Origin of the sequence: Paraplanobispora siamensis (genome assembly GCF_016863175.1) — a bacterium.
Taxonomy (GTDB): domain Bacteria; phylum Actinomycetota; class Actinomycetes; order Streptosporangiales; family Streptosporangiaceae; genus Planobispora; species Planobispora siamensis.
In genome coordinates, this window is sequence record NZ_BOOJ01000062.1 from 1 (window position 1) to 55,858 (window position 55,858).

At 72.3% G+C, this 55,858-nt stretch carries 54 protein-coding genes (1 of these 54 cut by a window edge); 32 read left to right on the forward strand and 22 right to left on the reverse strand.

What is annotated here, in order from left to right:
- Positions 1-223: substrate-binding domain-containing protein (locus tag Psi01_RS33795; protein WP_204068213.1), on the forward strand; the 223-nt coding region annotated here is incomplete at its 5' end.
- A gap of 263 nt (positions 224-486) precedes the next feature.
- Positions 487-1,386, forward strand: coding sequence for a carbohydrate kinase family protein (locus Psi01_RS33800; RefSeq protein WP_204068214.1), 900 nt, complete (start codon positions 487-489; stop codon positions 1,384-1,386).
- Positions 1,387-1,512: 126 nt separating this feature from the next.
- Here Psi01_RS33800 and Psi01_RS33805 read toward each other — a convergent pair whose 3' ends face one another.
- Complete coding sequence (locus tag Psi01_RS33805) at positions 1,513-5,064, reverse strand: indolepyruvate ferredoxin oxidoreductase family protein (protein WP_204068215.1); 3,552 nt, start codon at positions 5,062-5,064, stop codon at positions 1,513-1,515.
- A gap of 113 nt (positions 5,065-5,177) precedes the next feature.
- Here Psi01_RS33805 and Psi01_RS33810 point away from each other — a divergent pair, with 113 nt between their 5' ends.
- The 4 genes from Psi01_RS33810 (at position 5,178) to Psi01_RS33825 (ending at position 7,948) form a co-directional block, all read left to right on the forward strand.
- Positions 5,178-5,630 carry an Lrp/AsnC family transcriptional regulator gene (locus tag Psi01_RS33810; RefSeq protein ID WP_204068216.1) on the forward strand — a complete coding sequence of 151 codons (453 nt, stop codon included), beginning with the start codon at positions 5,178-5,180 and terminating at the stop codon, positions 5,628-5,630.
- Between the two features lie 109 nt (positions 5,631-5,739).
- A complete protein-coding gene (locus Psi01_RS33815; protein ID WP_204068217.1) occupies positions 5,740-6,357 on the forward strand; it encodes a hypothetical protein in 618 nt (205 codons plus the stop codon).
- Positions 6,358-6,436: 79 nt separating this feature from the next.
- Positions 6,437-7,282: a hypothetical protein gene (locus Psi01_RS33820; RefSeq protein WP_204068218.1), complete on the forward strand. Its 846-nt coding sequence runs from the start codon at positions 6,437-6,439 to the stop codon at positions 7,280-7,282.
- A gap of 303 nt (positions 7,283-7,585) precedes the next feature.
- The gene (locus Psi01_RS33825) at positions 7,586-7,948 is read left to right on the forward strand and encodes a hypothetical protein (RefSeq protein WP_204068219.1); all 363 of its coding nucleotides are present in this window, start codon (positions 7,586-7,588) and stop codon (positions 7,946-7,948) included.
- A gap of 80 nt (positions 7,949-8,028) precedes the next feature.
- Here Psi01_RS33825 and Psi01_RS33830 read toward each other — a convergent pair whose 3' ends face one another.
- The gene (locus Psi01_RS33830) at positions 8,029-8,886 is read right to left on the reverse strand and encodes an alpha/beta fold hydrolase (RefSeq protein ID WP_204068220.1); all 858 of its coding nucleotides are present in this window, start codon (positions 8,884-8,886) and stop codon (positions 8,029-8,031) included.
- A 152-nt stretch (positions 8,887-9,038) separates the two neighbouring features.
- Between Psi01_RS33830 and Psi01_RS33835 the strand changes: the two genes are divergently transcribed.
- A complete protein-coding gene (locus tag Psi01_RS33835) occupies positions 9,039-9,494 on the forward strand; it encodes a DUF6789 family protein (RefSeq protein WP_204068221.1) in 456 nt (151 codons plus the stop codon).
- Between the two features lie 44 nt (positions 9,495-9,538).
- On the opposite strand, the gene Psi01_RS33840 is transcribed toward Psi01_RS33835, so the two are convergent.
- From Psi01_RS33840 to zwf, 6 genes are all read right to left on the reverse strand, one after another.
- Positions 9,539-10,141, reverse strand: a complete 603-nt coding sequence (locus Psi01_RS33840; RefSeq protein ID WP_204068222.1) for an ATP-binding protein — start codon at positions 10,139-10,141, stop codon at positions 9,539-9,541.
- Between the two features lie 388 nt (positions 10,142-10,529).
- On the reverse strand, positions 10,530-11,714 hold the full coding sequence (locus Psi01_RS33845) for a TIGR03118 family protein (RefSeq protein ID WP_204068223.1): 1,185 nt from the start codon (positions 11,712-11,714) through the stop codon (positions 10,530-10,532).
- A 98-nt stretch (positions 11,715-11,812) separates the two neighbouring features.
- The gene (eda, locus tag Psi01_RS33850) at positions 11,813-12,433 is read right to left on the reverse strand and encodes a bifunctional 4-hydroxy-2-oxoglutarate aldolase/2-dehydro-3-deoxy-phosphogluconate aldolase (RefSeq protein ID WP_204068224.1); all 621 of its coding nucleotides are present in this window, start codon (positions 12,431-12,433) and stop codon (positions 11,813-11,815) included.
- Positions 12,430-13,407: a glucokinase gene (gene glk / locus Psi01_RS33855; RefSeq protein ID WP_204068225.1), complete on the reverse strand. Its 978-nt coding sequence runs from the start codon at positions 13,405-13,407 to the stop codon at positions 12,430-12,432. The genes eda and glk overlap by 4 nt, the downstream gene beginning before the upstream one ends.
- Positions 13,404-15,284 (reverse strand): phosphogluconate dehydratase, encoded by a 1,881-nt coding sequence (edd, locus tag Psi01_RS33860; RefSeq protein ID WP_204068226.1) that lies wholly within the window; start codon positions 15,282-15,284, stop codon positions 13,404-13,406. Before edd ends, glk begins: the two co-directional genes overlap by 4 nt.
- 50 nt (positions 15,285-15,334) lie before the next feature.
- A complete protein-coding gene (gene zwf / locus Psi01_RS33865; RefSeq protein WP_204068227.1) occupies positions 15,335-16,810 on the reverse strand; it encodes a glucose-6-phosphate dehydrogenase in 1,476 nt (491 codons plus the stop codon).
- A 144-nt stretch (positions 16,811-16,954) separates the two neighbouring features.
- Here zwf and Psi01_RS33870 point away from each other — a divergent pair, with 144 nt between their 5' ends.
- Entirely contained in the window at positions 16,955-18,124 is a 1,170-nt protein-coding gene (locus tag Psi01_RS33870) for an ROK family transcriptional regulator (protein ID WP_204068228.1), read from the forward strand.
- Positions 18,125-18,181: 57 nt separating this feature from the next.
- On the opposite strand, the gene Psi01_RS33875 is transcribed toward Psi01_RS33870, so the two are convergent.
- The gene (locus Psi01_RS33875) at positions 18,182-18,454 is read right to left on the reverse strand and encodes a hypothetical protein (protein ID WP_204068229.1); all 273 of its coding nucleotides are present in this window, start codon (positions 18,452-18,454) and stop codon (positions 18,182-18,184) included.
- A 117-nt stretch (positions 18,455-18,571) separates the two neighbouring features.
- On the opposite strand from Psi01_RS33875, the gene Psi01_RS33880 reads away from it, so the two are divergent.
- From Psi01_RS33880 to Psi01_RS33900, 5 genes are all read left to right on the forward strand, one after another.
- Complete coding sequence (locus Psi01_RS33880) at positions 18,572-18,964, forward strand: ChaB family protein (RefSeq protein WP_204068230.1); 393 nt, start codon at positions 18,572-18,574, stop codon at positions 18,962-18,964.
- Between the two features lie 132 nt (positions 18,965-19,096).
- Positions 19,097-20,755, forward strand: a complete 1,659-nt coding sequence (locus Psi01_RS33885) for a catalase (RefSeq protein WP_204068231.1) — start codon at positions 19,097-19,099, stop codon at positions 20,753-20,755.
- Between the two features lie 569 nt (positions 20,756-21,324).
- Positions 21,325-22,746, forward strand: a complete 1,422-nt coding sequence (locus tag Psi01_RS33890; RefSeq protein WP_204068232.1) for an extracellular solute-binding protein — start codon at positions 21,325-21,327, stop codon at positions 22,744-22,746.
- Positions 22,747-22,798: 52 nt separating this feature from the next.
- Entirely contained in the window at positions 22,799-23,812 is a 1,014-nt protein-coding gene (locus Psi01_RS33895; RefSeq protein ID WP_204068233.1) for a carbohydrate ABC transporter permease, read from the forward strand.
- A complete protein-coding gene (locus Psi01_RS33900) occupies positions 23,809-24,720 on the forward strand; it encodes a carbohydrate ABC transporter permease (RefSeq protein ID WP_204068234.1) in 912 nt (303 codons plus the stop codon). Before Psi01_RS33895 ends, Psi01_RS33900 begins: the two co-directional genes overlap by 4 nt.
- Positions 24,721-24,867: 147 nt before the next feature.
- Here the strand turns inward: Psi01_RS33900 and Psi01_RS33905 are convergent, their stop codons facing one another.
- Complete coding sequence (locus Psi01_RS33905) at positions 24,868-25,284, reverse strand: CBS domain-containing protein (RefSeq protein WP_204068235.1); 417 nt, start codon at positions 25,282-25,284, stop codon at positions 24,868-24,870.
- 100 nt (positions 25,285-25,384) lie between these two features.
- Here Psi01_RS33905 and Psi01_RS33910 point away from each other — a divergent pair, with 100 nt between their 5' ends.
- The 3 genes from Psi01_RS33910 (at position 25,385) to Psi01_RS33920 (ending at position 29,469) form a co-directional block, all read left to right on the forward strand.
- On the forward strand, positions 25,385-25,927 hold the full coding sequence (locus Psi01_RS33910) for a cysteine hydrolase family protein (RefSeq protein ID WP_204068236.1): 543 nt from the start codon (positions 25,385-25,387) through the stop codon (positions 25,925-25,927).
- Positions 25,928-25,981: 54 nt separating this feature from the next.
- Positions 25,982-27,424: a DUF2254 family protein gene (locus Psi01_RS33915; RefSeq protein WP_275424631.1), complete on the forward strand. Its 1,443-nt coding sequence runs from the start codon at positions 25,982-25,984 to the stop codon at positions 27,422-27,424.
- 545 nt (positions 27,425-27,969) lie between these two features.
- Complete coding sequence (locus Psi01_RS33920) at positions 27,970-29,469, forward strand: hypothetical protein (protein ID WP_204068238.1); 1,500 nt, start codon at positions 27,970-27,972, stop codon at positions 29,467-29,469.
- A gap of 2 nt (positions 29,470-29,471) precedes the next feature.
- Here the strand turns inward: Psi01_RS33920 and Psi01_RS33925 are convergent, their stop codons facing one another.
- From Psi01_RS33925 to Psi01_RS33940, 4 genes are all read right to left on the reverse strand, one after another.
- Entirely contained in the window at positions 29,472-30,146 is a 675-nt protein-coding gene (locus Psi01_RS33925; protein WP_204068239.1) for a DUF6766 family protein, read from the reverse strand.
- Between the two features lie 93 nt (positions 30,147-30,239).
- Positions 30,240-30,629: a hypothetical protein gene (locus Psi01_RS33930; RefSeq protein ID WP_204068240.1), complete on the reverse strand. Its 390-nt coding sequence runs from the start codon at positions 30,627-30,629 to the stop codon at positions 30,240-30,242.
- 56 nt (positions 30,630-30,685) lie between these two features.
- Positions 30,686-31,645, reverse strand: a complete 960-nt coding sequence (locus tag Psi01_RS33935; RefSeq protein ID WP_239128232.1) for a glycosyltransferase — start codon at positions 31,643-31,645, stop codon at positions 30,686-30,688.
- On the reverse strand, positions 31,642-32,205 hold the full coding sequence (locus Psi01_RS33940) for a D-glycero-alpha-D-manno-heptose-1,7-bisphosphate 7-phosphatase (RefSeq protein WP_204068273.1): 564 nt from the start codon (positions 32,203-32,205) through the stop codon (positions 31,642-31,644). Before Psi01_RS33940 ends, Psi01_RS33935 begins: the two co-directional genes overlap by 4 nt.
- Before the next feature lie 197 nt (positions 32,206-32,402).
- Here Psi01_RS33940 and Psi01_RS33945 point away from each other — a divergent pair, with 197 nt between their 5' ends.
- The 9 genes from Psi01_RS33945 to Psi01_RS33985 all read left to right on the forward strand — a co-directional run bounded on the left by Psi01_RS33945 (position 32,403) and on the right by Psi01_RS33985 (position 42,175).
- Positions 32,403-34,043 carry a carbamoyltransferase family protein gene (locus Psi01_RS33945; RefSeq protein ID WP_204068241.1) on the forward strand — a complete coding sequence of 547 codons (1,641 nt, stop codon included), beginning with the start codon at positions 32,403-32,405 and terminating at the stop codon, positions 34,041-34,043.
- Complete coding sequence (locus tag Psi01_RS33950) at positions 34,040-35,050, forward strand: glycosyltransferase family 2 protein (protein WP_204068242.1); 1,011 nt, start codon at positions 34,040-34,042, stop codon at positions 35,048-35,050. The genes Psi01_RS33945 and Psi01_RS33950 overlap by 4 nt, the downstream gene beginning before the upstream one ends.
- Positions 35,047-36,081 carry a glycosyltransferase family 9 protein gene (locus Psi01_RS33955; protein ID WP_204068243.1) on the forward strand — a complete coding sequence of 345 codons (1,035 nt, stop codon included), beginning with the start codon at positions 35,047-35,049 and terminating at the stop codon, positions 36,079-36,081. Before Psi01_RS33950 ends, Psi01_RS33955 begins: the two co-directional genes overlap by 4 nt.
- Positions 36,078-37,286, forward strand: a complete 1,209-nt coding sequence (locus Psi01_RS33960) for a glycosyltransferase (protein WP_204068244.1) — start codon at positions 36,078-36,080, stop codon at positions 37,284-37,286. The genes Psi01_RS33955 and Psi01_RS33960 overlap by 4 nt, the downstream gene beginning before the upstream one ends.
- Before the next feature lie 3 nt (positions 37,287-37,289).
- Complete coding sequence (locus Psi01_RS33965; RefSeq protein ID WP_204068245.1) at positions 37,290-37,967, forward strand: D-sedoheptulose-7-phosphate isomerase; 678 nt, start codon at positions 37,290-37,292, stop codon at positions 37,965-37,967.
- The gene (gene rfaE2 / locus Psi01_RS33970; RefSeq protein WP_204068246.1) at positions 37,964-39,472 is read left to right on the forward strand and encodes a D-glycero-beta-D-manno-heptose 1-phosphate adenylyltransferase; all 1,509 of its coding nucleotides are present in this window, start codon (positions 37,964-37,966) and stop codon (positions 39,470-39,472) included. The genes Psi01_RS33965 and rfaE2 overlap by 4 nt, the downstream gene beginning before the upstream one ends.
- A gap of 81 nt (positions 39,473-39,553) precedes the next feature.
- Positions 39,554-40,234, forward strand: coding sequence for an SDR family oxidoreductase (locus Psi01_RS33975; protein WP_204068247.1), 681 nt, complete (start codon positions 39,554-39,556; stop codon positions 40,232-40,234).
- A 19-nt stretch (positions 40,235-40,253) separates the two neighbouring features.
- Complete coding sequence (locus Psi01_RS33980) at positions 40,254-41,207, forward strand: glycosyltransferase family 9 protein (RefSeq protein ID WP_204068248.1); 954 nt, start codon at positions 40,254-40,256, stop codon at positions 41,205-41,207.
- Complete coding sequence (locus tag Psi01_RS33985; protein ID WP_204068249.1) at positions 41,207-42,175, forward strand: UDP-glucuronic acid decarboxylase family protein; 969 nt, start codon at positions 41,207-41,209, stop codon at positions 42,173-42,175. The genes Psi01_RS33980 and Psi01_RS33985 overlap by 1 nt, the downstream gene beginning before the upstream one ends.
- A gap of 61 nt (positions 42,176-42,236) precedes the next feature.
- Here the strand turns inward: Psi01_RS33985 and Psi01_RS33990 are convergent, their stop codons facing one another.
- A complete protein-coding gene (locus Psi01_RS33990; protein ID WP_204068250.1) occupies positions 42,237-43,136 on the reverse strand; it encodes a DUF72 domain-containing protein in 900 nt (299 codons plus the stop codon).
- Positions 43,137-43,294: 158 nt separating this feature from the next.
- On the opposite strand from Psi01_RS33990, the gene Psi01_RS33995 reads away from it, so the two are divergent.
- Positions 43,295-43,741 (forward strand): DUF4383 domain-containing protein, encoded by a 447-nt coding sequence (locus tag Psi01_RS33995; RefSeq protein WP_204068251.1) that lies wholly within the window; start codon positions 43,295-43,297, stop codon positions 43,739-43,741.
- Positions 43,742-43,866: 125 nt separating this feature from the next.
- Here Psi01_RS33995 and Psi01_RS34000 read toward each other — a convergent pair whose 3' ends face one another.
- Together Psi01_RS34000 and Psi01_RS34005 are read right to left on the reverse strand one after the other, a co-directional pair.
- Positions 43,867-44,916 (reverse strand): NAD-dependent epimerase/dehydratase family protein, encoded by a 1,050-nt coding sequence (locus Psi01_RS34000; RefSeq protein ID WP_204068252.1) that lies wholly within the window; start codon positions 44,914-44,916, stop codon positions 43,867-43,869.
- Positions 44,917-45,026: 110 nt separating this feature from the next.
- Entirely contained in the window at positions 45,027-45,398 is a 372-nt protein-coding gene (locus Psi01_RS34005; RefSeq protein ID WP_204068253.1) for an STAS domain-containing protein, read from the reverse strand.
- Positions 45,399-45,676: 278 nt separating this feature from the next.
- Here Psi01_RS34005 and Psi01_RS34010 point away from each other — a divergent pair, with 278 nt between their 5' ends.
- From Psi01_RS34010 to Psi01_RS34020, 3 genes are all read left to right on the forward strand, one after another.
- Positions 45,677-46,630, forward strand: coding sequence for an LLM class F420-dependent oxidoreductase (locus Psi01_RS34010; RefSeq protein WP_204068254.1), 954 nt, complete (start codon positions 45,677-45,679; stop codon positions 46,628-46,630).
- A 64-nt stretch (positions 46,631-46,694) separates the two neighbouring features.
- Positions 46,695-47,876: a zinc-dependent alcohol dehydrogenase gene (locus Psi01_RS34015; protein WP_204068255.1), complete on the forward strand. Its 1,182-nt coding sequence runs from the start codon at positions 46,695-46,697 to the stop codon at positions 47,874-47,876.
- A gap of 71 nt (positions 47,877-47,947) precedes the next feature.
- The gene (locus tag Psi01_RS34020; RefSeq protein WP_204068256.1) at positions 47,948-48,421 is read left to right on the forward strand and encodes a hemerythrin domain-containing protein; all 474 of its coding nucleotides are present in this window, start codon (positions 47,948-47,950) and stop codon (positions 48,419-48,421) included.
- A 208-nt stretch (positions 48,422-48,629) separates the two neighbouring features.
- Here Psi01_RS34020 and Psi01_RS44245 read toward each other — a convergent pair whose 3' ends face one another.
- Positions 48,630-49,889: a GAF domain-containing sensor histidine kinase gene (locus tag Psi01_RS44245; RefSeq protein ID WP_204068257.1), complete on the reverse strand. Its 1,260-nt coding sequence runs from the start codon at positions 49,887-49,889 to the stop codon at positions 48,630-48,632.
- 457 nt (positions 49,890-50,346) lie between these two features.
- On the reverse strand, positions 50,347-51,090 hold the full coding sequence (locus Psi01_RS34035) for a DUF2470 domain-containing protein (protein ID WP_204068258.1): 744 nt from the start codon (positions 51,088-51,090) through the stop codon (positions 50,347-50,349).
- An 87-nt stretch (positions 51,091-51,177) separates the two neighbouring features.
- Between Psi01_RS34035 and rpsD the strand changes: the two genes are divergently transcribed.
- Positions 51,178-51,789, forward strand: a complete 612-nt coding sequence (gene rpsD / locus Psi01_RS34040; protein WP_204068259.1) for a 30S ribosomal protein S4 — start codon at positions 51,178-51,180, stop codon at positions 51,787-51,789.
- On the opposite strand, the gene Psi01_RS34045 is transcribed toward rpsD, so the two are convergent.
- The 3 genes from Psi01_RS34045 to Psi01_RS34055 all read right to left on the reverse strand — a co-directional run bounded on the left by Psi01_RS34045 (position 51,777) and on the right by Psi01_RS34055 (position 54,206).
- A complete protein-coding gene (locus tag Psi01_RS34045; protein WP_204068260.1) occupies positions 51,777-52,655 on the reverse strand; it encodes an ion transporter in 879 nt (292 codons plus the stop codon). The two genes, rpsD and Psi01_RS34045, sit on opposite strands and share 13 nt — an antisense overlap.
- A 194-nt stretch (positions 52,656-52,849) precedes the next feature.
- Complete coding sequence (locus tag Psi01_RS34050; RefSeq protein ID WP_204068261.1) at positions 52,850-53,338, reverse strand: nitroreductase family deazaflavin-dependent oxidoreductase; 489 nt, start codon at positions 53,336-53,338, stop codon at positions 52,850-52,852.
- Between the two features lie 175 nt (positions 53,339-53,513).
- The gene (locus Psi01_RS34055; RefSeq protein WP_204068262.1) at positions 53,514-54,206 is read right to left on the reverse strand and encodes a TetR/AcrR family transcriptional regulator; all 693 of its coding nucleotides are present in this window, start codon (positions 54,204-54,206) and stop codon (positions 53,514-53,516) included.
- Between the two features lie 74 nt (positions 54,207-54,280).
- On the opposite strand from Psi01_RS34055, the gene Psi01_RS34060 reads away from it, so the two are divergent.
- Together Psi01_RS34060 and Psi01_RS34065 are read left to right on the forward strand one after the other, a co-directional pair.
- Positions 54,281-55,162 carry an ABC transporter ATP-binding protein gene (locus Psi01_RS34060; protein ID WP_204068263.1) on the forward strand — a complete coding sequence of 294 codons (882 nt, stop codon included), beginning with the start codon at positions 54,281-54,283 and terminating at the stop codon, positions 55,160-55,162.
- A protein-coding gene (locus Psi01_RS34065) for an ABC transporter permease (RefSeq protein ID WP_204068264.1) crosses the window boundary here: on the forward strand, positions 55,159-55,858 show its 5' portion. Its footprint extends 32 nt past the window's final position; only the first 700 of its 732 coding nucleotides appear in the window; it begins with the start codon at positions 55,159-55,161; its stop codon lies beyond the right edge, outside the window. Before Psi01_RS34060 ends, Psi01_RS34065 begins: the two co-directional genes overlap by 4 nt.

The window sequence follows — 55,858 nt, forward strand, 5'->3', positions numbered from 1 at the left end:
GGAGGACGTGTCGGTGGTGGGGTTCGACGACTCGCCGCTGATCGCGTTCACCGACCCGCCGCTGACCACCGTGCGCAAGCCGATCGGCGCCATGGCCTCGGCTGCCGTGGAGACCCTCCTGGAGGAGATCAACGGCGCGCCGGGCAAGCACGTCGAGCTGATGTTCCAGCCCGAACTGGTCGTCCGCCGCTCCACCGGCTCCGGCCCCCTGGTCAACCGCTGACCCCTCCGGCCCCGGTCCCTGCTGTCCCGGTCCCTGCTGTCCTGGTCCCTGCTGTCCTGGTCCCTGCTGTCCTGGTCCCTGCTGTCCTGGTCCCTCCGGCCGCCGGCGACCCGTCAGGCTCCTCGGCCGGCACCTGACCACCCGGCCCGGCCGCCGGTCCAGCGGCCCCCGACTCCGGCGCTCCGGCCGGTGTCCCGCAGTGCCCCGACGCCCCGGCGCGGGCCCGACAGAGCCCTGCCCGGGCTCGGCGAGGATGTGCATCCATGACCCACGATGTGACCCACGACGTCGTCGTGATCGGCGGAACCGGTGTCGACACCACGGTCTACGTGCCCGAGCTGCCGCTGCCGTACGCCGACACCTACGCCGTCCCGCCGGTGGTCGACCGGATCGGCAACACCGGCAGCGGCGTCGCGCTGGGCTGCCACGCCCTCGGCCTGCGGGTCAGGCTGGTGGACCTGGTCGGCGACGACCCCCAGGGCCGGTTCATCCGGGCCCACATGGAGGAGCGCGGCGTCGAGGCGGGCTGGGCCCTCGCCCCCCAGGGCACCCGGCGCAGCGTCCTGCTCGTCGGCCCCGACGGGCGGCGCACCTCGCTGTTCGACCCCCGCGTCGTCCCGGACGAGCGGCTGCCCCGCGAGCTGTACCTGGACGCGGTCCGCGACGCCCGGCACGTCCACGTGTCGATCACCGACTTCTCCCGGCACGTCTATCCCGACCTGGCCGGCCGCCCCGCCGCCACGGTCTCCACCGACCTGCACGACTGGGACGGCGACAACGACCACCACCGGGACTTCGCCTACTCCTCCGGCCTGGTCTTCCTCTCGGAGACCGCCCTGGGATCGCGGCGGGAGGAGGTCATGCGCCACATCCTCGACGCCGGCCGCGCGCAGACCGTCGTGTGCACGGCGGGCGCCGAGGGCTGCCACGTCCTGGACGCCGACGGACTGCGGCACTTCCCGGCCGCGCCGCTGCCCGGCCCGGTGGCCGACAGCAACGGCGCGGGGGACGCCTTCGTCAGCGGCTTCCTGTACGGCAGGCTGCACGGCCGCCCGGTCGAGGAGTGCGTGCGACTGGGCGCCGTCGCCGGCGCCCACGCCTGCACCGTCCAGGGCACCCACGAGGACCCCATCACCGAGAAGACCCTCCTCGACCGCGTATGAAACGGTCACCGTCCGGAACGGCGACCGCCTCCCCGAAGGCCGCCCCCCGCCTCCCGGCATGACGACGCCGGTACGGCGAGGGGCCGTACCGGCGCTTCCGGCGTCGCCGTACGGCGCGCGGGGGTGTCAGCGGGCGGACTCCAACCCGGCCAGCAGGGCGGCGGCCCGCTCGCGGTAGGCGGCCACGTTGTCGAGCTTCACGTGCTCGTAGCCGCGGATCATCTCGGGCAGGTCGGCCAGCTCGCGGATCCGGCCCTCGGTCTCCGGTGTCAGGTGCTCCAGGGCGCGCCGGACGTCGCGGGTGTACTCCTCGACGAGCCGGCGCTCGACCCTGCGCACCCCGGCCATCCCGAACGGGTCCAGCCGGGTGCCGCGCACCTTGCGCATGCCGTACAGCAGGCGGAAGGCCGGGTCGAACCAGGTGCCCAGGCGGATCTTGCGCTTCATGCCCATGGCGCGCAGGACGGGCGGGTGCAGGTTGTAGGAGATCTTCGCGCCGGGGCCGAACTCGGCGGCGATCCTGGCCCGCTCGGCCGGGTCGAGGTGCAGGCGGGCGACCTCGTACTCGTCCTTGTAGGCCATCAGCCGGTACAGCTGGCGGGCGTAGGCCTCAGTGATGGGAGTTCCGGCGGCCGGGCGGGCCTCCGGCTCCTCCTTGGCCAGGACCTCCCGGACCGCCTCGGCGTAGCGGGCGGCGTAACGCAGGTCCTGGTAGGCCACCAGGTCCGGGATCCGCACCTCCAGCAGCCGGCGCAGCTCGCTGCCCTCGGCCGCGCCCACCGACTCGATCAGCCGCAGCACCTCGCCCGCCGGGCGCGGGGCCGGCACGTCGGGCGAGCCGGTCGCCGCCGCCACGGCCTCGGGGGCGGCCACGACCGCCCGGCCCCAGTGGAAGGCGGCCACCGTCTTCTCGGCGGACTTGCCGCCGCCCAGCCGGATGGCGCCCTCGATCGCCTCCAGGCTGAGCGGGATGAGCCCGCGCTGCCAGGCGGCGCCGACCACGATCGTGTTGGCCGGCATGTGGTCGCCGAACAGCGCCTGGGCCACCGCCTCGGCGTCGAGGTAGACGTTCAGCTCGCGCCGGGTCCGGGCCTCCAGCGCGCCGATCGGCGAGCCGAGCTCGGTCAGGTGGGTCGACGGGTCGAGCACCATCGAGCCGGTCGGGACCAGGCTGGTGGAGACCACCGCGACGGTGCGGTCGCGGTCGGCGGTGCGCAGGTGCTTGGGGTCGGTGGCGCCGATCAGGTCCAGCGCCAGGTAGGCGTCCACGCTGGCCGAGCTGGCCTGCCCGGACCTGTCGTCCTCACCCTCGAAGATCAGGATGTCGGAGACGACGGTGCCGCCCTTCTGCGCCAGACCGGTCTGGTCGAGCCCGCGCGAGCGCTTGCCGTCGAGCAGGGCGGCGGTGCCCAGGATCTGGGCGACCGAGACCACGCCGGTCCCGCCGATGCCGACCAGCCGGATCGTCGCCTCCCCGCCGGGCAGCTCACGCCGCTCGGCCGCGGGCAGCTCCGGAAGAGCCGGTACGGCGCGCCCGGCCTTGCCCTTCGCCGCCCCCTTGGCCTTCGCCTTGCCCGGGACCACGGTGACGAAGGACGGGCAGTCGCCCTCCACGCAGGAGTAGTCCTTGTTGCAGGACGACTGGTGGATCTCGGTCTTACGGCCGAACTCGGTCTCCACCGGCAGCACCGACAGGCACTCGGACTTCTTGGCGCAGTCGCCGCAGCCTTCGCAGACCCGCTGGTTGATCGCCACCCGCCTGACCGGGTCGGGCAGCGCGCCCTTCTTGCGCAGCCGCCGCTTCTCGGCCGCGCACTGCTGGTCGTGGACCAGCACGGTCACGCCGGGGATCGCCGCGAGCTCGCGCTGGGCGTCCTCCAGGGCGGAGCGGTCGCGGACCTCGGCGATCCGGGCGAGCTTGACGCCCCGGTAGCGCGCGGGCTCGTCGGTGGTGACGATCACCCGGCGCACGCCCTCGACCTCCAGCCAGCGGGTCAGGTCGGCCACGGCCAGCGACGGCTGGATCGTCTGACCGCCGGTCATCGCGACCGCGCTGTTGTAGAGGATCTTGTAGGTGATGTTGACCCCGGCGCCGACCGCCGCGCGGACCGCCAGCGAGCCGGAGTGGTGGAAGGTGCCGTCGCCGAGGTTCTGGAAGATGTGCGGGGTGTCGGTGAACGGCGCCTGGCCGATCCACTGGGTGCCCTCGCCGCCCATCTGGGTCAGGCCGGTGAGCGTGCCCTTGCCCTCGGGGTTGATGACCACCATCGTGTGACAGCCGATCCCGGCGCCGACCGGCGCGCCGTCCGGGACGGCGGTGGAGCGGTTGTGCGGGCAGCCCGAGCAGAAGAACGGGGTGCGCTGGGCGGTGAGCAGCTTCAGCGGCTCGGGACGGGAGATGACGGCCAGGTTCCTGGAGACGCGGTCGCCGAGGCCGGAGGGGGCCTGGTCCGTCGCGATGCCCTTGCGGCGCAGGCGGAAGGCGATGGCCTTGGCCGCCAGGTCGGCGTCCACGCCGCCCGCCTGCGGGATCAGCCGGGCGCCGTTCTCATCCAGCTTGCCCAGGACGCGCGGGGCGTTCGCGGTGCCGTACAGGACGTCCTTGACCAGGCCCTCCAGCAGCGGCGCCTTCTCCTCCACGACCATGATCTCTTCCAGGCCGCGGGCGAAGGTCCGCACGATCTCCGGCTCCAGCGGCCAGATCATGCCGATCTTCAGCAGGCGCACGCCCGCCTCCTCGGGCGTGATGCCGAGCTTGCGGAAGCCCTCGCGCACGTCGTAGTAGGCGGTCCCGGAGGCCACGATGCCCAGCCAGGCGTCCCGCGGGTCGGCGGTGATCCGGTTGAGGCCGTTCTCGCGGGCGTAGGCGCGGGCCAACTCGGTACGCGGGCCGACGAGCGTGCGCTCCATCTCCAGCGACCACGGGGTCAGCAGGGTGGCGTTGGGCATGTGCCGGTACGGCCGGCCCTCGTACTCGACGTCGTATCCGGCGCCGGGCATGACCGGGACGACCCGGTCATGCCCGACGCTCACGGTGCCGGTGCCGTCCACGACGTTGGAGACGGCCTTCACCGCGACCCACAGTCCGCTCGCCCGGGACGCCGCGATCGCATGGCGGCCCAGGTCGAGCAGTTCCTGGACGCTGCCAGGGTGGACGATCGGCATGCCGAGCGCGGCGAGCGCGCTCTCGGTGGCCGAGGGAAGCGTGGAGGACTTGCACGTCGGGTCGTCGCCGCAGAAGGCGATCATGCCGCCCTGCGGGTGGGCGCCGACGAAGTTGCCGTGCCGGAAGGCGTCGGCCGCCCGGTCCACGCCGGGGGCCTTGCCGTACCAGACGCCCAGCACACCGGTCTTGCGCGGCCGGGGGAGGGTGGGCACGAGCTGGCTGCCCCAGACGGCGGTGGCGCCCAGCTCCTCGTTCTGGCCGGGGCGGTGCACGACGTCGAGCGGCTCGGCGTGCTTGCGGGCACGGGCCAGCTCCAGGTCGAAGCCGCCCAGCGGGGAGCCCGGATAGCCGGACACCATCGTGCCCGTGTCGAGCCCGGTGCGGCGGTCGGCGCGCATCTGGTCGAGGATCACCCGCACCAGGGCCTGCGTGCCGTTCATGAAGACGCGGCCCTCTTCGAGGAGGTACCGGTCGTCGGGAGAGATCTCGCGGGATTCGGCGAAGATCGTCATGCTGGTGGTCCCGTCTGTCGGTCCCGCTTGGATTGCGGCAAGGTTATGCCAGAGGGGCCGATATCCGATGTCAATGTTCCCGTCACCTGCTGTTCGTTCTAGCATCTGATGCCATGGACGCCACCGATCGCGCAATTCTCAGCCTCCTGCAGGTGGAGGGGCGGCTGAGCAACCAGGAACTGGCCGAGCGGGTAAGGCTGACCCCCTCGCCGTGCCTGCGCCGGGTCCGCAACCTGGAGGAGTCCGGGGTGATCAGCGGTTACCGGGCCGTGATCGACCCGGCCGCCGTCGGGCGCGGGTTCCAGGTGCTGGCCTACGTCGAGCTGAAGGGCCAGGACGCCGAGACCGTCACCGCCTTCGAGGAGGCCGTGATGGAGATCGACGACGTGATCGAGTGCCTGCGCATGTTCGGCCATCCCGACTACGTGCTGCGGGTCGCGGTGCCGGACATGGAGGCCTACAGCCAGCTCCGCCTGGAGCGGCTCGGCCGCCTGCCCGGCCTGGACAAGCTGACCTCCCAGATCGCCATGAAGGCGCTCAAGCCCGGCGGCGTGCTTCCCCTCTGAGGGGCCCGGCGGGGAGCCTCGCAGTTTTTCTCCGCGGTTTTCCTCAGTGGGCCTCCGTGATTACCGATGAGAACCCAGTCATTACTCTCGGCAACTGCAAGGAAGCACAATGTCAGACAAGAGGAAGACCTGGACCGCGCTGCTGCTGGCCGCCGCGGTGAGCGTGAGCGTCCCCGTGACCGCCGAGGCGGCCAACGCGGCGCCGAAGAAGCCGGCCAAGACCTCGTCGACCAAGCTGACCGCCGCCGCTCGCGCCGCGGCGGCCAAGCAGGCGGCGGCCGCCAAGGCCGCGGCGGCGAAGGCGGAGGCGGCCAGGAAGGCAGCCGCCGCCAAGGCGGCGGCGGCTGCGAAGGCCGCGGCCGCCAAGAAGGCGGCGGAGGCCAAGGCCGCGGCCCTGCACTTCGCCGCGGTGGGCACCGTCACCGCCGTGGACGTCGAGGCGGGCACCGTCACGGTGACGGTGGCCAGCGGCTCGAAGACGGTGGTGGGCACGGACGTCGTGTTCACGGTGAACGCCGTCACCAAGATCACCCGGGATGACGTCAAGGTGACCCTCGACGCGGTGCTCCCCGGTGACGCCGTGACCGTGAACGGCGTCAGGACCGTCACCGGCCTGGTCGCCGCGCACGTCAACGCCACCAGCCCGGAGCCGGTCGTCGAGCCGGAGCCCGAGCCCGAGCCCGAGCCCGAGCCGGAGCCGATCGTTGAGCCCGAGCCCGAGGTGTGATGCCGGAGGGAGCCCTCCCGCCCGGCGGGAGGGCTCCCGTAGAAGGCCGGGATTCGCGGCCAGGATCGTCACGGGGGTCGTGCTCGGCGTTCTGACGCTGGGCACGGCCCTCGTGACGCCCGCGCCGGCCTCGGCCGCGGCGGGGCTGAAGCCCGCTCCGGCGGGGACGCGCGCGATGTGGCTGTGGCACACCGCCACGGCCAAGCCGTCCGACGTCCTGTCCTGGGCCCGCGCCCGGGGTGTGAAGGAGATCTTCGTCTACGTCGACGCCGAGCTGCCCTCGACCCCCGCCACGCTCGCGCGGGTGCGGGAGCTGAAGCGGGGCGCGGACGTGTCGAAGATCCGCCTGACGGCGCTGGGCGGTGAGCCGGAGTGGGCCACCGACCACGCCTCGGCGCTGGCCTGGCAGCGCGCGGTCCTGGGCACCAGGCTGTTCACCGGCAGCCACGTCGACGTGGAGCCCTACGTCCTGCCGCAGTGGCAGGCGAACCGGGCCGGGCTGGTCTCGGGCCTGGTCAAGCTGCTGGAGCGGCTGCAGGCCGCCGACCCCCGCCCCCTGGAGGCCGACGTGCCGGCCTGGTACGGGATCATCCCGGCCGGGACCGGGATCACGCTGGCCGACGCGGTGCTGGCACGGGTGAACGCGATCACCGTGATGAGCTACCGCGACACCGCCAAGGGCCCCAACTCGATGATGGACATCAGCACCGACTTGCTCACCCGCGGCTCCAGGGCGGGCAGGCCGGTACGGCTGGGCGCGGAGACCGCCCCGCTGTCCGACTGCGTGTACTGCACCTTCCACGAGGAGGGCCGGACGCGGATGACCACGGTGCTGTCCCAGGTCGACGCGGCGGCCCGAGCCCACCCGGCCTTCGCCGGCATCGCGATCCACCACTACACGTCCTGGCGGACGATGCGTTCTTGAGGTGCGCGTCTTCGGGCGGCCCTTCAGAACGGTCGCAGGCCTTCGGGCCACCCCGAGATCACTCGCCTCCCGCGGAGCCCCGCGGGAGGCGAGTGGCGTTGGAGGGCGTCACCCGCCGCCGGGCGCGGGAAGTGTGAGGCGGCTCGCCCCTGGGGGAACCGTGACGGGACTCACCCGCACGACCTCTTTTCCCGGCCGCTCGCGGGCCGATCTCCCGAAACGGGCCCCATGTCTTGTCAGTGAGGTTCCGTGCCCACCGGGGGAGCGGCCTCCCGCGGGGCCGTATCCCAGAAGATCATTTTCATGTCGTCAACGACCGACATCGCCGCCGCGGCCCACGCCACCAGCGAGGGCATCGGCCGGGCCCAGCAGGCCGCCGGCGAGCTGTCCCGGATGTCCGGCGAACTGCGCGAGCTGGTCGCCGCTTCCGCTACTGAGAAATCTCCCGGCTGCCGGGGGATCCCGGAGGAGACCGGGATACGAGGCGCCCCCGCCCCCTGCGCCGGAGGCGGCCGCCGGGGCGGGACCACAGAGGAGACCGGGGCCCGGTCGCGCGAACCTCTCGCGCGGCCGGGTCGCGGGCCGTCGGCGGGAACCTCTCGCGTGGCCGGGTCGCGGGCCGTCGGCGGGAACCTCTCGCGTGGCCGGGTCGCGGGCCGTCGGTGAGGTCGTTCATGGTGCCGGGCCCCGGATCGTCCGTGGAGGGCGGTCGTTCCTCGTGGTGAGGACGGGGAGAGCCCGGTTCCTCAGGCGAGGAAACGGCGCAGTTCGGCGGCGAGCTCGGCGGGGGCGTCCTCGGCGAGGTGGTGGCCCGACTCGATGGCGGCGCCCCGCACGTCCGGGGCCCAGTCGCGCCAGATCGCCAGGGGGTCGCCGTACAGTTCCTCCATGTCGTCGCGGGTGGCCCACAGGAACAGGGTCGGGCAGGAGACCACCCGGCCCGCGCGGCGGTCGGCGTCGTCGGCCTCCCGGTCGAGGCCGAGCCCCGCCCGGTAGTCCTCGCACATCGCGTGGACCGTGCGCGGGTCGTGGATCGCGCGCCGGTAGTCCTCGTAGGCCTCGGCGCCCATCTGCCCGGCGGTGGCGCGGTACCACGCGTCCGGGTCGGCGTTGATCACCCGTTCGGCGGGCTTGGCGGTCTGCCCCAGGAAGAACCAGTGCCACCAGCTCGCCGCGAAGCGCGCGTCGGCGCGGGCCAGCGCCTCGCCGATCGGGATCCCCTCCATGACCACGAGCCGGGTGACGGCCCGCGGATGATCCAGCGCCAGCCGCTGGGCCACGTAGCAGCCCCGGTCGTGCCCGGCCACGGCGAAGCGCTCGTGGCCCAGCTCCCGCATCAGGGCCACGCAGTCGCGGGCCATCGCCCGCTTGGAGTAGGGCTCGTGGTCGGCGGTGGTCTCCGGTTTCGACGAGCGGCCGTAGCCTCGCAGATCCGGGCAGACCACCGTGAAGTCCCCGGCCAGCAGCGGGGCGACCCGGTGCCAGGTGGCGTGGGTACGGGGATGGCCGTGCAGCAGCAGCACGGGCGGCCCGTCGCCGCCGTACCGGACGAAGAGCTCGGCCTCCCCGGTCGCCACCCGCTCCTGCGCGAATCCCTCGAACACCTCGTCACTCCCGTCCGTACGGCCCCGCGGGCGTGGCCGCCCGCCGCGGAGACGATTCCTCATCCGGGGCGGCCGAATCCCGCGGGCCGTTTGACCTGCCGCGGACGGGGGAGGCGACCCGCGCGGAGACGAGTGCGAAGGAGGAACCCGCCATGATCGGTGATCTCGTACGGGGCGGCCTGGGCGGGCTGTTCGCCACTGCCGCGATGAGCGCGGTGATGGTCGCCGGGGACCGCGCCGGGCTGATGTGCGACCAGCCGCCCAAGCGCATCACCCGCGCGTTCATGCCCGGCCACCGGCACCGGCCCAAGAAGGGGGAGGGAGTGCTCGGCGCGGTGGCGCACCTGGGCTTCGGCGCCGCGTCCGGCGCCCTGTTCGGCGTGCTGACGGGCGGGCGGCGCCCTCCGGTCCCGGCCGGAGTCGCCTACGCCCTGGGGATATGGCTGGTCAGCTACCAGGGATGGGTCCCCGGCCTGGGCATCCTGCCGCCGATCTCCCGTGACCGGCCGGGCCGCGTCGCGGTGATGGGCACCGGCCACGTGGTGTACGGCGCCGCCCTGGCCGCCGCTCTCAGGAAGCTGAACGGTCCCGCCGCCTCAGAGAAGTGACGGGACACCCCGGCGGGCACGCGGCGCGGGTCGTGCCGTCGGCCCTACCGCTTCCCGAAGGTGATCGTCTGGAGCAGGTCGGCGGAGGACCGGTCCAGGACCGTGACGCTCGCCGCCGGGGGGAGGGCGCCGGTGCGGGCGCGGGAGACCAGCCTGTCCCAGCGGCGGCAGTGCCGGGCGAAGAGCACGGTGCTCACGACCCGGCCCCGGGAGATCTGCCCCTTGCGGGCGATCTCGGGGTCGACGTCGAGCATGACCAGGTGCATCTGCGTGCCGCGCAGCCGGGCGAACCAGGCCAGGCCGTACAGGATGTGCGGCCAGGTGCCCCGGCTGTGCGCCACGACCGTGTGACCGCGCAGCACGGCGCCGACGATGCGGGCCATGTGGGTGGTGTGCACGATCGGGGTGCGCAGGCGCGGGTGGAGCGCGACGAGGCGGGGCGACCACCAGGCGCGCGACTGCCGTGAGTCGATGATCAAGACGCCGTCCGCGTTCACCGGGGCGGTCTCGTCGCCGCGCAGGCCGTACAGCCGGTCCAGCAGCGTGCTCTTGCCCGCACCGGGGAGGCCGGTGAGCAGGACCAGGGACCCGGCCGGATAGGTCAGGTCGTCGGCGGACCGCCGGGCGGCCGGTGTGACGGCGGCCATCACGCGCACCTCGCAGGGGGAAGGGGAAGTTCCTCCATATCATCCTGTGTCGCGAGGTGTGTTCCGTGCATCGGCCGGGGCCGTCGGAGAAGTGCGGGGGCCGGAACTCCGCCCCCGGGCTCCGTGGGAGGGCGCGGGCAGGGGGAGGCCCGCGCCCCGTGGGCGGCCGGATGGGTGTGGTGGGGCACCTCCGGACCGGCCGCCCGGCTCTCAGGGATGACCCGGAGCCGTCAGGCTCCGGAGTGGATCAGGATGGATCGGGGAGATGGCCGGGGACGCTCACGAGGGCGGCCCCCGGTGCCGATCGGCGTCCGCGGTTCCCGGTGCGCCGATGAGCCTCCGCGCGCTCCGGTGTGCCGGGCGGCATCCGGATCTCCGGCGTCATGGGTCAGTACCCGCCTCCCCCTCCGCCGCCGTTGTTGTTGCCGTTGTTGTTCTGTGAGGGGCTCGCGCTCGGGCTGCCGCTGGGCGCCGGGGGCGGGGCGGACATGGCGGGCTTGGCTCCGGCCGCGTGGATCAGGCCGACCATGCCGTGCGTGCCGCCGTCGGTCCCCGCACTGAACCACAGGGTGTTCGTGCCGCCCACGGTGGCGGTGCCGGGCTCCAGGTCCCACAGGCCGCCCAGGGCGATCGGCTGTCCGTTGGATCCGCGCAGCGCTCCCAGCGGGCGGCCGGTGCGCGGGTTGTAGGCCAGGATCCGGCCGTCGCCGAAGTTGCCCACCAGCAGCGCCCCCGACATCCGGCCGAAGCCGCGCGGGGCCAGCGTCATCGCCCACGGGGCGTTCAGCTGGCCGCGGGCGGCGAAGCGGCCGAGGAAGCGGCCGTCGCCGTCGAACTGGCTGACGAAGCCCTTGCCGACCCCCGCCACGGCCTTGCCGGTCTGGGGGTCGCGCTTGGCGTAGGCCACGAGGATGGAGCGGCCCACGACCTCGACGTTGAAGGCCGAGTAGTTCTCGGGAAGCCGCGGGTCGAGGAACGCGCGGCTGTGCGTCCGCAGGCGGTTGAAGTCCCCGTCGAAGACGTGGACGCGGTTGTTGGCGAAGTCGGCGGCCAGCAACCGGGGGCCCCTGTTGGTCTGGGCCAGGGCCAGGCCCTTGAAGTCGGCGTTGCGCACGAACGCGCCGATGACGGCGTCGTCGGCGTCGGCCTGGGCGTTCCATCCGGTGATCGCGCCGCTGGGGCTGGCGAAGATGAAGGTCGCGGGCCCGGACCCGCCGGGGCCCTTCACCACGAACTCCTCGCCCGGGTTGACCACCTGTCCGGTGGGCCTGCCGCCGGGGATGCGGACCCGGGTCTGCTCCTGCTTGACCCCGTTGTGGCCGCCGGAGTAGACGGTGGCCAGGTCGCCGCCGGTGGCCGAGACCCACAGGGTCTTGCCCATGGCCATGCCCCACGGGTTGATCAGCGCGGGATCGGTGATCGCGGCCCGGCCCTTGACGTCCGAGACCAGGTTGACGACCGTGTACCGGTTGGGGGTCTGGGAAGCGCCGGGGGTCTGCTGGATCCCGGCATGCGCCGTACCGGCTCCTAGAGCCATCAGTGCCGTGCATACCGTGACGATGCGAAAACGCATCGCGTGCCTCCTCTGCTCGGGAGTGCTGTCGCCGCGAGATACGCGTGTGACACGTGCCCGGTTCAGAGGAGGCGCCGATGTGTTGGAGCGACGGAGGCTCAGACCTGCGGGCGCAGGGCGGCCGCCTCGGCGGCCAGCTTCTCGACGCGGGCGTAGTCGCCCGTGGCCAGGGCGTCGGCCGGGGTCAGCCAGGTCCCGCCCACGCAGCCGACGTTCGGCAGCGCGAGATAGTCGGGGGCCGTGGCGAGCCTGATCCCGCCGGTCGGGCAGAAGCGCACGTCGGGCAGGGGCCCGGCCAGCGACTTCAGGTACGGCAGGCCGCCGGCGGCCTCGGCGGGGAAGAACTTCATCTCGGTCAGCCCGCGCTCGGCCAGCGTCATGACCTCCGAGGCCGTCGCCACACCCGCCAGGAACGGCAGGCCGCTGTCCTGCATGGCGTCCACCAGGGCCGCCGTGCTGCCCGGGCTCACCAGGAACTTCGCGCCCGCCTGCGCGGAGGCGCGCACGTCGTCGGCGGTCCGGACGGTGCCGGTGCCGATCACCGCCTCGGGGACCTCGGCGGCGATGCGCCGCACGGCCTCCAGCGCGGGGGCGGTGCGCAGGGTCACCTCGATGACCGGCAGGCCACCGGCCACCAGGGCCCGGGCCAGGGGTACGGCGGTCTCCGCGTCGTCGATGACGACGACCGGGACCACCGGGGCGATGTCGAGAAGGCTCATGCGTACTCCATCGGGGAGGTGATCGGGGAGGCGCCCGCCAGGCGCTGGTTCAGCCAGGCCGCCGCGCCGGTGAGCGCGGGCTGCGGCGCCACGATCAACGTGGTGGCGATGGCGGCCAGATAGTCGCCGAGCGTCGGGGTGGCCTCGAAGCGGCGGCGGAAGTCGCTGGTGCGCACCCGCTCCACGATACGGGGCAGCACGCCGCCGCCCAGATAGACGCCGCCCCGGGCGCCCAGGGTCAGCGCGACGTTCCCGGCGAAGGTGCCGAGCATGCCGCAGAAGACCTCGACGGTCTCGGCGCACAGCGAGTCGTCCATCCGGGCCACGACGTCGGCCGGGGACAGTTGCGGCGCGTCCACGCCGTTGACCAGCGCCAGGGCGCGGTGGAGCCGGCTCAGCCCCGGCCCCGACAGCAGGTGCTCGGCCACCACGTGCTCCATGCCCTCCGAGCGCAGCGCCCGGACGACCTGGTGGTCGCGCTCGTCGAGCACCGGGGCGGTCACGTGACCGCCCTCGCAGGGGATCGGCACCCAGCCCTCGGCGGCGGGCACCAGGCCCGCCACGCCCATGCCGGTTCCGGGACCCAGGACCGCCTTGACCCCGTACCCGGGCTCCGGCCCGCCCAGGGAGGCCAGATCGTCCCCGGCCAGGTGCGGCAGGGACGCGGCGAGCGCCTCGAAGTCGTTGAGGAGCTCGACGTGCTCGATCCCCAGGTCGCGCACCGAACCCGACCAGCCCGCGTTGGTCAGCCGGTAGCGGTCCCCGTCGATCGGGCCGGCGATCGCGATGCAGGCCGCTCCCGGCTGAACTCCGCCCGCGTGCTCCGCGAGATAGGCGGCTACGGCTTCGGGAAGACCGTCGTGATCCTTTCCGGCCAGTACGGCGACGGCCCCGGGGCTGCCACCGGGCTCGGTGACCAGGCCGAACCGGGCGTTGGTGCCGCCGACGTCGGCGACGAGCCAGGGAAGCGTCACCGCTCGCCTCCGCCGGCGGCGCGGGCGGCGACGCTCTCGGCGTGGCCGTTCAGGGCGAAGATGCCGGCGCCGCGCTCGGCGGGACCCGCCGCGCCGCGGAAGGCGGCGAACAGCTCGCGGCCGGTGCCCACCCACTGGGCGTCGGTGAGCGGGGCCCCCTGCGGGGTGCGGGCGGCCAGCTCCTCGGCCGGGACCAGCAGCTCCAGCGTGCCGGCCGCGGAGTCGAGGCGGATCGGGTCGCCGTCCTGGACCAGCGCGATCGGGCCGCCGTGGGCGGCCTCCGGCGACAGGTGGATGGCCGCGGGGACCTTGCCCGAGGCGCCGGACATGCGGCCGTCGGTGACGATGGCCACCCGCTGGCCGCGGTCCAGCAGGACCGCCAGCGGCGGGGTGAGCTTGTGCAGCTCGGGCATGCCGTTCGCGCTCGGTCCCTGGTAGCGGATGACCGCCACGAAGTCCTGCCCGTCCAGCTCGCCCGCCTCGAAGGCGCGCAGCAGCTCCAGCTGGTCGTCGAAGACCTTGGCCGGGGCCTCGATCACCAGGTGCTCCTCCTTGACGGCGGAGACCTTGCTGACCGCGCGGCCCAGGTTGCCGTCGAGCATGTGGATGCCGCCGTCGGGGGAGAACGGCTCGCGCGCCGGGCGGAGCACGTCGAGGTCGGCGCTGCCCTCGGTCCGCTCGGTCCAGACCACCTCGCCGTCCTTCAGCTCGGCCGCCGACCGGTAGTGGTCGAGGCCCTGCCCGGCGATCGTGAGCACGTCGTTGTGGAGCAGGCCGGTGTCCAGCAGGTCCCCGATGAGCACCTGCATGCCGCCCGCGGCCTGGAAGTGGTTCACGTCGGCCTGGCCGTTGGGGTACATCCGGGTCAGCAGCGGCACGACCTTCGACAGCGCGGCCAGGTCGTCCCAGAGCAGCTCGATGCCGGCCGCCGCGGCGATGGCGACCAGGTGCATGGTGTGGTTGGTCGAGCCGCCGGTGGCCAGCAGCGCCACGCAGGCGTTGACGATCGCCTTCTCGTCGACCACCCGGCCCACGGGGGTGTACTCGGCGCCGTGCGCGGTGATCTCCACAGCCCGGCGGCCCGCGGCCCTGGTCAGGGCCTCACGCAGCTCGGTGCGCGGGTTGACGAACGTCGAGCCCGGCAGGTGCAGGCCCATGACCTCGACCATGACCTGGTTGGAGTTGGCGGTGCCGTAGAAGGTGCAGGTGCCGGGGGAGTGGTAGGACTGCATCTCGGAGTCCAGCAGTTCGGCCTTGCCGACCTTGCCCTCGGCGAACAGCTGCCGGGTGCGGGCCTTGGCCTTGTTGGGCAGGCCGGAGGTCATCGGCCCGGCGGGCACGAACACCGCGGGCAGGTGGCCGAAGTGCAGCGCGCCGATCAGCAGGCCCGGCACGATCTTGTCGCAGACGCCCAGCATGAGCGAGGAGTCGAACATGTCGTGGGAGAGCGCGATCGCGGTGGCCATCGCGATGACCTCACGGCTGTAGAGCGACAGCTCCATGCCGGCCCGGCCCTGCGTGATGCCGTCGCACATCGCGGGCACGCCGCCGGCGAACTGGGCGACGCCGCCCGCGGCGCGGACCGCGGCCTTCAGGATCGGCGGGTAGGTCTCGTACGGCTGGTGCGCCGAGAGCATGTCGTTGTAGCTGGACACGATCGCCACACCCGGCCTGACGAAGGCGCGCAGGTCGCGCTTGTCGGCCTCCGGGGCGCCGGCGAAGCCGTGCGCCAGGTTGGCGCAGCCCAGGGCGGAGCGGGCGGGGCCGCGCTCGCGGGCCGCCTCGGCCTCGGCGTCCAGCCGGGCCAGGTAGGCGGTACGGCTGGCGCGGCTGCGCTCGATCAGGCGGTCGGTGACCTCTTGGACGACGGGGTGCATCCGGCCTCCTCCAATGGTGTCGGGACGGTCGTTTCCGGTCTGGGCGGGACTCATGCGAGGTCCTCCTCGTGCCAGGCGCGGCCGCTGCGACCGACGAGTTCGTGTGCTCCGGCGGGACCGGCGGTGCCCGCGGGGTAGGGCTCGGGCAGCATGCTCTGCGACTCCCACTCGGCGAGGATCGGGTCGATCCACCGCCAGGCCGCCTCGACCTCGTCACGCCGCATGAACAGCGTCGGGTTGCCGGTCAGGACGTCCATGAGCAGGCGCTCGTAGGCGTCGGGCACCCGGGAGGTGAAGGTCTCGGCGAAGCTCAGGCTCAGCGGGACGGGCTTGAGAGCGACCTCGCCCGCGCCCGGCTCCTTGGCCATCAGGTGCAGCCGGATGCCCTCGCTCGGCTGCAGGCGCAGCACCAGCCGGTTGGGGGCGCTGCCCGCGAAGATCGAGTGGGGCACGTCCTTGAACTGCACCACGATCTCCGAGGACCGGTACGGCATGCGCTTGCCGGTGCGCAGATAGAAGGGCACGCCCGCCCAGCGCCAGTTCTTCACCTCGGCGCGGATGGCCGCGAAGGTCTCCACCCGGTGCGAGGCCTCGGTGGGCGCGGTGCTGTCGGGTTCGTCGAGATAGCCGGGGACCTCGACCCCGCCGCACACGCCCGCGGTGTACTGGCCGCGGACGGTGAAGCGGTCCACCTCGCCGCCGACGATCGGCCGCAGCGACTCCAGGACCTTGACCTTCTCGTCGCGGATCGACTCACGGTCGTTGCGCGAGGGCGGCTCCATGGCCACCAGGCACAGCAGCTGGAGCAGGTGGTTCTGGACCATGTCGCGCAGCGCGCCGGCGTGGTCGTAGTAGCCGCGGCGGCCGGGGGTGCCGACGGTCTCGGCGGCGGTGATCTGGACGTGGTCGATCCACAGGGAGTTCCAGATGGGCTCCAGGAACGCGTTGGCGAAGCGGAGCACCAGCAGGTTCTGGACCGTCTCCTTGCCCAGGTAGTGGTCGATGCGGAAGATCTGCCGCTCGTGGAAGATGGCGCCGACCTCGTCGTTGATGCGCTGGGCGCTGGCCAGGTCGCGGCCGAGGGGCTTCTCCAGCACCACCCGTGAGGCGGGGGTGACCAGCCCGGCGCGGTTGGCCTCCCGGCAGAACGGGCCGAAGGTCATGGGCGGGCTGGCCAGGTAGAACACCCGGTCCCGCTGCTCGTGCCCGGCGAGCATGGCGGTGAGCCTGGCCCAGCCGGTGGGGTCCTCACCGCCGATGTCGACGGTGACGTGGTGCAGGCGGTTGAGGAAGCGCTGCCAGAGGGCGAGGTCGTCCACCGGCACCGAACTGCGTACCTCGGCGTCCACCTTGCCGCGGAAGTCGGCGTCGTCGAGGCCGCCGCGGGACATCGCGATGATCCGGGTCTCCGGGGCGAGACGGCCGTCGCGGTCGCAGTGGTAGAGGGCGGGCAGGAGTTTCCGCATGGAGAGGTCGCCTGTGCCGCCGAAGACGATCAGATCGGCGGACTGCGGGGTCTCGGACATGGGGGAGCTCCGTACTTGATCTTCCGGTTCAGGGATAGATCGGACACTAGCCATGTCTTGCGCTTCACACAAGCAGAGTTTTGTCATTTGAGATGAGAAAGTTTGAACTTTTCATTTCGTAACCGGGTGTGATTCACTTGGCCGATGCCTCGTCGTCCCGCCACCGCGCTCGCCACGACCGGTGAGGTGCTCCGCCTCATCCGGACGGGCGAGGCCGTCACGCGCGCGGACATCGGGCGGGTGACCGGTCTGTCCCGGCCGGCGGTCTCCCTGCGGGTCACCGAGCTGCTGGACCGCGGCCTGGTCGTGGAGGACACCGAGGGGCCCTCCACCGGGGGACGTCCCCCGACCCGCCTGGCCTTCAACGGCGCGGGCGGGGTCGTGCTGGTGGGGGCGCTGGGCGCCAGCCGTACGCAGATCGCCGTGTGCGACCTCGCGGGGGACGTGCTGGCCCGCGCCGATCTCGGCATCGACGTCGAGGACGGGCCCGGCGTCGTGCTGCCCCTGGTCATGCAGACCTGGAACGAGCTGCTGGGCGACCGCCCCGTCTCACAGGTGCGCGGCGTCGGCCTGGGCGTGCCGGCCACCGTGGAGTTCGCGGCCCGGCGCACGGAGAGCGCCCGCATCATGGCGAACTGGACCGGGGTGGCCATCCCCCCGATCATCGAGGAGCGCTTCCCGGCCCCCGTCTTCCTCGACAACGACGTCAACGTCATCGCCATCGGCGAGCACCGAGCGGTCTACGCGGGCGAGGCCGACGACCTGCTGTTCATCAAGGTCTCCACCCGGATCGGCGCCGGCGTCATCGCGGGCGGCGAGATCCTGCGCGGGGCGCTGGGCGCGGCCGGGGAGATCGGCCACATCCCGGTCCGGCACGGCGGGGGAGTGCTGTGCCGCTGCGGCAACACCGACTGCCTCGACTCGGTCGCCAGCGCGACCTCCATCCTGCGCACGCTCCGGGAGCGGGGCCACGAGGTCAAGACCCTGGCCGACGTGGTCGCGCTGGTCCGGGGGGGCGACGCCGGGACGATGACGGTGATCCGTGACGCCGCCCGGATGCTGGGCGAGGTGATCGCCACCGCCGTCAACCTCCTCAACCCCGCCGTGGTGGTCCTGGGCGGCGATGTGGCCGAGACCTTCCAGCCCCTGGTCTCCGGTGTCCGCGAGGTCGTCTACCGCCGTTCCACGGCTCTGTCCACCCGGAACCTGCGCATAGAGCGCAGCCGCCTGGGCCCCGGCGCGGGCATCACCGGCTGCGCCCACATGGTCCTCGACCACATCCTCGCCCCAGAGGCGATCGACTCCCCCGCCTGAAACCCGAAATCCGAAACCGCCCGGAGTCTGTCACCGGGCGGCTCTGTCACGACCGGGTCACCCCGCCTCCGTCATGCCGCCGCGTGTTCTGCGGTTCTGGTTCTGGCGGCGGATCGCCAGGGCCATGTCCACGGCCGCCGCGACGGCGAGCACGAGCATCACTATGGTCAGCCACGTCATGCCTCCGGCGAAGGCGAGCGCGCCGATGGCGATGGCGGCGATCAGAGCGAAGGAGCCCAGGCGGATGTGGACGACGTCACGGGGCGTCGCCGGGACCATGGGCTTGCCGGTCCTGGACGTCTGTTCCGGCTGCTGTGGTTCGGAAGTCATGCTTTCCTCCTCAGTTCAGGCCTCACCTACCCCTTCGGATCTGCCCCATGCACGGGTGCATGATCCGGAAGGGAAAGGGCAGAGAGCGCTGACGAGCGGAAACGAGGTGATTTTGATATGCCTGCACGTGAAGAGCTGCCGTCGACCCTGCGTCGCTCCCCCAAGAAGGCGCAGGAGACCTGGATCAAGGCCCATGACTCCGCGGTGGAGACCTACGGAGAGGGCGAGCGGGCGCACCGTACGGCATTCGCCGCGCTGAAGCACTCCTTCGAGAAGGTGGGCGACCACTGGGAGGAGAAGAAGGCCAAGGGCCCCTCCGACAGGCAGGCGGCGAAGAGCACCCCCAAGCAGGGCAAGACCGCGGAGGGCGTGGACGCCAACGCCTCCAAGGAGCACCTGTACGACCTGGCCAGGCGGCTGGAGGTCAGGGGGCGTTCCAGCATGACCAAGGGACAGCTCGTCGAGGCCATCAAGAAGGCCAACCAGCGGGCCACGGCCAAGGCCAGGTGAGTCGGGACCGGGTGGGCCGAAGCCGGGAAGCATGTCCGTTTTGATGAAAATTCTTTCCCCGTGAGCTATAAGCGGCGCCCTCCCGGATAAGGAACGGCCGGAAGCGAACGCCGCACGGAGGGAGACGTCACTGTGACGGATGTGTCGAGCAAGGGCCCGCAGCCGGGCGACGAGCGCCCGGTGCTGACCAACCGGCAGGGACACCCGGTCTACGACAACCAGAACCAGCGCACGGTGGGCGCCCGGGGCCCGGCCACGCTGGAGAACTACCAGTTCCTGGAGAAGATCAGCCACTTCGACCGCGAGCGCATCCCCGAGCGGGTGGTCCACGCCCGGGGCGCGACCGCCTACGGCTACTTCGAGGCCACCGGCATGCTGGGCGACGAGCCGATCAGCCGCTACACCCGGGCGAAGCTGTTCCAGGAGGCGGGCAAGCGCACCGACGTGGCCCTGCGCTTCTCCACCGTGATCGGCGGCCGCGACTCCTCGGAGGCGGCGCGCGACCCGCGCGGGTTCGCGGTGAAGTTCTACACCGAGGACGGCAACTGGGACCTGGTCGGCAACAACCTGGCCGTCTTCTTCATCAGGGACGCCATCAAGTTCCCCGACGTGATCCACGCCCTCAAGCCCGACCCGGTGACGTTCCGCCAGGAGCCCAACCGGATCTTCGACTTCATGTCGCAGACGCCCGAGGCCATGCACATGCTGGTCAACCTGTTCAGCCCGCGCGGCATCCCCGCCGACTACCGGCACCAGCAGGGCTTCGGGGTGAACACCTACAAGTGGGTCAACGAACAGGGCGAGACCCACCTGGTGAAGTACCACTGGATGCCCAAGCAGGGCGTGCGCAGCATGACGGCCGCGGACGCGGCGGCCGTGCAGGCCGACGACCTCGGGCACGCCACCAAGGACCTGCGCGATGCCATCGACCGCGGCGACTACCCGGAGTGGGAGCTGCTGGTCCAGATCATGACCGACGAGGAGCACCCCGAGCTGGACTTCGACCCGCTGGACGACACCAAGGTCTGGCCCGAGGACCAGTTCCCGGCCCGGTCGGTCGGCAGGCTCGTCCTCGACCGCAACGTCGAGAACAACTTCGCCGAGAACGAGCAGATCTCCTTCGGTACCGGCGTCCTGGTCGACGGGCTGGACTTCTCCGACGACAAGATGCTGGTCGGCCGCACCTTCTCCTACAGCGACACCCAGCGCTACCGGGTCGGCCCCAACTATCTGCAGTTGCCGGTGAACCAGGCCAAGAACGCCAACGTGCGCACCAACCAGCGCGACGGCCAGATGACCTACTTCGTGGACGGCGCGGGGGAGAACCCGCACGTCAACTACGAGCCCTCGATCACCGGCGGTCTGCGCGAGGGCCAGTACCCCACGCACGACGAGCAGGGACCGGTGATCAGCGGGCGGCTCACCCGCAAGCGCATCCCGCGCACCAACGACTACAAGCAGGCCGGGCAGCGCTTCCGGCTGATGGAGCAGTGGGAGCGCGACGACCTCGTGCACAACTTCGTCACGATGCTGTCGCAGTGCGACCGGCCCATCCAGGAGCGCATGGTCTGGCACTTCCTGCTGGTGGAGGACGAGCTCGGGCTGCGCGTGGGGGAGGGCCTCGGCATCGCCCCCGAGGACGTCGCCCACCTGGAGCCGCTGGCCAGTCAGGACCTGACCGACGAGGACCGCGAGCGCCTGTCCCAGCTGGGCAAGAACGGGCCGCGCGACGTCACCGGCCTGAAGATGACCCACTGCGTGCCCAACGAGCGGGCCGTGATGGCTTCGTGAGCGGCGGGCGGCCGCGGCCTGACGGCTGAACGGCTGAACGGCTGACCGCTGACCGGCTCACTGAACTGACCGGCTGAACGGCTGACCGGACTGAACGTCTGAAGGGCGGCGAGGCCGCCCGGCACGGCGCCCGCGCGGCGGACCCCACCGCGCGGGCGCCGCCGTTTTCCGCGCCCCCGCACCCTCGCGCCCCTACACCCTCGCGCCCCTACACCCACGCGTTCCCACGCCCTCGTGTCCTCGTGCCTCCACGCCTCCACGCCTCCACGCCCCCACGCCCCCACGCCCCCACGCCCCCACGCCCCCGCAGCCTCGCGGCTCGCCGAGGGCGCCTCTCCTCGTACGGCTTCGCACGCCGTCCTGTCCTGACAGCAAGCTTTAACTCGTCTTGACGGGAAGCGGTTCTCCGGAAAACGTGGATTCAACCGCCCCCAACGGGGAAGTCGGGTGCTCCCAGCACGACTGATCCGCCGGGAAGGGCGGCCCTGCGGCGCTCTCTCCGCGACGGCCCCCGCGCGAGATCGAGCCCCCGGCGGGCTGGGTGGACGAGGTGGAGGAGAGGAACGACCATGCCCAGACGCCTGGTGGACGCGCGCCGTACCGCGAAGGTGGGCGGGGGTGCCGCGAGAAGCCGATCGGGCCGCGCCGCGACGGCGGCCCTGGCCACCGTGCTGACCGCTACCGTCGCCGCGTGCGGCGGGGTCGGCTCGGGAGGCGGGGGCGGAGGAGGGGGCGGCACGACGGGGGGCCAGTCGTCGCTGACCACCATGGGCTTCGGACTGCCGGACGAGATCGCCACCGTCCGCGTCGACGCGTTCAAGAAGGCGCGCCCCGACGTCACCCTGCGGATCAACGAGGGACAGTTCGACGAGCAGGCGTTCCTGTCGGCGGTGGCCAGCGGCAACGCGCCGGACGTCGTCTATCTCAGCCGTGACCGCATCGGCAGCTACGCGGCGCGTGGGGCGATCCAGCCGCTGGACGGGTGCGTCTCGGAGCAGAACATCCCGACCGGGGACTTCTACCCGGCCGCGCAGCAGCAGGTGAAGTACGACGGCAAGTGGTACGGCATCCCGGAGTTCTACAACTCGATCGTCCTGGTGGTGAACGACAAGGCCGCCAAGGACGCGGGCGTCGATCCGGCGGCCGTCGACACCTCCGACTGGGACGAGCTGGCCAAGCTGGCCGAGAAGATGACGCGGACCGAGGGCGGGAAGATCGAGCGCTTCGGCTTCTATCCCAAGCTCCCGGAGTTCCTCCCGCTGTGGGCCAAGGCCAACGGCGCCGACATCCTGTCGGAGGACGGGCGCACCTCGAAGCTGAACGACCCGAAGGTCGCCGAGGCGCTGGACTACGCGAGTCGCCTGGTGGAGTCGCAGGGCGGCTGGACCAAGCTCAAGGCCTTCACCGAGACCTTCGACTACTTCGGCGAGGGCAACCCGTTCGTCAAGGACCAGATCGGCGCGATGCTCACCGAGCAGTTCGTGGTCACCGCGATGGCCGGGACCACGCCGGACGCCGAGATCACCGTGCTGCCGTTCAAGGACCGGCAGGGCAACCCGGTCAACAACGTGGGCGGCAACGCCTGGGTGATCCCGAAGGGGGCCAAGAACCCCGACGCCGCGTGCACGTGGATCAAGACCATGACCGCGGCCGACACCTGGGTCGCGGCGGCGCGGGCGCGGGCCGAAAAGCGCGCCCAGGAGGGCAAGGCCTACACCGGCACCTACACCGGCAACGCCAAGGCCGATGAGGTGATCTTCTCCGAGCTCGTGAAGCCGAGCGGGAAGAAGGCGTTCGACGACGCGGTCAAGGTGATCCGCTCGGTGCAGGAGGCGGGCTTCGTGGTGCCGCAGTCCGCGGCGGCGGCGGAGTTCAAGAAGGCCTGGGAGGATGCCGGCACCAGGGTGCTGCAGGGATCACAGGACGCCGCCGAGTCCCTGTCCCGGGCGCACACCGAGGCGCAGAAGGCCATCGACGAGGCGACGTCGTGACCCGCACGCCGTACGACGCCGTCGTCGTGACGGGCGGGATCGGCGGGCCGCTGTGAAGAGGACCGCCGGGGAGAAGAGCGCTGCGGGAGGCGCCGCCGGGGGAAAGACCGTCACGGGAAAGGCCGCCGGAGAGGGCGGGGGACGGGCCGGGCGGGTCGGGAGGCTGCGGCCCGAGACCCGCTGGGCGTACGTCTTCCTGCTGCCGTGGCTCATCGGCCTGGTCCTCTTCCAGGCCGGGCCGATGCTCGCCAGCCTGGTGCTGTCGTTCACCGACTACGACCTGATCGGCGCACCGGAGTTCGCCGGGACGGCCAACTACGCGCGGATGATGGAGGATCCCAAGGTCGCCCGCGCGATCGGCAACACCGTCCTGTACACGCTGCTGCACGTGCCGCTGGCGATCATCCTCGCGCTCGCGCTGGCGCTGGTGCTCAACCGGATCACCGGCCGCGCGGCCGGGGTGTTCCGGACGATCTTCTATCTGCCCTCCATGACGCCCTACGTCGCGGTGGGCGTGCTCTTCCTGTTCCTGCTCAACGGGCAGGCGGGGGTGGTCAACGCCTTCCTGGGGCTGTTCGGGATCGAGGGTCCGCAGTGGACCACCGACCCCGACTGGATCCTGATGGGCATCGTGCTGATGTCGCTGTGGAACCTGGGCTCGACGACGATCATCCTGTTCGCGGCCCTGCGCAACGTGCCGCGCGAGCTGACCGAGGCCGCGATGATCGACGGGGCGGGGCCGTGGCAGCGCTTCCGCGCGGTGACCCTGCCGATGATCAGCTCGGCGCTCTTCTTCGTGGTGATCATCAACACGATCAGCTCGCTGCAGATGTTCGACCAGGTCTACACGATGTTCTTCGGCAACCAGATCGCCCAGCAGTCGTACGGCGACGCGGCGCTGTTCTATGTGATCTATCTCTTCCAGCAGGCGTTCCAGTTCCTGCACATGGGCTACGCCTCGGCGCTGGCCTGGGTGCTGTTCATCGTGATCGCGATCATCACGCTGATCCAGGTGAGGGTGGGCAACCGGATGGTCTACTACGAGGCCGAGGAGCACGCCGGATGATGGCCGTCGAACCGATCACCTCCGCGGTCCGGCCGGAGACCGCCCGGCCCGCGCAGGGCGCGGCCCCGGACCCGGCGGGCAGGGGGACGGGGAAGGTCTTCTTCCTGACCGTCCTGGCCGCCGCCTCAGTGATCTTCCTCTATCCGTTCGTCTGGCTCGTGGTGGCCTCCCTCAAGCCCCGCGACCGGACGTTCAGCGACCCGTTCCTGCCCTGGCCGGTCCCCTTCCGGCCGGAGAACTACGTGGCCGTCTGGGATGCGGCCCCCATGCTGACCTGGCTGGTCAACACGGTGGTGGTGGGCGTCGCGGCCGCGCTGGCGGTCACGCTGTCCAGCGCCTTCGTGGCCTTCGGCTTCGCCTACTTCCGCTTCCCGGGCCGGGGGATCATCTTCGGCAGCGTGCTGGCGACGATGATGCTGCCGGCGGCGGTGACCCTGGTGCCGACCTTCCTGATCTGGAACGCCGCGGGGCTGACCGGCACGCAGGTGCCGCTGTGGGCGGGCAACCTGTTCGGTTCGGCGTTCTACATCTTCCTGCTGCGCCAGTTCCTGCTCGGTGTGCCGCGCTACGTCTTCGAGGCCGCGCGCGTCGACGGCGCGTCGTACTTCGACCTGTTCTGGCGGATCGCGCTGCCGCTGTCGCGCCCGGCGCTGATCATCGCCTTCATCTTCGAGCTCAAGGCGAGCTGGTTCGACCTGATGAAGCCGCTGATCTATCTGCAGGATCCGGCGCTCTACACGCTGCCGCGCGGCCTGAAGGCCGTCGTCGACCAGTTCTACCAGGGCGGCGACCCCAAGTGGGAGATCGTCCTCGCGGCGAGCGTGGTGACCACGCTCCCGCTGATCGTGATCTTCTTCCTCGGTCAGCGCTACTTCGTCCAGGGCATCGCCACCACCGGCCGCCGCTGACGGCCGGCCGGACGCGGAGCCCGGACGCGGAGTCCGGACGCGGAGTCCGGACGCAGGCCCGATGCGGAGTTCGGACGCGGGGCCCGGAAAGCGCCCGGGGCCGCCTCCCCGAAGGGAGACGGCCCCGGGTGTGCGGGGGACGGAGACTCAGGCCGCGCTGATCGCGTCGAGCAGGTCACCGACCGGCCGGTCGGGCAGCGCCCTGGCCACGTCGGCCAGCGCCACGATTCCGACCAGCTTGTGACCGTCGATCACCGGCAGCCTGCGCACCTGGTGCGAGGCCATCGTCCGGAGGATCTCCGCGGCGTCGTCGTCGGCGCCGATGGTCACGGCCTCGCCCTGGGCCAGCTCACCGGCCAGGCAGGAGTTCGGGTCCTTGCCCTCGGCCAGGACCTTGATCACGATGTCGCGGTCGGTCAGCATGCCCTTCAGCCGGTCGTCCGTGCCGCAGATGGGCAGGGATCCCACCCCCAGGCGCGCCATCTTCCTGGCCGCGTCGAGAACCGTCTCGTCGGCGTTCACGCATTCCGCGTTCGACGTCATGATGTCGCGTGCGGTCGGCATTCTCGCTCCTTTCGGTGGTTGCGGACTTCTGCGGCTGCCCGCGCAGAAGGGAACGAAACCGGTCGGACATGAACCGGGATCAACGGGAAACGGGAGGTGTATGGGGACTACCGCGTTGATCGTTGTGGACATGCTGAACCCGTACGACCACCAGGACGCCGAGCCGCTGGCCGAGAGCGCGGAGCGGATGGTGGGGCCGCTGGCCGACCTCGTCGAGCGGGCGCACGGGAGGCGGGACGTCGAGCTGATCTACGTCAACGACAACCACGGCGACTTCGCGGCGGCCCGGCCGGAGATCGAGGAGGCGGCGCTCGGCGGCCGGCGGCCCGACCTGGTGCGGCCGGTGCTGCCCCCGCCCGGAAGCGCCTTCCTGACCAAGGTGCGCCACAGCGCCTTCTACGGCACCTCGCTGGAGTACCTGCTGCGCCGCCAGGAGGTGGAGACGGTCATCCTGACCGGCCAGGTGACCGAGCAGTGCATCCTGTACAGCGCGCTCGACGCCTACATCCGGCACTTCGCGATCCGCGTCCCGCACGACTGCGTGGCGCACATCCACGCCGACCTCTCCGAGGCCGCGCTGCGGATGATGGAGCGCAACATGGGGGCGGAGATCATCGCCGGGAAGCAGTGCCTGGAGGGCTGACCAGCGATGATCGAATGAACCGTTTGCCCGGTGGGGCGGGGGGTAGCGGGCGGCGTGTCAGAAATATCGCGATTACGGCGTTATGTACCTGAGCGTCAGGATCTCCGGGTCCGCTGGCGGCTTTCGGTCACCGAGTTCCTCTTCACCCCCCTGCTCATGGTCCTGGGGTCGGTCGCGCTCGCGGTGGGAGCGGTCCTGATCGACCTGTCCTCGCCGGAGTGGCCGGCCGGGCTCCGCGAGACCTTCGTACGGCTGTTCCCGCACGAGAACCTCATCAGCACGCTGCGGGTGATCGCCACCGGCCTGGTGACGGTCACCACCCTCACCCTGTCGGCGCTGATGGTGGCGATCTCGCACACCGCCACGACCGTCGCCCCCGTGGTGTTCGACCAGTTCCTGCGGCGCCGGGCCAACCAGGCCTACTTCGGGTACGTCGCGGGCTGCGCCACCTACACCTACCTGGTGATGGCCGTCATGCGCCCGCACTGGGCCGGGGTGGGGGCGCTGCTGGCGCTGGTCCTGGCCGCCGGGGCGCTGGTCCTGCTGGTCTTCATGGGGTACGCCATGATCGACCAGATGCGCCCCACCTCGGTGGTGCGCTCGATCCAGGAGCTCGCCTTCCGGGCCCGGCTGCGCCAGCTGCCCCTGCTGGCGCGCTCGCGCACCAGGCCCCGTCTCACCGGGGACTCCGTCCCGGTGACCACCCAGGCGACCGGCTACGTGGTCGACATCAGCACCGCCCGCCTGCAGGAGCTGCTGGCCCCCACGGGCGAGGAGGTCGAGGTCGCCTTCCAGGTGCGGATCGGGGACCTGCTGGCCTACGGCGACACCGTCGCGCGCATCCACGGCGGCACCGAGCAGCAGCGCCGGCACGTCGCCGACCGGGTGCTAGGCTGCGTGACGATCGACCGCATCCGCAACGCCGACGTCGACCCCGACCACGCCGTCGAACAGCTGGGCAACGTCGCCTGGGCGGCCACCTCCACCCGGCAGAACCCGGACGTGGCCCTGGCCTCCGTCGGCGCCCTGCGCGACCTGTCGGCGCGCTGCGCCGCGGCGGGGGTCCCCGACGCCGAGGTGTACGGCGGGCCGCTGCCGGTGGTCTACGACGACGCCATGCAGCGGCGGATCGTGGCGGCCCTGGTCGACCTCGTGGTGGTCAGCACCTCCTCGCGCCAGCACCAGACCTGCGCCGTGGCGCTGTCCACCCTGGCCGAGATCCTGCCCCAGCTCGACGACCGGGACCGGGACGTGGCGGTCCTGAGCCTGCAGCGGGCGCTGCCGGCGACGCTGTCGCACGTGGCGAGTGTGGAGATGGGCCGCGGCCTGGCCCGGCTGCGCGCCGCCTTCGACGCGATCGGCCGGGAGGACATGGCCGACCAGGTCCGCGACATGGGTCCCCGGCTGGTCAGGGAGAACGGCCTGGGCGACGGCGACCTCATCGACCACCTCGACGACCTCGACATCACCGGCCCCCGTCCCTTCCGCTACCGCTGAACCCTCACCCGTACGGCCGGCCCCGAAAAACCACCCGGCCGTACGGGGCAGCTGCTCCTTCCCCGTTGCGACGCTGCCCGTAATGGGAAGCCTGGGGAAGGCCGGGCGATTCGGCTCCGGTCCGGCTGCGCGAACTGATCATTTTGGCCCGCGCCATGCCGCCGACCGGGGGAGCGGTCACCTGGGGCCGTGGGGAGCGGTTCGGGTTCACCGCGATGGCGGATGGGCGGGTGTACTGCTTCGCCGCCGCCGTGACGACCGAGGGTCGCGCCGCTCCGGACGGTGGGTGCGCCGGGCTGCGCCGTCGCTTCGGCACCTGGCCGGATCCGATTCCCGCCCTGCCGGCGGCGACGGCGCCGCAGCGGGTGCTCCGGCAGGACCTCTACGACCTGCCGCCCGACCGGCGTGGCCGCCGGCGGTGTTCCTGCGCGACGCCGGGGCCCGGCTGGTTCCGGCGCGGGCGGCGCTGCGCGGGATGGTGCCGGTCCTGGGCCGGCGGGCCGGTATGGAACGCTGAAAGCGTGCCGGACTGGACATATCATCCTTTGCGCCCTCTGGCGGCGGCCGTCCTGGGGCGGCGACGGTCGCAGCGGGCGGCGCTGCGGGCCCTGGCCACGCTGACCTCGTTGCCCGGAGGCGCCAAGCTCGTCTCCGGGTTGTTCGACCACCCCCGCCCGCCCGCGGACGTGGCGCAACGACTCGGCGCGGTGGTCCCGGTCGCGTTCGCCCGGGACGCGATCCGGGCGCTGCCGGTCCAGGGCGCCGGGGTCATCGAGATCGGGCCGGTCACCCCGGCGGACGTGCCGCAGGTACGGCGGGCCGTCGCCGACCGTACCTGCCGGGTGATCGTCCGGACGTCCACGCCAGAGGCCGCGGCGCAGCTCGCGCCGTACGTCGACGGGGTGATCACCGGGGACGAACCGGATCTGATCCGCCTGACCGATCCCGCCGTGGCGCCTGCCGCGGCGGCGCTGGCCGACCCGGGCGTGACGGTGCTGGCCACGCCCGCGGTGCTGGTGGCCGCGGGACCCGGCTGGTTCCAGCGGGTCATCGAGGCGGTGACCCCGACCGAGCCGCCGCCCGGGCTGCGCGAGATCACCGCCGATCCGCGGCGCTGGCCGCAGTGGTGGTGGGGCCTGCTCGTCGGCCTCGGCATGATCGGTGCCGGGCTCGGCGCCGCCCTGATCACGATCGGGCCGCTGCTGCTCTGGTACGACAAGGGGTACCTCGGCGTCGACCGTCACCACCTCGACGCCGTCAACCGCCACCTGGTGCCCTTCCTGCAGCACGACCGGATCACGATGGCCGGCACCATGGTGGCGATCGGCGTGCTGTACGCCGGGCTGGCGTGGGGCGGCCTGCGACAGGGCCGGCGGTGGGCCCGCAGGGCGTACCTCGTCTCCGGCCTGATCGGCTTCTCCACCCTGTTCTACTTCCTGAACACCGGCTTCGTGGAGCCCCTGCACACCGCGGTCACGGTGGTGCTGTTCCCGATGTTCCTGGCGGCCACCTGGCGCCGGCCGATGCGACCCCGGTGGAGGGCCCGCCCGGAAGGACCGGAACGGCTGCGGCGGCGCGCCCTCGTCGGGCAGCTCCTGATGGTCGCGGTCGGCCTCGGGCTGTTCGCCGGAGGAATCGTCGTCTCCGTCGTGGGACTCACCGAGGTCTTCGTGCCCACCGACCTGACGTTCCTGGGCACCGACGCCGACCGGCTGCACGCGGCCAATCCCCGGCTGGTGCCGTTCATCGCCCACGACCGGGCCGGGTTCGGCGGCGCCCTCATGGCCGCCGCGCTGGCGGTCATCCTGCTCAGCCTGTGGGGCTGGCGCCGCGGCGAGTCGTGGGTCTGGTGGTCGCTGGCCCTGGCCGCGGCCGCCGGGTTCCTGCCCGCCGTCATCGTGCACCTGATCATCGGTTATACGAGCTTCGTGCACCTGGCCCCGGTGTACCTGGGAATCGGCCTCACCGCGCTCGCCCTCACCCTGGCCAGGCCCTACCTGCGCGCCCGGGAGCAGGGGGCCGGCGCGTCGCCGGAGGCGGGGTGAGGTCAGCCCTCGACGCCGGTGGCCTTGTGCGCCGCGCCGATCGGCTTGGACTCGGGTGACCCCCGCTGGCGCAGGTAGATGGCGAGCACCACCATCGACAGCACCGCGAGGAACTCCGACTGCCAGTTCTGCAGGGTGCGGTTCCAGAAGTCGGCCGATGCGACGTACTCGCCCCAGCTCACCGGATCCTGGAGCTGGGACAGCTGCTCGGCGTTGTAGGCCGCCCGGCCCGCCACCGACTGGGCCAGCCACGACAGGACGAAGATCAGTCCCATCAGCAGGCCGAGGGAGTTGCCGTACAGCTTCAGCCGCCACCCGCCCGCCTTGGCCCAGGACGGGCTGTCCGGCTCGATGTACCGGCCCACCTGCTGGTCGTGGTCGCTCTCCCGGCCCTCCTTGCCCGGCTCCTTCGACTCCGGCGAGCCGCGCTGCACCAGCCAGACCGTGGCCAGGATGAACAGCAGGAACTGGAGGTACTCCGACTGCCAGTTCTCGGCCACGTCGACGGCGAAGTCGGAGGAGGTGACGTACTCCGCCCAGGAGACCGTCGAGCCGCCCTCCGCCAGCAGGCGCGCGTTGTAGTCCGCGGTGCCCGCCACCGACTGACCGGCCAGCGAGAGCAGGAACAGCACCAGGAAGAACAGACTCAGCGCGTTGTCCTTGACGAAACCTCTCACGGTTCCCCCTAGCGGCCGATCAGGCCGATGGTCAGCACATAGGCCAGGCCGGTCACCACGATGACGAGCGTGGTGATGAACATGACGCGCATGTCAGCCCTCCACTTCGCAGTCGTAGGGCAGCTCGCCGTGCGGGCGGCAGCCCGCCGCCCGCACCAGCCAGCCCTGCGGGAACCGGTGGAGGAAGACGGTGTCGCGCACCAGCCGCACCTGGGCCTCGTCCCCCCAGACCTCCGCCCCGCGGACCTCGCCGCCGGGCATGACGAGCGTGGTGACGGCCCGGGCGCACGCCTCGCCACCGGACTCCACGCTCTCGGCGGCCCGGGGCGTCAGCAGCGCACAGGCCCGATCACCCTGGCCCGCCGATATCGCCGAGTAGAACCGCTGCGCCGCCTGCCCGGCGGCGCCCTCCTCGGCAGATGCGCACCCTGTCAGCCCGGTGATCAGGGCCACCGCCGCAGCGCACATCATTCGTCTCCTCATCGGCACCTCCTACCCCGGTGGCCTCGAAAGTCACATGGGAGATCGTTGAAGCGTTCTCAGCCTCCGGTGAGCTCGGCGATCAGACGGTCCCAGTCCGCCAGGAACCGGTCCAGGCCGTAGCGGGCGAGCGCGGCGGCCCGGGCGGTCTTGCCGACCTGCCGGGCCAGCTCCGGCTCGCCGACGAAGGCGTCCAGCGCGGCGGTCAGGACGCCCACCCGGGTGGAGACCACGCCCGCCTCCGGCGGCACCGCCTCCACGGCCTCGGTCGCCGCCAGCGCCACCACCGGCATGCCGATCATCATGGCCTCGATCAGCGACAGGCCCAGCGAGGTCCACCGGTAGGGGTGCACGTAGACGCGCCGCCGGGCCAGCTCGGCGTGCATCGCCGCCTGCGGCAGGTCCTCGAAGACGCCCACCGGGATGCCGAGGTGGCCGGGCAGGCCGGTGACCCGCATGCCGAACACGTCCAGCGGGGCCTCCTCGGCGAAGCGGGGCAGCAGGTCGGTGCCCGCGACCCGCTCGCGCCGGATCGGCTCGTTGACCACCACGGCGGCCCGGGGGAGCTCGCCGGTGTAGAGGTGACCGGGGTCGACGACGCCGTGCTCGATCACCCGGGTGGGCGCCCGGCCGCAGTCCCAGAACAGGCTGTTGAAGTGGGTCACGTGGACCACGGGGATGTCGTCGCGCTCGGCCAGCGGGTGCAGGGTGGCCGGGACGTCGCCCTTGGGGGTGTTGTGCTCGACGTAGACGGCGGGCACGTCCTTGCCGGGACGGCGGCCCAGCCACTCGGCGGCCAGCTCTATCTCGTCGGGGCGTTGCAGTACGACCAGGTCCACGTCCTCGTCGCGGAGCCGGTCGGCGGGCACCTCGCGCGCCGCCTGCGGCCACGGGTAGGTCTGCGCCCGCCCGCGCCCGTCGGGGCCCCTGTCCGGGGTGAGCGGGACCAGATAGTCGTGGGCGCCGTGCACGAACGACGTCATCCAGGAGCCGTGCACGTGCCAGGCCAGGATCCTCACGACGACACCTCCCCGGCGGGGACGGCGGCGGGGACTGCCGGGACCTCGCCGAGCGCCATGGAGACCGCGGCGGCCAGGTCGGGGGCGACCTCGGCGGCGGCGGCCACCTCCTCGGGCAGCGTCACCTCCGTGGGCACCAGGATGCCCCGGGCCCCGGCCGCGCGGGCGGCCTCGACGTCCCTGCCGATGTCGCCGATCACCACGCAGTCACCGGGATCCACGCCGAGGGTCCGCGCCGCGTGCAGGACGAGGCCGGGGGCGGGCTTGCGGCACCCGCAGCCGTCGGCGTCGCCGTGCGTGCAGACCGCCCACACGTCGAAGGGACCGAGCAGCTCCTCGACGCGGGCGTTGACCTCCTCCAGCTCGGCCGCGGCGATCAGGCCCCTGGCCACCCCGGACTGGTTGGTGACGATCCCTACCGGTATGCCCGCCCGGCGGACCCGGTCGAGCGCCTCGCGGCTTCCCAGCAGGGGTTTTACCCTGTCTGCCTGGTTGTTGTATGGGACGTCGTAAATGAGAGTCCCATCCCTGTCGAAAAGCACCGCCGCGGGCTTTCCCATGTATGGCACATGCACCTCCGGAGCGATTGTTCGCCGACCTTTCCAGCTACCCGGGCATCCGTAAGTTAACCCTTAAAAAAACTACTTAGAGTGACAACCTGCACTACAGAGGGCCTTCTAGCTGCACTTCTATCGGACCGGTGTGTTTGAGAAGCGCTTCTCTCGGTAGTGATGAGAAGTCTGCGGGAGGCGAATGCATGAAATTCCTAGGGTTAAACGCGATTTTCCATGACCCGGCGGCGGCCCTCGTGGTCGACGGCCATGTGGTGGCGGCCGCCGAAGAGGAGAGGTTCAGCCGCCGTAAGCACGGAAAACGTCCTGTCCCCTTCTCCGCATGGGAGCTGCCCGAGCAGGCCGCCGCCTGGTGTCTGGAACAGGCCGGCCTCAAACCGGAGGACCTCGACGCCGTCGCCTACTCCTACGATCCCGCGCTCGTACGGCCCGGACAGAAGGGCCTGGACGAGCGATGGGAGGACCTGCGCACCACCTACGCCCACCGGGCCCCGGCCTTCCTGGCCACCGCCCTGCCCGGTCTGGACCCCGCCCAGGTCCGTTACGTCCCCCACCACGTGGCGCACGCCGCCTCGGCCGGGCTCGCGGCGCCGTACCGGAACTCGGCGGTCCTGGTGTGCGACGGCCGCGGTGAGGCGGTCTCGCACCTGGCCGGCCACTACCGCGACGGCGAGCTGACCGTCCTGGCCACCCAGGAGCTGCCGCACTCCCTCGGGCTGATGTACGAGGAGGTCACCGAGCACCTGGGCTTCATGCGCTCCAGCGACGAGTACAAGGTCATGGCGCTGGCCTCCTACGGCGAGCCCCGTTTCCTGGGCGAGCTGCGCGAGCTCATCTACGCCACCGGCGACGGCGGGTTCCGCGTCGAGCCCGTCGACTGGGGCGGCTACGCCAAGGCCCTGGGCAAGGGCGAGGCCTGGTCGGCCGACCACGCCGACCTCGCCGCCAGCGTGCAGAAGCGGCTGGAGGAGGTCCTGCTCGACCTCGCCCGCTGGCTGCACGAGCGCACCGGCGAGCGCTACCTGACCATGGCCGGGGGAGTGGCGCTCAACTGCGTCGCCAACACCCGCCTGCTGGCCGAGGGGCCCTTCGAGGAGATCTGGGTGCAGCCCGCCGCGGGCGACTCCGGGACCGCGCTCGGCGGGGCGCTGCACCTGGCCCATGCCTTCGGGGAGCCGGCCGCGCCGATGCCCGGCGCCGACCTCGGCCGGGGCTGGACCGACGAGGAGCTGGCCGCCTGGCTGGACGTGGCGCGGGTGCCGTATGAACGCCCCCGCGACCTGGCCGCCGCGGTCGCCGCCGAGCTGGCCGCCGACCGGATCATCGCCTGGTTCCAGGGGCGCAGCGAGTACGGCCCACGCGCCCTCGGGCGCCGTTCGCTGCTGGCCCACCCCGGCCGGGCGGACAACACCGAGCGGCTCAACGACGTCAAGGGCCGCGAGCAGTTCCGCCCGATCGCCCCCATGGTGCTGGCCGAGCGCGCCGGTGAGATCTTCGAACGCGGCCCGATGCCCAGCCCCTACATGCTTTTCGTCCACGACGTGCGGCCCGAGTGGCGCGAGCGCATCCCCGCCGTCGTGCACGTCGACGGCACCGCCAGGATCCAGACCGTGGACCGGGCCGACCACCCGCTGATGGCCAGGACCCTGGAGGAGTTCGAGGCCAGGACCGGGATCCCGGTGGTGGTCAACACCAGCCTCAACACGGCCGGACGGCCCATGGTCGACGACCCCCGCGACGCCCTGGAGTGCTTCGGGTCGGCCCCGGTGGACGTCCTCGTGCTCGGCCCGTACCTGATCCGGCGGGGGCAGGTGTTCGCATCATGATCACCGTGGTCATCCCGACGATCGGCCGTCCCACCCTGGCCGCGACCCTCGCGGCGCTGGATCCCGCGACCGAGGTCATCGTGGTCGACGACCGCCCCGAGGCGGTCATCGACCCGCTGCCCGAGCCCGCGGTGCCGGAAGGCCCGCCCGTGGTGTCCCCCGCGGCGGTGGAGGACGACGCCGACCTGCTGGGCGTGGTCGGCGCGGCCGGCGGCCGGGTGCGGATCCTGCGCTCCGGCGGCCGGGGACCCGCCGCCGCCAGGAACACCGGGTGGCGTGCGGCGCAGACGCCGTGGATCGTCTTCCTCGACGACGACGTGATCCCCGAGCCCGGCTGGGACAAGGCGGTCCGCGCCGACCTGGAGGACCTGCCCGCCGACGTGGGCGGCAGCCAGGGGCGCATCGAGGTCCCCCTCCCGCTCGACCGCAGGCCCACCGACGCCGAGCGCAACACCGCCGGCCTGGCGACCGCCGAGTGGATCACCGCCGACATGGCCTACCGCCGCGCCGCGCTGGAGCGGGTCGGCGGGTTCGACGAGCGCTTCCCGCGGGCCTACCGGGAGGACGCCGACCTCGCGCTGCGGGTGCAGGCGGCGGGCTACCGGCTGGTCAGGGGCGAGCGCGTCACCCGGCACCCGGTCCGCGACGACGGGTTCTGGGCCAGCGTACGGTTCCAGCGCGGCAACGCCGACGACGCGCTGATGCGGCGCGTCCACGGCCCCGACTGGCGGGCCGCCCTGGGCGGTGCGCCCGGCCGGTTGCGCCGCCACGCGCTCGTCACCGCCTCGGGCCTGCTCGCCATCGGGGCGGGCCTGACGGGCAGGCGACGGGTCGCCGCCGCCGCGGGGACGGCGTGGGCACTGCTCACGGCCGAGTTCGCCTGGGCGCGCATCGCCCCGGGGCCGCGCACGAAGGAGGAGATCCGGCGGATGATCGCCACGAGCGCACTCATTCCGCCGGTGGCCTGTGCGCACCGCCTCCGCGGGGAAATGCGGGTCCGCAGGTGATCGGCACCGTCCTCGTGGCGCGCGTCGACAACGCCGGCGACGTGCTGCTGGCGGGGCCGGCGATCCGGGCGGTGGCCGCCGGGGCACGGGAGGTCGTGCTGCTGGCGGGGCCGCACGGCCGGGCGGCGGGCGAACTGCTGCCGGGCGTGTCCCGCGTGCTGGAATGGCGCACGCCGTGGATCGACCCCGAACCGCCCCCGGTGAACGAGGCGCACACCGCGCGCCTCGTCGAGGACGTGCGGCGGCTGGCTCCGGAGCAGGCGCTGATCCTGACCTCCTTCCACCAGTCGCCGCTCCCGCTCGCCCTGCTGCTGCGGCTGGCGGGCGTGCCCAGGATCAGTGCGATCAGCACCGACTATCCCGGCTCGCTGCTCGACGTGCGCCGCGTCGTCGACGAGGACGTGGACGTCCCGGAGGCCGAGCGCATGCTCGGCCTGGCAAGGCAGGCCGGGTTCGACTTGCCGCCGGGCGACGACGGCCGCCTGGCCGTACGGCGCCCGCTGCCCGAGGTGGGGCACCTGACCGGCCCGCCCGGCTACGTGGCCCTCCACCCCGGCGTGTCGGCGCCCGCCAGAGCCTGGCCCGCCGAGAGCTGGGTCCGGCTGGCCGCGGACCTGTCGGCCGCGGGGGAGCGGGTCGTGGTGACCGGCGGCCGCGGTGAGCGCGAGCTGACCGCGCGGATCGCCGCGGCCGGGGACGCGCCCGACCTGGGCGGCGGCACGACCATGGCGGAGCTGGCGGCGGTGCTCGACGGGGCGGGCGCGGTCGTGGCGGCCAACACCGGCCCCGCGCACCTGGCCGCCGCGGTCGGCACCCCGGTGGTCAGTCTCTTCGCCCCGGTCGTCCCCGCCGCCCGCTGGGCGCCGTACGGCGTGCGCTCCGTGCTCCTGGGAGACCAGAACGCCCCGTGCCGGGGCACCCGGGCCCGGGTCTGCCCGGTGCCCGGCCATCCCTGTCTGTCGTCGGTGTCCAGTCAACGGGTCGTCGAGGAGGTCCGTCGCGTGGCCGCACCAAAGGAGGCAGTCGTATGAGGATCGCTCTGATATCCGAGCACGCCAACCCGCTGGCCGCCGTCGGCGGGGTCGACGCCGGCGGGCAGAACGTGCACGTCGCGGCTCTGGCCGCGGGGCTGGCCGACCGGGGGCACGAGGTCGTGGTCTACACCCGGCGTGACAACCGCGACGTGCCCGACACCGTGGAGATGCATCCCGGCGTGACCGTCGAGCACGTCCCGGCGGGACCGGCCGTGCCGGTCTCCAAGGACATGCTGCTGCCGTACATGCCCGCCTTCGCCGATCACCTGCGGCGGCGCTGGGCCCGGTGGCGCCCCGCCGTCGCGCACGCCCACTTCTGGATGAGCGGCGTGGCCGCGCTCGGGGCCGCGCGCCACCTCGGGGTGCCGGTGCTGCAGACCTTCCACGCCCTGGGCACGGTCAAGCGCCGCTGGCAGGGGTCGGCCGACACCAGCCCGCGCGAGCGGATCGACATGGAGACCAGGATCGGCCGGCAGGCCCGGGCCGTCGTGGCCACCTGCAGCGACGAGGTGGACGAGCTGCTGGCCATGGGCGTGCCGGGCGAGCAGATCGCGGTCGTGCCGTGCGGCGTCGACCTCGACCACTTCCGCCCGGACGGTCCCGTCGCCCCCCGCGGGCAGCGCCACCGCATCCTCAGCATCGGCCGCATGGTCCCCCGAAAGGGGGTCGGCACGGTCGTGGAGGCCCTGCGCCACCTGCCCGGGGCCGAGCTGGTCATCGCCGGAGGCGCCCAGGACGACGAGGAGAGCCGGCGCCTGACCGCCCTGGCCGCCTCGCACGGACTGTCGGACCGGGTCAGCCTGGTGGGCAGCGTCGGCCGCGCCGACGTGCCCGCCCTCATGCGCTCGGCCGACGTGGTGGTCACCGTGCCCTGGTACGAGCCGTTCGGCATCGTGCCGGTGGAGGCCATGGCCTGCGGCGTGCCCGTGGTGGCCTCCGCCGTCGGCGGCCACCTCGACACGGTCGCGGGCTGGGGCACGCTGGTCCCGCCCCGCCGCCCGCGGGCCCTGGCCCGGGCGCTGCGCGACCTGCTGGACCGCCCGGACCTGCGGGCCTCCATCGGGGCCGCGGGGGAGCGCCGCGCCAGGAACCTGTACGGCTGGCCCCGAATCGCCGAGCGAACCGAGGCCGTCTATCTCGACGTGATCGCCGGCCGACGCGATCACGACCGCAACCGCATCATCGTCACGGCCGGAGGCTGAACCATGCATCCGCACCTGTCACGCCTGCGCGCCGCGCTCGCCGCGGTCGACGCCGACACTCCGACGATCTCCGCCTGGGGCCGCAAACTCGCGGCCGTGCTGGCCGGCGGGGGAAGGTTGCTCGCCTGCGGCAACGGCGGCTCGGCCGCCGAGGCCCAGCACCTGACCGCGGAGCTGGTCGGCCGTTTCCGCGACGACCGCCGCCCGTACGCCGCCATCCCGCTGCACGCCGACACCTCGACCGTCTCCGCCATCGGCAACGACTTCGGCGTCGAGGAGATCTACGCCCGCCAGGTGCGGGCGCACGGCAGGCCGGGCGACGTCCTGCTGTGCCTGTCGACCAGCGGGACCAGCCCCAACGTGCTGGCCGCGGCGATGGCCGCCCGCGAGGTCGGCGTCACGACCTGGGCGCTGACCGGCCCGGCGCCCAACCCGCTGGCCGAGCTGTGCGACGACGCCCTGCCGATCGACGCCGGGGAGACCGCGACCGTGCAGGAGGTCCACCTCGCCGTGATCCACATGCTCTGCGCCGCGCTCGAGGCCGCGTGCGGGCACGCGCCGGAGGAGACGGAGCAGCTGACGCCGATGCCCCGCAAGCAACGGCGGGAGACACGGCAGGAGACACGGCAGGAGCAGCTGGAACGAGCGCGCGACGGCGCGCTGGAAGGAGTGCGCGGATGAGGCCGGGCCCCCTGGTGGTCGTCGGCGACACCCTGCTCGACGTGGACGTCGAGGGGGAGGCGGATCGCCTCTGCCCGGACGCGCCCGTCCCCGTCGTGGCCGGAGCCAGGGAGAACAGCCGCCCCGGCGGGGCGGGCCTGGCCGCCCTGCTGGCCGCCTCCGCCGGCGCCGAGGTGGTCCTGATCACCGCCGCCGGCGACGACGAGTCGGGACGGCGCCTGCGGGAGCTGCTGTCCGGCCGGGTGGAGGTGGTGCGGCTGCCGCTGAGCGGCGGCACCCCCACCAAGACCCGCATCCGGGCACGCGGCCAGACGCTGCTGCGGCTCGACACCGGTGAGGGCCGGGCCGTGACCGGCCCGGACGGCCACCGGCCGCGCGGGGCCGCGTCACGCTTATCCGGGTCCGCGCCGTACGTGCCCGGAGCCCGCGGGAGCGGTTCCGAGCTGCGGCGGGCGATCGCGGCGATCCGGGGCGCGGGCGCGATCCTGGCCTCCGACTACGGCCTGGGCACGGTGGAGGTCATGCGCGGCGTGCTGGCCGAGGCGACCGCTCCGCTGGTGTGGGACCCGCACCCGCGCGGCCGGGCCCCGCTGCCCGGCTGCGCGCTTGTCACCCCCAGCGAGGCCGAGGCCCGGCTGCTGTGCGCCGGATCGTACGGCTCGCCCGACCAGGCGGCCCGCCGCCTGCTGCACGACCTGGACGTCGAGGCCGTGGCCATCACCCTGGGCGCCCGCGGCGCCGTGCTCGCGCGGCGGGGGGAGCGGCTCCTGGAGATCGCCCCGCCCTTCCCCGTGTCGGGCGCGGACCCGTGCGGGGCGGGCGACCGCTTCGCCGGGGCCGCCGCCCTGGCGCTGGGCGGGGGCGCCGGGGCCGAGGAGGCCGTCAGGCACGCGGTCGAGGCGGCCACCCGCTTCGTGGGGGACGGCGGAGCCGCCGCCGTCCGGCTGTCGGCCTCCGGGCCGCGGGAGCGCTTCCCGCTGGAGGAGGGCGGGCGGCCGGCCGCCGGGGCGGACGGCGAGCGGTTCCTCCCGCCGGAGCTGGGCGACCGCCCGCGCACGCCCCTGGAGCTGGCCGAGGCCGTCCGCGCCGCGGGGGGCCGGCTGGTCGCCACCGGCGGCTGCTTCGACCTGCTGCACGCCGGTCACGTCAGCCTGCTGCGCCGGGCCAGGGCCCTGGGGGACGCGCTCATCGTCTGCGTCAACTCCGACGACTCCGTCCGGGGGCTGAAGGGGCCCGGACGTCCCGTGGTGAACGAGGAGGACCGGGTCGAGGTGCTGCGCGCGCTGGAGTGCGTGGACGGCGTCGCGGTCTTCGACGAGAGCACGCCGGTCTCGCTGATCGAGCGCCTGCGGCCCGATGTGTGGGTCAAGGGCGGCGACTACGCCGAATCGGACCTGCCGGAGGCCGAGACGGTGCGCCGGGCCGGCGGCGAGGTCGTGATCCTGCCGCTCGTCCCCGGCCGCTCCACCACCGATCTGATCGCCGCCGCCCGTGCGGCGCTGTGAGGGGAGCGCGATGAACAGCTCCCGCCGCCGGGACGGCGCCCCGCCGCGTCCCCGTCTCCCGCACGACCCCGAAAGGACATCATGCTCGGAAACATCCTGATCACCGGTGGTGCGTCCGGTCTGGGCCTGGCCACCGCCGAGGCCGTGGCCAAGGCCGGTGGGCGGCCCCTGGTGATCGACGTCAACGCCCCCGCCGCCGAGATGGACCACGTCGTCGCCGACCTGGCCGACCGGGAGCAGGCCGAACGGGCGGTGACCGAGCTGGCCGGGCGGGCCGGCGGGCTGGACGGCGTCGTCACCGCCGCGGGCATCGACGCCTGCGGCCGTCTGGAGGACGTCGCCGCCGACCGGTGGGAGCGGGTGGTCCAGGTCAACCTGTTCGGCACCGTCTCGGTGGTCCGCGCGGCCCTGCCGTACCTGACCGCCTCCCGGGGCAGGGTCGTGACCTGCGCCTCGACCCTCGGCCTGCGGGCGGTCAGCGACGCCACCGCCTACTGCGCCTCCAAGTTCGGCGTGGTCGGCTTCACCAGGGCGCTGGCGACCGAGCTGGCCGGTCAGGTGGGGGTGACGCTGCTGGTCCCCGGCGGCATGCACACCCACTTCTTCGACGACCGCGACGAACAGTACAAGCCGGGCCCAGACGCCAAGCTCAACAAGCCCGAGGACGTGGCCGCGACCGTCGTGTTCGCGCTCAGCCAGCCGGCCGGCTGCGAGATCAGGGAGCTGCTGGTCTGCTCCTCCACGGAGACGTCGTGGCCCTGACCGGGACGGCGGTGGCGCGGTGAGGACCGGCGGGGACGGGCGGCCCGCGGTGCTGGCCCTGCGCGGGCTGGCACTGGGGGACCTGCTCACCGCGGTGCCCGCGCTGCGGGCGCTGCGGCGGGCCTTCCCCGGGCACCGGCTCGTGCTGGCGGCCCCGTCCGCGCTGGCCGACCTGCTGCCGCTGATCGGCGGGGTCGACGAGCTGCTGGACGTCTCCGGGCCGGGGCCCGTGCCGTTCGACGCACCCGAGGTCGCGGTCAACCTGCACGGCCGCGGCCCGCAGAGCGTCGACGCGCTGCGCCGTACCCGCCCGGGAAGGCTCATCACCCACGCCCACCCCGGCTTCCCCGAGGTGTCCGGCCCGCCGTGGCGGCAGGACGCGCACGAGGTCCGGCGCTGGTGCGACCTGCTCGGCTGGTACGGCATCCCGGCCGACCCCGCCGACCTGAGGCTGTCGGAGCCCGCGGGAGCGGAGGGCGGCGCCGGGCGCACCGGTCCCGTGGTGGTGCATCCCGGGGCCGCCTACCCGGCCAGGCGCTGGCCGCCGGAGCGGTTCGCCCAGGTGATCGACGGGCTGCGCCGGGCAGGACACGAGGTGGTGGTCACCGGAGGGCCGGCCGAGCGCGACCTCGCCGCGACCGTGGCGACCCTGGCCGGCCTGCCCGGTGAGCGCGTGCTGGCCGGGCGCACCCGGCTGCGGGAGCTGGCCGCGCTGGTGGCCCGCGCCCGGCTGGTCGTCTGCGGCGACACCGGGGTGGCCCATCTGGCCAGCGCGTACGGCACGCCGTCGGTGGTGCTGTTCGGACCGGTCGCGCCCGCCCTGTGGGGACCGCCCCCGGCGGGCCCGCACATCGCCCTGTGGGCGGGGATGTCAGGAGACCCCCATGGAGGAGAGACCGACCCCGGCCTGCTGCGGATCGGCGTGCCGGAGGTTCTCGAGGCAGCACTGAGATCGCTGGAGGTGAAGGTGTGATGGAGGCACGACGCGCGGTGGTGACCGGAGGAGCCGGATTCCTGGGCTCCTATCTGTGTGAGCGCCTGGTGGAACGGGGGACGGAGGTGATCTGCATGGACAACTTCCTCACCGGTTCGCCCGACAACGTGGCGCATCTGATGGGGAACTCCGCCTTCAGGCTCGTCGAGTGCGACCTCACCGGCTTCGTCCACGTGTCCGGCGACGTCGATCTGGTGCTCCACTTCGCCTCGGCGGCGTCCCCCGTCGACTATCTGCGGCACCCGATCGAGACGCTCAAGGTGGGCAGCCTGGGGACGTTGCACGCCCTGGGCCTGGCCCGGGAGAAGGGCGCGCGCTTCGTGCTGGCCTCCACCAGCGAGGTGTACGGCGACCCGCTGGAGCACCCGCAGAAGGAGGGCTACTGGGGCAACGTCAACCCGGTCGGGCCGCGCAGCGTCTACGACGAGGCCAAGCGCTTCGCCGAGTCGCTGACCACGGCCTACCGCAACTCGCACGGCACCGACACCGGGATCGTGCGGATCTTCAACACCTACGGGCCGAGGATGCGCCCCCACGACGGCCGGGCCATCCCCACCTTCATCCGCCAGGCGCTGTCCGGCGAGCCGATCACCGTGACCGGGGACGGCACCCAGACCCGCTCCATCTGCTACGTGACCGACACGGTCGAGGGCATCCTCGCCATGGCCGACAGCGACTTCGAGGGCCCGGTCAACATCGGCAACCCCGCGGAGCTGACCATGCTGGAACTGGCCGAGACCATCCGCGGCCTGACCGGCTCGTCCTCGCCGATCGAGTTCATCGACCGTCCCGCCGACGACCCGGCCGTACGGCGCCCGGACACCTCGCTGGCGGCCTCCCGGCTGGGCTGGAAGGCCCAGGTGGAGGCCGGCGATGGCCTGCGCCGCACGATCGAGTGGTTCGCCGACAAGCTCAGCGAGACGCCGAAGGCCGTGGCCGGCCGATGAGGTCGGTCCGCGGGCGGCGGCGAGGCCCCGTCCGCGGACCTACCCGGACGACGTGGCGGCCTCAGGAGGACCGGGCCGCGACGGTGAGGTCGCTGAGGATCTCCGCCATCCGGGCGGCGTTGCGCTGGGCGTTGTCGCGGCAGCAGTTGTTCATCAGGACGTGCACGGTCTCCGCCTCCCGGGAGAACTCGCCGATCCTGGCCGCCCAGCGCCCCAGCTCGGCCTCCGAGTAGAGATAGGCGAACCTCTCCTCGATCTTCTTGCTGGCCCACTTCTCCGAATGACCGTGGAAGCGGATCACCGCCAGGTCGGCGGTGGCGGCCAGGACGGGCGGGATCGAGGAGGGGTGGCCCTGCGGCATGTCCACGCTGACGTAGGGGATGCCGTTGGAGGCCAGGAAGTCCAGCGTGCGGGCGCGCTCGCCCTCCTCCATCCAGGTCCGGTTGCGGAACTCCACGCACGCGCGCATCGGGGCGCAGCGCCGTACGCACTCCAGCACGTGACGCCGGTTGCGCTCCCCGGCCGGCAGCCACGGGGGGAACTGCAGGAGCACCGCGCCGAGCTTGCCCGCCTCGTGCAGGGGCGTGAGCGTGCCGAGGAAGCGCCGCCACACCTCCTCGAGGATCTCCGGGCCGACGTCGCGGGCGTACAGGGAGCCGTCCGGGTCGCCGAGCGCCGTGCGCAGGTCCTTGTACAGCGACCGCGCGCGGGTGGGGTGCCCGGTCAGCAGGGAGAACGCCTTGACATTGAAGGTGAAGCCGGGAGGCGTGCGGTCCCGCCAGGCCTGCACGGTCTTGAGCGAGGGGGGATGGTAGTAGGTGGCGTCCACCTCCACCAGCGGGAACCGCTGCGCGTAGTAGGCCAGCCGGTCGGCGGGGGTCGACGCCTCCGCGGGATACCAGCCCGAGTCGAGCAGGGACCGGTCGGTCCATGAGGCCGTGCCCACGAGGATGTTCGCCATGCCCCGCCCCCTGCCCCGGCGGGCGGGACCCTCACCTACCGATCGTTTTCACGGCCCCGCCGATCACTTTCACGGCACGGGTGAAGGCGGGAGCGATTACCCCTTTCCGCGACGGGTAGCGGAGGTGACCACAGTCGAATCGAATATTGGGAGGCGTCATGAACGCAGCGCACCCCCGTACCGCACGCACGCCGGTGCAGCTCGCTGCGCTGGTCGTCGGGGTCGTATTCCTGCTCGTCGGCATCCTGGGGTTCATCCCCGGCATCACCACCAATGTCGACCAGCTCGAGTTCGCCGGACACCAGTCGGACGCGATGCTGCTCGGAATCTTCGAGGTCTCGATCCTGCACAACATCGTCCACCTCCTGTTCGGAGTGGCGGGCGTCGCGCTCGCGCGGACGTGGTCGGGAGCCCGTAGCTACCTGATCGGCGGCGGGGTCGTCTACGTGCTGCTCTGGCTGTACGGCATGCTCGTCGGCCACGACACCGCGGCCAACTTCGTCCCGGTCAACAACGCGGACAACTGGCTGCACCTGGTGCTCGGGGTGGGCATGCTCGCCTTGGGCTTCCTGCTCAGCCGCCGTTCCGTCGCCTCGCGGATCTGACGGGCGACCGGCGGAAACAGCGGAGACAGCGGAGACAGCGGAAACACTGAAGGGGCCCGGCCGCCTGATCGGCCGGGCCCCTTCGCGGGTCCCACAGGCGTTCGCGGGTCACGCGTCCGCCGGATTCACGGGCGCCTGCCCACTCCGGTCGCCAGCTCGCCGATCCGCAGCGGGCCTCCGGTGTCGGCCGACAGCGGCGGGGTGGCCATGCCCGAGGTGGTGCGCAGGCCCTCCAGCAGATCGCGCAGCGCGTCGACCGCGGAGTACCGGGGCTGCCAGCCGAGCTCGGCGCGCGCCCGGGAGACGTCCATGATCGGTACGGCGAGCAGCATGTCGAACAGGTCCGGGGCGGCCGGCACCAGGCGCGCGTGCCAGGCGGCCGAGGCCGCGCCCCGCAGCAGCCCGGCGGGGACGCGCACCCGGCGGGCGCCGAGCAGCTCGGCCAGGACCGCGGGGTCGATCACCGGGTCGGCGGCGATGTTGAAGGCGCCCGACACCTGCGAGGTCACCGCCCGGTGGAAGGCCTGGCCGATGTCGTCACCGTGCACCGCCTGGAAGCGGAGGCCGGGGACGTCGGGGACGACGGGGATCAGGCTGGGCCGGATCAGCCGCTGGGGCAGGAAGGGGCCGCCGAACAGCCGCCGCTGCTCGGTCGCGGCCTCCCGCTTGAAGACGAAGCCGGGGCGCAGCCGTACCACTCTGATCTCCGGGTGCTCGTGCTCGAAGATGTCGAGCGCCCGCTCCACGTAGGCCTTCTCCCGCCCGTAGGCGGCTCCGGGCCAGCCGTGGGTGGGCCAGTCCTCGGAGACGGGGCGGTCCTTCGGGCCGGGGGAGTAGGCGCCCACGGAGGAGGAGTACACCAGGGCGGGCACCTTGGCGCGGGCCGCGGCCGCGAAGACCCGCATGCTGCCCAGCGCGTTGACGTGCCAGGTCGTGATCGGGTCGCGGGTCGGCTGGAACAGCCAGGCCAGGTGCACGACCGCGTCCGAGCCCTCGAAGTGCGGGGCCAGATCGCCGGTGGAGACGTCCACGGAGCGCCATTCGGTCTTCTCCGGACGCCAGTCGGGCGGCCTGCGGGCCAGGCCGAGAACGGATGTGACGCTGCTGTCGACCACCAGGGAGGACACCACGCTGGTGCCGAGGTTTCCGGTGGCGCCGACCACTGTTACACGCATAACTCCCGGATGCCCTCACATCCGGGGGTGAACCTGCGGGCGCGTGATTTTCGGCGTATGCGGTTCTCCCGGGCACACAGGCGGTGCGGCGGGCGGACGTACGCGGGCGGTCAGACGAGCTTGACCGAGGCGATGCTCTCGGGCCGACCGTGGAGGAGTGCCTCCTGGAGTGTCGGGTAGACGTCGAAGGCGGCGTCGAGTCCGGTCAGCCGCATGATGCGGCGGGGCACGGGGTTCAGGCAGCACAGGGCGCAGGTGCCGCCGCAGCGGTGGGCCCTGCTGGATGCCTGGACGAGAAGCCTCAGCCCCGAGGAGTCGATGAAGTTCATAGAGGAGAGATCGAACAGCAGCCGAGGCCGGGTGGTCGTGAGCGCCTCGTTTATCTGCTCGCTGAGCAGCGCCTCCTCCGTTTTGTCGACCTCACCGATGATCGTGATGATGGTGAAGTCGTCGTGGCGCTCCCTGTTGATCTCCAGCGGCATAGGTGACTCCAGACCAGCGCATGATGGCAGCGGTCCTGGAATCTCCTGGTCCGCTCATGCGCCTGGTCCCCTCAGTCTCGCCCCTCGGGAGGCGAACACACAAGGTGGGTGCCGGTTGTGAGGTGATCCGGCTGATTTGTTATGCGCTTTTGCGGGGGGCCGGAGGGGGAAGAGTGTCGGGCCGAGCTCCTGCGTGAGCGGTTCGGCGGCGAGTGCCCTGTTTGGCCTTTACGCCATGGGTATGGAGAAGTCCATGCAGCTCACGCCAGGGAGGCAACATGGCTAAATTCGGATATTTCCTGTCGAGTGAGGAGCACGGGCCCAAGGAGCTGGTGCGCCAGGCCAAGCTCGCCGAGCAGGCGGGGTTCGAGGCCCTGTGGATCTCCGACCACTTCCACCCCTGGCTGGACGAGCAGGGCCAGAGCCCGTTCGTCTGGTCGGTGATCGGCGCCGTCGCCGAGGCGACGTCGCTGCCGATCACCACGGCGGTGACCTGCCCGCTGGTCCGCATCCACCCGGCGATCATCGCCCAGGCCGCCGCGACCACCGCGGCGCTGACCGACGGCCGCTTCCGGCTCGGCGTCGGCACCGGTGAGGCGCTCAACGAACACATCATCGACTCGCGCTGGCCTCCGGCCGAGGAACGGCTGGAGATGCTGGAAGAGGCGATCGAGGTGATGCGCGAGCTGTGGAGCGGCAAGCTGGTGACCCACCGCGGCACGCACTACGACGTGGACACCGCCCGCCTCTACACGCTGCCCGACGAGCCGCCGCCGGTCTACATCTCCGGCTTCGGTGAGAAGTCGGTGCAGCTGGCCGGGCGCATCGGCGACGGCTACATCTCCACCGGCCCCTCCGCCGACATGGTGAGCATGTTCCGCACCTCCGGCGGCGGGGACAAGACCGTGCAGGGCGGCCTGAAGGTCTGCTACGCCGCCGACGAGGACACGGCGCGCAAGACCGTGCACCGGCTCTGGCCGACCCAGGGCATCCAGGGCGAGGCGGCCCAGCTCCTGCCGCTGCCCCGGCACTTCGAGCAGCTGTCGCAGATGGTCTCGGTGGAGGACGCCAGCCAGGGCTCGCCGTGCGGTCCCGACCCCGAGGTCCACGTCAAGGTGATCAAGGAATACCTCGACGCCGGTTTCGACGAGGTCTACATCAGCCAGATCGGCCAGGAGCAGGACGCCTTCTTCGACTTCTACGCCAAGGAGGTCCTGCCCCGCCTGCGCTGACCGTTCGCCCCGCCCGCAGACGGGTAGGCGCCCCCACGTCGGATCGGAGAGGAGACAACGGACTATGAAGGCCGTCACCTGGCACGGTAAGCGCGACGTACGGGTCGAGGAGGTCTCCGACCCCGCGATCAAGGAACCCACCGACGCGATCATCAAGGTCACCACGACTGCGATCTGCGGCTCCGACCTGCACCTGTACGAGGTCCTCGGCCCCTTCATCGAGCCGGGCGACGTGCTCGGCCACGAACCGATGGGCGTCGTGGAGGAGGTGGGCGCCGACGTCGAGCACATCAAGCCGGGCGATCGGGTCGTCATCCCCTTCAACATCTCCTGCGGCCACTGCCACATGTGCGGCATGAACCTGTTCGCCCAGTGCGAGACCACCCAGGTCCGCGAGCACGGCATGGGCGCCGCGCTGTTCGGCTACACCAAGCTGTACGGCGAGGTCCCCGGCGGCCAGGCGGAGTACCTGCGCGTCCCGCAGGCCCACTTCGGCCCGATCAAGGTCCCGGAGGGCCCGGCGGACGAGCGCTTCGTCTACCTGTCGGACGTGCTGCCGACCTCCTGGCAGGCCGTGGACTACGCCGAGGTCCCCGAGGGCGGCAGCGTCACGGTCTTCGGCCTGGGCCCGATCGGCCAGATGAGCGCCCGCATCGCCAGGCACCGCGGATACCGCGTGATCGGCGTCGACGGGGTGCCCGAACGGCTGGAGATGGCCCGCCGGAACGGGATCGAGGTGCTGGACACCGAGGTGACCGACGACATCTCCGAGGCGGTCCGCGAGCTGACCGGCGGGCGCGGCACCGACTCGGTCATCGACGCCGTCGGCATGGAGGCGCACGGCTCGCCGGTCGCGAAGTTCGCCCACACGCTCACCGGCATGCTGCCCGACGCGATCGCGGCCCCGCTGATGACCAACGCGGGCGTGGACCGGCTGGCCGCCCTCTACCAGGCCATCGAGACGGTGCGGCGCGGCGGGACGATCTCCGTCAGCGGCGTCTACGGCGGCATGGCCGACCCGATGCCGATGCTGAGGATGTTCGACAAGGGCGTCACCCTGCGCATGGGCCAGGCCCACGTCAAGCGCTGGATCGACGAGCTGATGCCGCTGGTCACCGATGACGCCGACCCCCTGGGCGTCATGGACCTGGCCACCCACAGGATGCCGCTGGACCGGGCCCCGCACGCCTACGAGATCTTCCAGAAGAAGCAGGACGGAGCCATCAAGGTCCTGCTCAATCCCTGAAGACCCCTGAGCCGGGGCCGTCGGACCCCGGCTCGGCTTCCAGAACCACTCCATCGATAGAAAGGGAACCAGTGGACGCCATCGTTCTCCTGAGGGAAGACCACAAGACGGTCGAGAAGCTGTTCAAGCAGTTCGAGAAGGCCGGTGAGGACGCCTACGACGAGAAGCGCAAGCTCGTCGACCAGATGATCGAGGAACTCACCGCCCACGCGTACATCGAGGAGGAGATCTTCTATCCCGCCGCCCGCGCCGCCGCGCCGGACACCGTGGACCACGTCCTGGAGAGCGTCGAGGAGCACCACGTGGTGGTCTGGATGCTCTCGGAGCTCAAGAACATGGACCCCCGGGACGAGCGCTTCGACGCCAAGGTGACCGTTCTCATGGAGAACGTCCGCCACCACGTCGAGGAGGAGGAGAACGAGTGGTTCCCCGAGGTGCGTAAGGCGATGGGCCGCAACAAGCTCCAGGAGCTCTGCGACGAGATGGTCAAGGCCAAGGGCAGGGCGCCGAGCGAGCCGCTGGCCGTCTCCAGCGCCCGGCAGTAGGCCGGGAGCCTCATCACGGGCGCGCCGCCGTACCGGAGGGCGCGCCGTACCCCGGGAGCCCGTACGCCGGGAGCCCAGACGTCGAGAGCCCGGACGTCGAGAGCCCGGACGTCGAGAGCCCGGACGTCGAGAGCCCGGACGCCCGCCGTACCCCGGCGGCCGTCCGGGCTCTCGGCGTGGTGGGAGGGGGAGGGGGCAGGCGGGTCCTCTAGGAGAGGGCGGCGCCCTCAGGCCGGTCGTGATCTTCCGGCGGACCGGAGGGCGGTGCCGCGGGGAGGGTGACCCGGACGCAGGTCCCCTCGTGCAGCCTGCTGTGCAGGTCGACGGATCCCCCGTGCAACTCGATGATCTTCCTGACGATGGACAGGCCCACGCCGGTCCCGCCGATCGCCTGCTCCTCGGCCTCCCGGGAGCGGTAGAAGTCCTCGAAGACGTGCTCCACGTCCGCCTCCCCGATCCCGATCCCGGCGTCGTGGATCTCCACGGCCGGGGGGACGGCGGTGACGGCGACGTCGATGGCACTCGCGGCGGGCGTGAACTTGATCGCGTTGTCCAGCAGGTGGACCAGCGCGTACCGCAGCCGCTCCGGATCGGCCCACACCGGCACCTCCCCCGCGATGTGCAGGCGCATGTCGTGGTCGCGTCCGGCGCCCTTGGCGACGGCCTCCTCGACCGCGCGGCGGGTGAGGCCGGCCAGGTCGACCCGCTCGGGGGAGAAGGCGGCGGTGTGTGCGCTGAGGCTGGCCATCAGCAGCAGCTCGTCCAGCCGCTCCAGCAGGCGGTCGCTGTTGCGCTCGATCACCTGCAGGAACTCCCGCTCGGTGTCCTCGTCCAGTCCGCCGTCCTGGATCAGCTGCAGATAGCTGCGGATCGAGGTCAGCGGGGTGCGCAGCTCGTGGTTGATGTTGCGCAGGAACTGGTGCTTGAGCTCCGCCACCTCCTCCAGGTGCCGGGCGACCTTCTCGCCCTGCCGGACGTGGTGGCGCAGCTCCAGCAGCGCGGCGGCGTGGGAGGCCAGCAGGCGCAGGGCGCGTCTCTGCTCGTCGGCCAGGAGCCGGGGCCGGTGGTCCATCGCGCACACCGTGCCCAGGACGTGCCCGTGCCCGCCGATCATCGGCGCGCCCGCGTAGAAGCGCAGGTACGGTTCCCCGGCGACCAGGGGATCGTCCCGGAAGCGCGGGTCGGCCAGCGCGTCGCGGACCTCCAGCAGTTCGCGCCGGGAGACGACGTGGGGACAGAAGCCCGTCCGCCGGTCCGCGACGACGTCCCCCGCGATGCCGACGCGGCCCCTCAGGTGCTGCCGGTCGCCGCCCACCAGGTTGACCAGGGCGACCGGCGTCCGGCAGATGAAGGCGGCGAACTCGGCGACGCTCTGGAAGTCCTTGTCCAGCGGGGCGTCCAGCGCCTCCAACTCGTGCAGTTCCCGCAGCCGGTCGTTCTCGTCGGGCGGTACCGGGCCCTGCGTCATGGCCACCCATCCGTCAGCTCACCGAAGTTCTAGGCCACTTGTATCCGCTGGACGGGCCGCCATGCCCGGCAAGCGGGTAAACGACCGGTCAGGAGAAGGGAATTCCCGCCGCCCCGGCGGGTGGGAAAGGTCTTTCCTGATACGCCGCGGATGAGAATTCCTCCCGGCGGGCTGTCAGTGGAAAGCGGCACGTCCTGTCGCGGGCCGGGTACTGCGGATTCGCCGACCACGTCATCCGGAGCACGCGGGAGGCGCGCCGGGAGAACGGGAATTCCGGTTCCGGGACAACGCGTTTCACTGGAAACTCCGCCCGCCGGCGGCCGGGTAATGCGCGGATTTTTCCGGAATGCGCCTGTTGATTCTCCCGTCCCGCCGTTCCGGTGACATGTTCCGGATTCCATCGGTCCCCGCGATTCTCGCGATTCCCGCCGTCAGCGGTGTCGCCGGCGTGGCGGCGTCAGTGGTGGCACAGCAGGCAGTGCAGGGCCGCCTCCAGGGAGCCCGCGTCGGCGACGGGAGCGGGCCAGGGCAGGCGGATCAGGGCGGGCCGGTCGAGGCCGCCCGAGCGCACGGTGACGCCGAAGCGGTCCAGCTCCCAGAGCCAGGGGTCGACGACCCCGGAGGGCAGCAGGGAGCACAGGGCCCTCTCCAGGCGGTCGCGGTGGGCCTCGTTGACGTGGTGGACGATGCGCTCGGCCTCGGCCGTCAGCGGGTCGGGGGCCGCGTCGAGATACTCCTCGGCGTCCAGGACGCCCGACTCGGGGCCGGTGAGATAGATCACCTGACCGACGTCCACGCGCAGCAGCCGCGGCCCGTCCGGATTCGCGGGGCCCTCCACCGCCTCGAACAGCGCCTCGTCGGGGCAGCGCTCGGCGATGGCGACCGCGGTCCCGCGCAGCTCGCCGGCCGGTACGGCCTGCAGCCAGCCCTGCACCTTGAGCAGGCCCCGGGACAGCTCGAGGCCGCCCAGCGAGCGGCTCGCGGTCAGGTCCACCGTGACCACCGGCTCGTGCCCGTCCGCGCCGTGCAGCGGCTCACCGGGCTTGACCAGCAGGACCGGGCGGCCCGAGCCGTCCACCCCGCCCTTGACGGGCATGGCGGGCTCGGTCGTGCCGGCGAGGGAGAGGTGGGTGGGGGCGGCGGTCGCGGCGAGGGTGCGGACCCGCTCGGGAACGGGCGGGGCGGTGACGGGGCGCTGCATGAGCCGGCTCTCCTTGAGATCGGGCGGTCATTGCGTCTAAGGTAAGCCTTACCTCAGTAAGGCAAACCTAACCACAAGGGAGCGACTGTGCGCTACACCGGACCCAAGGTGCGGCTCTCCCGCCGCGCCGGAGTCCCGCTCACCCGCAAGGCCGTGCGCTACTTCGAGCAGCGCCCCTACCCGCCGGGCGAGCACGGCCGCAAGACCAACCGTCGCCAGACCGGCGACTACGGCCTGCGGCTGATGGAGAAGCAGAAGCTGCGCTGGTACTACGACGTCTCCGAGCGGCAGATGCGCCGCTACTGGGACATGGCGCTGCGCAGCCCGGGCCGCTCCGGCGCCGAACTGCTGGTGCTGCTGGAGAGCCGCCTGGCCTCCCTGGTCCTGCGCGCCGGTCTCGCCCCGTCGATCTACGCCGCCCGCCAGTACATCTCGCACGGGCACATCACCGTCGACGGCCGCAAGGTGGACATCCCCAGCTACCTGGTCAAGCCCGGCCAGGTGATCGCGGTGCGCGAGAGGTCGCGCCGGATGCAGCCGTTCGTCGCCGCCGAGGGCGTCTACGCCGACGAGCGCATCGCCTCCTATCTGGACGTCAGCCACGCCGACCTGCGCTTCACGGTGGTCAGCCGGCCGCTGCGCGAGCAGATCGCGGTCCCGGTGGACGAGCAGATGGTCGTGGAGTTCTACTCCCGCTGACGCGACGCCGTCCGGCCGCCGGAGCGCCGCTTGCGGCCCGGCCGGACGTCGGAGGGCCGGTCCGGTGCGGGCCGGTCGCCGTTGGGCGCTGCGGCGACGCGGTCCCGCAGTTCCCGTACCTCGGCCCGGAGGGCGGCCAGCTCGGCCAGGACCACCGTGCCGAGCTCCTCGGTCGCCTGCACCGACTCCTCGGCGTGCTCCTCCTCCATCGCGCTGACCACCACGGCGATGAACAGGTTGAGCACGACGAAGGTGCACACCAGCATGAACAGCACGAAGAACACCCACGCCCACGGATGCTCGTCCATCACCTCGCGGGTGATGTCCGACCACCCGTCCCCCGTCATCATCTGGAACAGGGTGAACAGCGAGGTGGGCAGGTCGCCGAAGTACGCCGGCGCCGTGCTCTGGTACAGCTTGGTGCTCATCACGGCCGCGACGTAGAGCACCAGGCCGAGCAGCAGCACGATCGAGGTCATCCCGGGCACCGCGGTCAGGAGCGCGGTGACGACCCTGCGCAGGCTCGGCACCACCGAGATCAGCCGCAGCGCCCGCAGGATCCGCAGCGCCCGCAGCACCGACAGGCCGCCCGCGGTGGGCAGCAGGGAGACCAGCACGATCGAGGCGTCGAAGAGGTTCCACGGATCCCGGAAGAACCGGCCGCGGTAGACGTAGACCTTGGCCGCCAGCTCCGCCACGAAGACGTAGAGCGCGATGTGGTCGACGATCGTGAGCGCCGTGCCGTACCGCCCGACGACGTCGGCGGAGGTCTCCAGCCCCAGGGTCGCCGCGTTGATCACGATGACGGTGATGATCATCTGCTGGAAGCGTGAGGTCTCCAGGACGGCGCGAACGCGCTCACGCACCGGAACTCCCGGGGGCGGAGGATCGTGGACAGCGCAAGATCATAACGGATGCCCGGGACCCCGGCCGCCGGGGGAGAGGCCGGTGCCCGGCAGATGGAAAGCCCCGGCTCCCGGGATGCGGCCGAGCGGGGACGAGGTCCGTGGTTCTCGCCGAGCAGGGGCGGGTTCGTGGTTCCGGCCGCCCGTGGCGGCGGTCAGGGTTCGGGGGACAGGCGGAAGACGCGCAGCTCGCGGCCGGACTTCTCGGTGTAGCGGTCGTAGACCGGCCACATCCGCACCAGGCGGGGCCAGACCTCGGCCCGCTCGCCGCCCTCCAGGAGGCGGCCGGTGACCGGGACCTGCCGGCCGCGGAAGGAGACCGCGGCCCGGGGGTTCTTGAGCAGGTTGCCGCTCCAGGCCGGGTGGTGCTCGCGGCCGAAGTTGGATCCGACGACCAGGAAGGACCCGTCCCTCTCCGGCAGGCAGGCCAGCGGGGTCGGGCGCGGCAGGCCGCTCTTGGCGCCGGTCGTGGTGAGCACGAGCGTGGGGAGCATCTGATCGCTCATGACGCTCTTTCCGCCGGTGAGGCGGTGGATCGCCCGGTCGAGACGGGGGACGATCACCGGTCCGGCCTTCATGAACGCGTCGGTCGCCGCCAGCCACTGGAAGAACGGCTTGAGCCGCGCGATGAGACGGGCACCCACGGTGGACTCCTGGTGTGCTTGCGGTGTGCGGGACTCCCGCGGCCGGAGGGCCGCTCGACGTTGATCGTAGCAAGCGCTAGGTAGAATCCCACGCACTCACCCGCTCTCGCACCCACCCGCCCTCCGCCTACCGGCCCGCGCGCTCACCCGCCCGCGCACCCACCGGCTCGCTCACTCACCCGCTCTCGCGCTCGCCCGTGACTCCTCGGCCGCCCTGCGATCCGTGCCGCCTCTCCCGGCGGGCCCCGTAGTCGCCGATCCCCCTCTCCAGCAGCGCGAAGGCCTGCTCGGCCCGCCGCCGCAGGTCCGGGGTGATGGCCTCGACGGTCTCTCCGGCCAGCATGCGCCGTACGGCATGGCCTACGACCGTGCGGAGCGTGGCGCCGATCTGCGCGGCGACCACGGCGGGGGTGAGATCGTCGGGGTCGGCGCCGAGATCCTCGGCGATGGCCTCGGCGAGCATGCGTTCCCGGGTCTCGTTCATCTCCCGGATCCGGGCGCTGAGGGACGGGCTGGTCTCGATCATCCGGATGAAGACGTCGCCCCCCTCGTGGAACCCGTAGCGGTAGTGGCCGCTCCCCAGGGCCTGCAGGAAGTCGCGGCGCACCGCCTCCAGCACGCTCTCGCCCGGCCCGCGCTCCCGGAAGACCCGCACGAGCAGCTCCTCCACCTCCGAGGTCCGGTCGAGGAGCAGGTCCTCCTTGGTGGCGAAGTAGTTGAAGACGGTGTTGACCGAGACGTCGGCCGCCCTGGCGACCTCGGCCACGGTCACGTTGTCGAAGCCCTTGGCCAGGAACAGGCCTGTCGCGATGTCGGAGATGCGCAGGCGGGTCTCTCTCTTCTTGCGTTCCCGCAGGCCTTCGCTCATGCCTCCATCCTAGTGCCGGACAAATTTTACAGTCACTCTAAAATTAGTGTTACTCTAAAAATGGAGGCGGTGAAATGATCAAGACATCGGGTCTGGCCAAGACCTTCAAAGGCGGCGTCGAGGCCGTCAGGAGCATCGACCTGACCGTGCGGGCGGGAGAGATCGTGGGCTTCCTCGGCCCCAACGGCGCGGGCAAGACGACCACCATGCGGATGCTGACCACTCTGCTGCGCCCCACCGCGGGCACCGCCGTGATCGCCGGGCACGACCTCGTGACCGACCCGCAGGGCGTGCGCCGGCGCATCGGTTACGTGTCCCAGGGCGGCGGGGTCGGCCCGTCCGCCCCGGTGGGAGAGGAGATCGAGCTGCACGCCAGGCTGTACGGCATGGGCGCCGCCGAGGCGCGCGAGCGGGTCGCCGGGACGCTGGAGCGCCTGGGGCTGACGGCCCTGGCCGCGCGGCCAGGCGGTGCGCTCTCCGGCGGTCAGCGCCGCCGCTTCGACCTGGCGTTCGGCCTGGTCCACCGGCCGTCGCTGCTCTTCCTCGACGAGCCGACCACCGGCCTCGACCCGCAGAGCCGGGCGAACCTGTGGGGGCACATCCGCCGCCTGCGCGACGAGGACGGGCTCACGGTCTTCCTGAGCACCCACTATCTCGACGAGGCCGACACGCTGGCCGACCGGCTGGTCGTCATCGACCACGGCACGGTCGTCGCCGAGGGCACCCCCGCCGAGCTCAAGGGTGGCGCCGGCACCCTCGACGACGCCTTCCTCGCCATCACCGGCCGCTCCCTGAGAGAGGACGGCGAGGCGGCGGAACCGGGCGCGCCGCCCGGAGGGCCCCACGGGGACCCCGGTCCCCCGGACGGGCAGGCCGACGACGTCCCGGCGGCCGGAGGCGCCCTTGCGCGATCGGCCGGGCAGGCCGCCGCGGCGGGGAAGCGGGGGGCGCGATGAACGCCGTCCGCGACACCTGGCTCGTCACGCGGCACAACGTCCGCATCGTCCTGCGGCAGAAGGCCGGGATCGTCTTCGGGGTCCTGCAGCCGATGCTCTACCTGGCGCTGTTCGGCCCGCTGTTCGCCACGATCGGCACCTGGGAGACGCTGGTCCCCGGCCTACTGGCCCAGGTCGGCCTGTTCAGCGCGGGCCTGTCCGGGGTGGGCATCGTCTTCGACGCGCGCTCCGGGGTGCTGGAGCGGCTGCGGGTCACCCCGGCGCGCCGTACGGCACTGCTGCTCGGCCGGGTCCTGGGCAGCTCCCTCACCGTGCTGATCCAGTCGGTCATCCTGATAGCGGCCGGCTACGCCTTCGGCCTGCGCGCGCCGCTGCCCGGCGTGCTGGCCGGGCTGGCCCTCATGACGCTGCTCGGAGTCGGCCTGGCCGCGTTGTCCAACGCGATCGCGCTGGTCATGGATCCGGACGCCTTCGCTCCGATCGTGAGCACCGCGGTCATCCCGCTGGTCCTGCTCTCCGGGGCGTTCCTGCCGATGTCCATGGCCCCCGCCTGGCTCGACGCGATCTCCCGCCTCACCCCGTTCCGGCACGTGGTGGAGGCGATCCGCGACCTGTTCGCCGGTCACTACGCGACCTGGACGGTGGCGACGGGCGTCGCGGTGACCGCGGTCCTCGCGGTGGCCTGCGTGGCCGTCG

Excerpts from the sequence above, each read along its gene's own strand:
- Psi01_RS33825 (WP_204068219.1), top strand. The coding sequence starts at position 7,586 with ATGTCGTCAACGACCGACATCGCCGCCGCGGCCCACGCCACCAGCGAG.
- Psi01_RS34055 (WP_204068262.1), bottom strand. The coding sequence starts at position 54,206 with ATGAGCGAAGGCCTGCGGGAACGCAAGAAGAGAGAGACCCGCCTGCGC.
- Psi01_RS33890 (WP_204068232.1), top strand. The coding sequence starts at position 21,325 with ATGCCCAGACGCCTGGTGGACGCGCGCCGTACCGCGAAGGTGGGCGGG.
- Psi01_RS34000 (WP_204068252.1), bottom strand. The coding sequence starts at position 44,916 with ATGCGTGTAACAGTGGTCGGCGCCACCGGAAACCTCGGCACCAGCGTG.
- eda (WP_204068224.1), bottom strand. The coding sequence starts at position 12,433 with ATGAGCCTTCTCGACATCGCCCCGGTGGTCCCGGTCGTCGTCATCGAC.
- Psi01_RS44245 (WP_204068257.1), bottom strand. The coding sequence starts at position 49,889 with ATGACGCAGGGCCCGGTACCGCCCGACGAGAACGACCGGCTGCGGGAA.
- Psi01_RS33940 (WP_204068273.1), bottom strand. The coding sequence starts at position 32,205 with ATGGGAAAGCCCGCGGCGGTGCTTTTCGACAGGGATGGGACTCTCATT.
- Psi01_RS33875 (WP_204068229.1), bottom strand. The coding sequence starts at position 18,454 with ATGACTTCCGAACCACAGCAGCCGGAACAGACGTCCAGGACCGGCAAG.
- edd (WP_204068226.1), bottom strand. The coding sequence starts at position 15,284 with ATGCACCCCGTCGTCCAAGAGGTCACCGACCGCCTGATCGAGCGCAGC.
- Psi01_RS33985 (WP_204068249.1), top strand. The coding sequence starts at position 41,207 with ATGGAGGCACGACGCGCGGTGGTGACCGGAGGAGCCGGATTCCTGGGC.
- Psi01_RS33880 (WP_204068230.1), top strand. The coding sequence starts at position 18,572 with ATGCCTGCACGTGAAGAGCTGCCGTCGACCCTGCGTCGCTCCCCCAAG.
- Psi01_RS33815 (WP_204068217.1), top strand. The coding sequence starts at position 5,740 with ATGTCAGACAAGAGGAAGACCTGGACCGCGCTGCTGCTGGCCGCCGCG.
- Psi01_RS33900 (WP_204068234.1), top strand. The coding sequence starts at position 23,809 with ATGATGGCCGTCGAACCGATCACCTCCGCGGTCCGGCCGGAGACCGCC.
- Psi01_RS33910 (WP_204068236.1), top strand. The coding sequence starts at position 25,385 with ATGGGGACTACCGCGTTGATCGTTGTGGACATGCTGAACCCGTACGAC.
- Psi01_RS33805 (WP_204068215.1), bottom strand. The coding sequence starts at position 5,064 with ATGACGATCTTCGCCGAATCCCGCGAGATCTCTCCCGACGACCGGTAC.
- Psi01_RS33975 (WP_204068247.1), top strand. The coding sequence starts at position 39,554 with ATGCTCGGAAACATCCTGATCACCGGTGGTGCGTCCGGTCTGGGCCTG.
- Psi01_RS33960 (WP_204068244.1), top strand. The coding sequence starts at position 36,078 with ATGAGGATCGCTCTGATATCCGAGCACGCCAACCCGCTGGCCGCCGTC.
- Psi01_RS33945 (WP_204068241.1), top strand. The coding sequence starts at position 32,403 with ATGAAATTCCTAGGGTTAAACGCGATTTTCCATGACCCGGCGGCGGCC.
- Psi01_RS33810 (WP_204068216.1), top strand. The coding sequence starts at position 5,178 with ATGGACGCCACCGATCGCGCAATTCTCAGCCTCCTGCAGGTGGAGGGG.
- Psi01_RS33840 (WP_204068222.1), bottom strand. The coding sequence starts at position 10,141 with ATGGCCGCCGTCACACCGGCCGCCCGGCGGTCCGCCGACGACCTGACC.
- Psi01_RS34060 (WP_204068263.1), top strand. The coding sequence starts at position 54,281 with ATGATCAAGACATCGGGTCTGGCCAAGACCTTCAAAGGCGGCGTCGAG.
- Psi01_RS33835 (WP_204068221.1), top strand. The coding sequence starts at position 9,039 with ATGATCGGTGATCTCGTACGGGGCGGCCTGGGCGGGCTGTTCGCCACT.
- Psi01_RS34005 (WP_204068253.1), bottom strand. The coding sequence starts at position 45,398 with ATGCCGCTGGAGATCAACAGGGAGCGCCACGACGACTTCACCATCATC.
- Psi01_RS33990 (WP_204068250.1), bottom strand. The coding sequence starts at position 43,136 with ATGGCGAACATCCTCGTGGGCACGGCCTCATGGACCGACCGGTCCCTG.
- Psi01_RS33950 (WP_204068242.1), top strand. The coding sequence starts at position 34,040 with ATGATCACCGTGGTCATCCCGACGATCGGCCGTCCCACCCTGGCCGCG.
- Psi01_RS33845 (WP_204068223.1), bottom strand. The coding sequence starts at position 11,714 with ATGCGTTTTCGCATCGTCACGGTATGCACGGCACTGATGGCTCTAGGA.
- Psi01_RS34015 (WP_204068255.1), top strand. The coding sequence starts at position 46,695 with ATGAAGGCCGTCACCTGGCACGGTAAGCGCGACGTACGGGTCGAGGAG.
- Psi01_RS33930 (WP_204068240.1), bottom strand. The coding sequence starts at position 30,629 with ATGAGGAGACGAATGATGTGCGCTGCGGCGGTGGCCCTGATCACCGGG.
- Psi01_RS33800 (WP_204068214.1), top strand. The coding sequence starts at position 487 with ATGACCCACGATGTGACCCACGACGTCGTCGTGATCGGCGGAACCGGT.
- rfaE2 (WP_204068246.1), top strand. The coding sequence starts at position 37,964 with ATGAGGCCGGGCCCCCTGGTGGTCGTCGGCGACACCCTGCTCGACGTG.
- Psi01_RS33995 (WP_204068251.1), top strand. The coding sequence starts at position 43,295 with ATGAACGCAGCGCACCCCCGTACCGCACGCACGCCGGTGCAGCTCGCT.
- Psi01_RS33905 (WP_204068235.1), bottom strand. The coding sequence starts at position 25,284 with ATGCCGACCGCACGCGACATCATGACGTCGAACGCGGAATGCGTGAAC.
- Psi01_RS34035 (WP_204068258.1), bottom strand. The coding sequence starts at position 51,090 with ATGCAGCGCCCCGTCACCGCCCCGCCCGTTCCCGAGCGGGTCCGCACC.
- zwf (WP_204068227.1), bottom strand. The coding sequence starts at position 16,810 with ATGTCCGAGACCCCGCAGTCCGCCGATCTGATCGTCTTCGGCGGCACA.
- Psi01_RS33870 (WP_204068228.1), top strand. The coding sequence starts at position 16,955 with ATGCCTCGTCGTCCCGCCACCGCGCTCGCCACGACCGGTGAGGTGCTC.
- Psi01_RS34010 (WP_204068254.1), top strand. The coding sequence starts at position 45,677 with ATGGCTAAATTCGGATATTTCCTGTCGAGTGAGGAGCACGGGCCCAAG.
- Psi01_RS33965 (WP_204068245.1), top strand. The coding sequence starts at position 37,290 with ATGCATCCGCACCTGTCACGCCTGCGCGCCGCGCTCGCCGCGGTCGAC.